General features: G+C 65.4%; 41 protein-coding genes and 3 pseudogenes (1 of these 44 running past the window's edge). 25 read left to right on the top strand and 19 right to left on the bottom strand.

The features are described 5' to 3' along the window. Positions 1-219 precede the first annotated feature (219 nt). From JMO03_RS08495 to JMO03_RS08485, 3 genes are all read right to left on the bottom strand, one after another. The gene (locus JMO03_RS08495) at positions 220-1,377 is read right to left on the bottom strand and encodes an isovaleryl-CoA dehydrogenase (RefSeq protein ID WP_202842433.1); all 1,158 of its coding nucleotides are present in this window, start codon (positions 1,375-1,377) and stop codon (positions 220-222) included. A 444-nt stretch (positions 1,378-1,821) separates the two neighbouring features. Next, positions 1,822-2,922 carry a Glu/Leu/Phe/Val dehydrogenase gene (locus tag JMO03_RS08490; protein WP_202842431.1) on the bottom strand — a complete coding sequence of 367 codons (1,101 nt, stop codon included), beginning with the start codon at positions 2,920-2,922 and terminating at the stop codon, positions 1,822-1,824. A 266-nt stretch (positions 2,923-3,188) separates the two neighbouring features. Then, a complete protein-coding gene (locus JMO03_RS08485; RefSeq protein WP_202842429.1) occupies positions 3,189-4,817 on the bottom strand; it encodes a phospholipase D family protein in 1,629 nt (542 codons plus the stop codon). Between the two features lie 540 nt (positions 4,818-5,357). Here JMO03_RS08485 and JMO03_RS08480 point away from each other — a divergent pair. The 4 genes and pseudogenes from JMO03_RS08480 to JMO03_RS08465 all read left to right on the top strand — a co-directional run. Next, a complete protein-coding gene (locus tag JMO03_RS08480; RefSeq protein WP_202842451.1) occupies positions 5,358-9,296 on the top strand; it encodes a methylmalonyl-CoA mutase family protein in 3,939 nt (1,312 codons plus the stop codon). A gap of 18 nt (positions 9,297-9,314) precedes the next feature. Further along, complete coding sequence (locus JMO03_RS08475) at positions 9,315-10,865, top strand: hypothetical protein (RefSeq protein WP_202842427.1); 1,551 nt, start codon at positions 9,315-9,317, stop codon at positions 10,863-10,865. Positions 10,866-11,268: 403 nt separating this feature from the next. Next, entirely contained in the window at positions 11,269-11,967 is a 699-nt protein-coding gene (locus JMO03_RS08470) for a hypothetical protein (protein ID WP_238346000.1), read from the top strand. A 143-nt stretch (positions 11,968-12,110) separates the two neighbouring features. Continuing rightward, positions 12,111-12,419: pseudogene (locus tag JMO03_RS08465) on the top strand (integrase core domain-containing protein); the annotation flags it as partial. Between the two features lie 158 nt (positions 12,420-12,577). Here JMO03_RS08465 and JMO03_RS08460 read toward each other — a convergent pair. Further along, positions 12,578-13,594, bottom strand: a complete 1,017-nt coding sequence (locus tag JMO03_RS08460) for a hypothetical protein (protein WP_202842425.1) — start codon at positions 13,592-13,594, stop codon at positions 12,578-12,580. 384 nt (positions 13,595-13,978) lie between these two features. Between JMO03_RS08460 and JMO03_RS08455 the strand changes: the two genes are divergently transcribed. Next, positions 13,979-14,542, top strand: a complete 564-nt coding sequence (locus JMO03_RS08455; protein WP_238345999.1) for a hypothetical protein — start codon at positions 13,979-13,981, stop codon at positions 14,540-14,542. A 416-nt stretch (positions 14,543-14,958) separates the two neighbouring features. On the opposite strand, the gene JMO03_RS08450 is transcribed toward JMO03_RS08455, so the two are convergent. Both JMO03_RS08450 and JMO03_RS08445 read right to left on the bottom strand, forming a co-directional pair. Then, positions 14,959-16,269, bottom strand: coding sequence for a zinc metalloprotease (locus JMO03_RS08450; RefSeq protein WP_202842424.1), 1,311 nt, complete (start codon positions 16,267-16,269; stop codon positions 14,959-14,961). Positions 16,270-16,573: 304 nt separating this feature from the next. Continuing rightward, positions 16,574-17,992: a hypothetical protein gene (locus JMO03_RS08445; RefSeq protein ID WP_202842422.1), complete on the bottom strand. Its 1,419-nt coding sequence runs from the start codon at positions 17,990-17,992 to the stop codon at positions 16,574-16,576. Between the two features lie 767 nt (positions 17,993-18,759). Here JMO03_RS08445 and JMO03_RS08440 point away from each other — a divergent pair. The 5 genes from JMO03_RS08440 to JMO03_RS08420 all read left to right on the top strand — a co-directional run bounded on the left by JMO03_RS08440 (position 18,760) and on the right by JMO03_RS08420 (position 24,775). Beyond that, positions 18,760-19,113, top strand: a complete 354-nt coding sequence (locus JMO03_RS08440; RefSeq protein WP_238346013.1) for a helix-turn-helix domain-containing protein — start codon at positions 18,760-18,762, stop codon at positions 19,111-19,113. Positions 19,114-19,356: 243 nt separating this feature from the next. Further along, positions 19,357-20,271: a bifunctional helix-turn-helix transcriptional regulator/GNAT family N-acetyltransferase gene (locus tag JMO03_RS08435; RefSeq protein WP_202842419.1), complete on the top strand. Its 915-nt coding sequence runs from the start codon at positions 19,357-19,359 to the stop codon at positions 20,269-20,271. Between the two features lie 695 nt (positions 20,272-20,966). Continuing rightward, on the top strand, positions 20,967-22,388 hold the full coding sequence (locus JMO03_RS08430) for an alpha/beta fold hydrolase (RefSeq protein ID WP_202842417.1): 1,422 nt from the start codon (positions 20,967-20,969) through the stop codon (positions 22,386-22,388). Positions 22,389-22,509: 121 nt separating this feature from the next. Then, positions 22,510-23,208: a transposase gene (locus JMO03_RS08425; RefSeq protein ID WP_202842416.1), complete on the top strand. Its 699-nt coding sequence runs from the start codon at positions 22,510-22,512 to the stop codon at positions 23,206-23,208. Positions 23,209-23,296: 88 nt separating this feature from the next. Further along, positions 23,297-24,775 carry a S41 family peptidase gene (locus tag JMO03_RS08420; protein WP_202842415.1) on the top strand — a complete coding sequence of 493 codons (1,479 nt, stop codon included), beginning with the start codon at positions 23,297-23,299 and terminating at the stop codon, positions 24,773-24,775. An 88-nt stretch (positions 24,776-24,863) separates the two neighbouring features. Here JMO03_RS08420 and JMO03_RS08415 read toward each other — a convergent pair whose 3' ends face one another. Then, positions 24,864-26,243 carry a glutaminase gene (locus JMO03_RS08415; RefSeq protein ID WP_202842414.1) on the bottom strand — a complete coding sequence of 460 codons (1,380 nt, stop codon included), beginning with the start codon at positions 26,241-26,243 and terminating at the stop codon, positions 24,864-24,866. A gap of 158 nt (positions 26,244-26,401) precedes the next feature. Then, complete coding sequence (locus JMO03_RS08410; RefSeq protein WP_202842412.1) at positions 26,402-26,776, bottom strand: helix-turn-helix transcriptional regulator; 375 nt, start codon at positions 26,774-26,776, stop codon at positions 26,402-26,404. Between the two features lie 297 nt (positions 26,777-27,073). Between JMO03_RS08410 and JMO03_RS08405 the strand changes: the two genes are divergently transcribed. The 3 genes from JMO03_RS08405 (at position 27,074) to JMO03_RS08395 (ending at position 29,366) form a co-directional block, all read left to right on the top strand. Then, positions 27,074-27,883, top strand: a complete 810-nt coding sequence (locus tag JMO03_RS08405; protein WP_202842411.1) for an XAC0095 family protein — start codon at positions 27,074-27,076, stop codon at positions 27,881-27,883. Positions 27,884-28,003: 120 nt separating this feature from the next. Beyond that, on the top strand, positions 28,004-28,594 hold the full coding sequence (locus JMO03_RS21495) for a GNAT family N-acetyltransferase (protein WP_202842410.1): 591 nt from the start codon (positions 28,004-28,006) through the stop codon (positions 28,592-28,594). A gap of 286 nt (positions 28,595-28,880) precedes the next feature. Beyond that, entirely contained in the window at positions 28,881-29,366 is a 486-nt protein-coding gene (locus tag JMO03_RS08395; protein WP_202842409.1) for a hypothetical protein, read from the top strand. Positions 29,367-29,479: 113 nt separating this feature from the next. Here JMO03_RS08395 and JMO03_RS08390 read toward each other — a convergent pair whose 3' ends face one another. After that, on the bottom strand, positions 29,480-29,977 hold the full coding sequence (locus JMO03_RS08390) for an SRPBCC family protein (RefSeq protein ID WP_202842407.1): 498 nt from the start codon (positions 29,975-29,977) through the stop codon (positions 29,480-29,482). A gap of 198 nt (positions 29,978-30,175) precedes the next feature. Between JMO03_RS08390 and JMO03_RS08385 the strand changes: the two genes are divergently transcribed. Beyond that, positions 30,176-30,673, top strand: a complete 498-nt coding sequence (locus JMO03_RS08385) for a nuclear transport factor 2 family protein (protein ID WP_202842405.1) — start codon at positions 30,176-30,178, stop codon at positions 30,671-30,673. A gap of 83 nt (positions 30,674-30,756) precedes the next feature. Further along, positions 30,757-31,734 (top strand): alpha/beta fold hydrolase, encoded by a 978-nt coding sequence (locus tag JMO03_RS08380; protein ID WP_202842403.1) that lies wholly within the window; start codon positions 30,757-30,759, stop codon positions 31,732-31,734. Positions 31,735-31,919: 185 nt separating this feature from the next. Here JMO03_RS08380 and JMO03_RS08375 read toward each other — a convergent pair whose 3' ends face one another. After that, positions 31,920-32,594 (bottom strand): DUF6197 family protein, encoded by a 675-nt coding sequence (locus JMO03_RS08375; protein ID WP_202842401.1) that lies wholly within the window; start codon positions 32,592-32,594, stop codon positions 31,920-31,922. A gap of 86 nt (positions 32,595-32,680) precedes the next feature. Next, positions 32,681-33,565 (bottom strand): LysR family transcriptional regulator, encoded by an 885-nt coding sequence (locus tag JMO03_RS08370; RefSeq protein ID WP_202842446.1) that lies wholly within the window; start codon positions 33,563-33,565, stop codon positions 32,681-32,683. A gap of 225 nt (positions 33,566-33,790) precedes the next feature. On the opposite strand from JMO03_RS08370, the gene bla reads away from it, so the two are divergent. Continuing rightward, positions 33,791-34,687 (top strand): class A beta-lactamase, encoded by an 897-nt coding sequence (gene bla / locus JMO03_RS08365; RefSeq protein ID WP_202842399.1) that lies wholly within the window; start codon positions 33,791-33,793, stop codon positions 34,685-34,687. A gap of 115 nt (positions 34,688-34,802) precedes the next feature. Here the strand turns inward: bla and JMO03_RS08360 are convergent, their stop codons facing one another. Further along, entirely contained in the window at positions 34,803-36,041 is a 1,239-nt protein-coding gene (locus tag JMO03_RS08360) for a serine hydrolase domain-containing protein (RefSeq protein ID WP_202842398.1), read from the bottom strand. A 56-nt stretch (positions 36,042-36,097) separates the two neighbouring features. Continuing rightward, complete coding sequence (locus tag JMO03_RS08355; protein ID WP_202842397.1) at positions 36,098-37,108, bottom strand: GlxA family transcriptional regulator; 1,011 nt, start codon at positions 37,106-37,108, stop codon at positions 36,098-36,100. A 568-nt stretch (positions 37,109-37,676) separates the two neighbouring features. On the opposite strand from JMO03_RS08355, the gene JMO03_RS08350 reads away from it, so the two are divergent. Beyond that, positions 37,677-38,018, top strand: coding sequence for a hypothetical protein (locus tag JMO03_RS08350; protein WP_202842396.1), 342 nt, complete (start codon positions 37,677-37,679; stop codon positions 38,016-38,018). Continuing rightward, complete coding sequence (locus tag JMO03_RS08345) at positions 38,011-38,769, top strand: tetratricopeptide repeat protein (protein ID WP_202842395.1); 759 nt, start codon at positions 38,011-38,013, stop codon at positions 38,767-38,769. The genes JMO03_RS08350 and JMO03_RS08345 overlap by 8 nt, the downstream gene beginning before the upstream one ends. Before the next feature lie 241 nt (positions 38,770-39,010). Here JMO03_RS08345 and JMO03_RS08340 read toward each other — a convergent pair whose 3' ends face one another. Continuing rightward, positions 39,011-40,018 (bottom strand): hypothetical protein, encoded by a 1,008-nt coding sequence (locus JMO03_RS08340; protein ID WP_202842393.1) that lies wholly within the window; start codon positions 40,016-40,018, stop codon positions 39,011-39,013. Continuing rightward, the gene (locus JMO03_RS08335; protein ID WP_202842391.1) at positions 40,015-40,548 is read right to left on the bottom strand and encodes a hypothetical protein; all 534 of its coding nucleotides are present in this window, start codon (positions 40,546-40,548) and stop codon (positions 40,015-40,017) included. Before JMO03_RS08335 ends, JMO03_RS08340 begins: the two co-directional genes overlap by 4 nt. A 559-nt stretch (positions 40,549-41,107) precedes the next feature. Between JMO03_RS08335 and JMO03_RS08330 the strand changes: the two genes are divergently transcribed. From JMO03_RS08330 to JMO03_RS08315, 4 genes and pseudogenes are all read left to right on the top strand, one after another. Continuing rightward, entirely contained in the window at positions 41,108-41,635 is a 528-nt protein-coding gene (locus JMO03_RS08330; protein ID WP_202842389.1) for a DUF421 domain-containing protein, read from the top strand. A 168-nt stretch (positions 41,636-41,803) separates the two neighbouring features. After that, positions 41,804-42,013, top strand: coding sequence for a helix-turn-helix transcriptional regulator (locus JMO03_RS08325; protein ID WP_202842387.1), 210 nt, complete (start codon positions 41,804-41,806; stop codon positions 42,011-42,013). A 5-nt stretch (positions 42,014-42,018) separates the two neighbouring features. Then, complete coding sequence (locus JMO03_RS08320) at positions 42,019-42,660, top strand: hypothetical protein (RefSeq protein WP_202842385.1); 642 nt, start codon at positions 42,019-42,021, stop codon at positions 42,658-42,660. Between the two features lie 153 nt (positions 42,661-42,813). Continuing rightward, a pseudogene (locus JMO03_RS08315) lies at positions 42,814-42,912 on the top strand (nuclear transport factor 2 family protein); the annotation flags it as partial. 352 nt (positions 42,913-43,264) lie between these two features. On the opposite strand, the gene JMO03_RS08310 reads toward JMO03_RS08315, so the two are convergent. The 4 genes from JMO03_RS08310 to JMO03_RS08295 form a co-directional block, all read right to left on the bottom strand. Continuing rightward, entirely contained in the window at positions 43,265-44,476 is a 1,212-nt protein-coding gene (locus tag JMO03_RS08310; protein WP_202842383.1) for a S1 family peptidase, read from the bottom strand. Positions 44,477-45,010: 534 nt separating this feature from the next. Beyond that, positions 45,011-45,328: an HPF/RaiA family ribosome-associated protein gene (locus JMO03_RS08305; RefSeq protein ID WP_202842381.1), complete on the bottom strand. Its 318-nt coding sequence runs from the start codon at positions 45,326-45,328 to the stop codon at positions 45,011-45,013. Between the two features lie 89 nt (positions 45,329-45,417). Continuing rightward, complete coding sequence (locus JMO03_RS08300; protein ID WP_202842379.1) at positions 45,418-45,735, bottom strand: hypothetical protein; 318 nt, start codon at positions 45,733-45,735, stop codon at positions 45,418-45,420. Between the two features lie 237 nt (positions 45,736-45,972). Next, positions 45,973-47,292, bottom strand: a complete 1,320-nt coding sequence (locus tag JMO03_RS08295) for a Xaa-Pro dipeptidase (protein ID WP_273544235.1) — start codon at positions 47,290-47,292, stop codon at positions 45,973-45,975. A 71-nt stretch (positions 47,293-47,363) separates the two neighbouring features. Here JMO03_RS08295 and JMO03_RS08290 point away from each other — a divergent pair. The 3 genes and pseudogenes from JMO03_RS08290 to JMO03_RS08280 all read left to right on the top strand — a co-directional run. Continuing rightward, positions 47,364-47,525 (top strand): annotated as a pseudogene (locus JMO03_RS08290) (helix-turn-helix transcriptional regulator). 153 nt (positions 47,526-47,678) lie between these two features. Further along, positions 47,679-48,554 carry a DUF5694 domain-containing protein gene (locus JMO03_RS08285; RefSeq protein ID WP_202842377.1) on the top strand — a complete coding sequence of 292 codons (876 nt, stop codon included), beginning with the start codon at positions 47,679-47,681 and terminating at the stop codon, positions 48,552-48,554. 304 nt (positions 48,555-48,858) lie between these two features. Further along, on the top strand, positions 48,859-49,778 hold the 5' portion of the coding sequence (locus tag JMO03_RS08280) for an alpha/beta hydrolase family protein (RefSeq protein WP_202842375.1). Its footprint extends 148 nt past the window's final position; the window shows 920 of its 1,068 coding nt (coding positions 1-920); it begins with the start codon at positions 48,859-48,861; the stop codon falls past the right edge of the window.

The following is a 49,778-nucleotide window of genomic DNA, read 5'->3' as shown; positions in this document are numbered from 1 at the left end:
GCGGGCACGCCGTCGGGCCCCCTGCTGTCATTTCGACCGGAGGGAGAAATCCCGGAGGCGGAGTAGATCTCTCCCTGCGGTCGAGATGACAGGGGTGTGGAGCGGATCTCTCCCTGCGGTCGAGATGACAGGGGGGCGGAGCAGATCTCTCCCTGCAACGCGGCGCGCGGCAAGCCGACGATGCGGTTGCCGCAACCCGAGGCGACGCGCTGCGGCCGATCAGTGATTCCCGGCGAACAGCTCCCGCCCGATCAGCATCCGCCGGATCTCGTTGGTGCCGGCGCCGATCGCGTACAGCTTCGCATCGCGCAGGATGCGCCCGGTCGCGTACTCGTTGATGTAGCCGTTGCCGCCCAGCGCCTGGATCGCCTCCAGCGCCACCTGCACCGCGGCCTCGGACGCATGCAGCAGGCAGCTCGCGGCATCGATGCGCGAGCGGTGCCCGGCGTCGTAGTCGCGCGCCACCTGGTAGGCGAAGGCGCGGCTCGACTGCAGTGCGGTGTACATGTCGGCGATCTTCGCCTGCATGATCCCGAAGCTGCCGATCGGCTGGCCGAACTGGCGGCGGTCGCGCACGTAGGGCAGGGCGATGTCGAGCGCGGCCTGCATCAGGCCCAGCGGCCCGCCGCTCAGCACCAGGCGTTCGGTATTGAGTCCGCTCATCAGCACCTTGACGCCGTTGTTGACCTCGCCGAGCACGTTCTCCGCCGGGATCTCGCAATCCTTGAACACCAGCTCGCAGGTGTTGGAACCACGCATGCCGAGCTTGTCGAGCTTCTGCGCGGTGGAGAAGCCCTTGAAGCCGCGCTCGACGATGAAGGCGGTCATGCACTTCGATCCCAGCTCGCGGCTGGCGGTGCGCATGTACACCACCAGTATGTCGGCCTCGGGGCCGTTGGTGATCCACATCTTGTTGCCGTTGGCGATCCAGGTGTCGCCCTTGAGCTCGGCGCGGCAGGACATCGAACCCACCACGTCCGAGCCCGCGCCCGGCTCGCTCATCGCCAGCGCGCCTTTCCGTTCGCCGCTGCACAGCCTGGGCAGGTACTTCTCGCGCTGGGCCTGGTTGCCGTTGGCGTAGAGATTGGACACGCACAGGTTGGAATGCGCGCCGTAGCTCAGGCCCACCGAACCGGACGCGCGCGAGATCTCCTCCATCGCCACCAGGTGGGCGAGGTAGCCCATCTCGCTGCCGCCGAACTCGCCCGGCACGGTCATGCCCAGCAGCCCCAGCTCGCCGAGCTTGGCCCACAGCTCCTGCGGGAAGGCGTTGTCCTCGTCGATCGCGGCCGCGCGCGGCGCGATTTCGGACTCGGCGAAGCGGCGCACCGCCTCGCGCAGGCTGTCGATGTCCTCGCCGAGGGGGAAAGTCCGCATGCCGCGCTCCGTCTGGATTGGTTTCACATGCTACAACGCGACCGCTTCGGCGCGCCCATCCGCCTTCGGCACCTTGCGTAGCCCGGATAAGGCCAAAGGCCGCATCCGGGGTAGGGGACGGTTCCACCGCGATAGGGAGATTCACCCCGGGTGCGCTTCGCTTACCCGGGCTACGGATTGCGCTTGGTGCGCCTTCGGCACCTTCCCCCACGTAGCCCGGATAAGGCCGCAGGCCGCATCCGGGATGTGGGGTCGGCCGCGACGAAAGGTGGCCTTCCCGGTACGGAATTGGCGGGCGCTCGCATCGCGCCTTCGGCGCGCCCTCATCCGCCCCTTCGGGGCACCTTCTCCCGTGGAACGGGAGAAGGGAGAGCGGGGTGGCGGTACGTTGGGCGAATTCCCCGGGTGCGCTTCGCTTACCCGGGCTACGGCGTTGCGCGGAACTCAGAGTCCGCGCACGCGGCCCTGGAAGCGTGGGGTGCTGCGGCCCATCGGGAGCTTGAGCTTGCCGATGGTCTGGATGCGTTCCTCGGCCAGGCGGTCGGCGGCCTGGTAGGTCGGGATCCGGTCGCGTTCGGCGATCTCGAAGATGCGGGCGAGGTTGTGGTAGATCGTGCGCATCATCCGCATCGCGCGTTCGCGGTTGTAGCCGTCGATCTCGAGCGAGATGTTCATCACCCCACCCGCGTTCACCGCGTAGTCGGGCGCGTACAGGATGCCGCGCCGCGCGATCTCGTCGCCGATCGCGTTGTTGGCCAGCTGGTTGTTCGCCGCGCCGCAGATCACCTTCGCCTTGAGCCGCGGCAGGGTGTTCTCGTTGACCGTGCCGCCCAGCGCGCAGGGCGAATACACATCCGCCGGCACGTCGTAGATCTCGTCCAGGCCCACGGCCACGGCGCCGAGCTCGCTCACCGCGCGCTCGACCAGCGCCTGGTTGATGTCGGTGACGAAGATCTTCGCACCACGCTCCTTGAGCAGCTTGGCGAACTCCATGCCCACGTGGCCCAGGCCCTGCACCGCGTAGGCGTACTTGCCGACCTCCTCGTCGCCGAACTTGCGGTTGAGCGCGGCCATCAGCCCCTGCAGCGTGCCGTAGGCGGTGAACGGGGAGGGATCGCCGGAGCCGCCGTGCACCTGGTGCACGCCGGTGACGAACTGGGTCTCGCGATAGACGTATTCCATGTCGTTGACGTCGATGCCCACGTCCTCGGCGGTGATGTAGCGCCCGCCCTGCGAGTCGACGAACTGGCCGAACGCGCGGAACAGCGCTTCGGACTTGTCCTTGGCCGGGTCGCCGATGATCACCGCCTTGCCGCCGCCCAGGTTCAGGCCGGCCACCGCGTTCTTGTAGGTCATGCCGCGCGACAGCCGCAGCACGTCGTCGAGCGCGTCCTGCTCGGTCTTGTACGGCCACATCCGGGTGCCGCCCAGGGCCGGGCCGAGCACGGTGTTGTGGATCGCGATGATGGCCTTCAGGCCCACGTCCGGGTTGTGGCAGAACACGACCTGTTCGTGGCCGTAGCTCGCAAGCTTCTCGAAAATCATGGATAAAACTCCGTCGAGGGGCACCGCGCGTGCTGCGTGCGGGGCCTCTGATCAGGTGGCAAGTGATTGATTCGGCTGGAATGTGGCCCGGAAGCGGGCACGGGTGGCGTGACAGGCGCGGCATTCTACGCCCCTCGTCCGCGAATTGCCCGTGACGCCCGCAGCCGGGGCCGAAACCGGGGTCAGAGTCGACTTTCCCCGGGCTCGCCTCGGCCGGCGCGACAATCGTGGGAAAGTCGACTCCGACCCCGGTTTCGCCGGTTTCGCTACAACTGCGACTCCAGCGGCAGCCAGCCGACCACCCGCGCCAGCCCGCGTTCCCACATCGACGTTTCCGGCTCGTGCTCCAGCACCACCGGCGGCTCCACCGCGCGATCCAGCCAGCGCAGGCGGTCCTCGCCGTCCAGGTACACCCAGTAGCTGTGGTCGGGCCCCGACAGGCGCAGGTATTCGTCGCGCAGCGCCACCGCCAGCCCCGGATCGTCAAACAGCACGCCCATCTCGGTGTTGAGCTCGATCGAGCGCGGATCGATGTTGAACGAGCCGATGAAGCCATAGCGATCGTCCACCACGATCGCCTTGGTGTGCAGGCTGGCGCCGCTGCTGCCGAACAGGCTGGCGTCGGACTGCGTCGCCTGCGGGCGCATCTCGTACAGCTTCACCCCGGTCTCGAGCAGCGCCTCGCGGTAGTTGGCGTAGCCGCCGTGCACCGCGAGCACGTCGTTGGCGGCCAGCGAGTTGGTGATCACGCCCACGTGCGCGCCACGCTGGCGCACCAGCGTCGCGAGCGCGGCCACGCCCTCGTCGCCCGGCACGAAGTAGGGCGACACCAGCAGCGCCTTGTGTTGCGTGCGGCGCAGCTTCTCGACCAGTTCCACCACCAGGCCCTCGGTGCGCGCCTGGCTCTTCCACTTCAGCGGCGGATCCGAGAGCACCCGGATGCGGTCGGACCAGTGCGGCGTGAGTTCCTGGGCGAAGTAGGCGCGCACGCTCGGCGACAGGTCTACCTGGTCGAGATAGCGACGCGCGGTCGCGCTGCGGGCCTCCTCCTTGATCGACCCGAGCACCGCCTCGAGCGTGCGCCGCGGCTTGCGGTTGAGCTGCGCGATCGGCACCACCGCCTCGCTGTTCCAGAACGTGTCGAAGATCGCGCTGGCCTGTTCCACCGCCGGGCCGAACAGCAGCACGTCGAGGTCGCGGAAATTGGTTTCGTCGTGCGCGGCGAAATACTCCAGCCCCACGTTGCGACCGCCCACCACCGCCACCCGCCCGTCGGCGATCCAGGCCTTGTTGTGCATGCGGTAGGTGACGCTGAACATGCGTTGCACCATCTCCAGCACGCGCGCCACACCGTCGCGGTTGCGGAACGGGTTGTACACCCGGATCTCGATGTTCTCGTGCGCGTCCAGCGCCAGTAGCGCCGCGTCGTGCCCGGAGGTGTTGATGTCGTCGAGCAGCAGGCGCACGCGCACGCCGCGCTCGGCCGCCTTCCACGCCTCGTACATCAGCAGGTGGCCGGTGAGGTCATCGTGCCAGATGTAGTACTGCAGGTCGAGGCTGCGTCCGGCCTGGCGCGCCGACAGCGCCCGCGCCGCGAACGCATCCAGCCCGTCGGGGACCATGATCGCGCCGGTCTTGCCCGGGTTGCGCGCCAGCAGCGGTTCGAGTTCGCGATCGAGCGCGGTCTGCCCCGGCACGATCGCCAGCGCATGGCCCTTGCTGCCGGTGGCCGGCGGCATCAGGTGGTCGGCCAGCAGCACGCCGCTGAGCACCAGCGCCGCCAGCGAGAACAGGCCCCAGGCCAGGATGCGCTTGATGCGCTGCTTCACGGTGAGCGGCGGACGCTTCGGGCGCCGCGCGCGGGGCGAACGTTTCGAGGATGGGTTGCGAGTCATGCCGGGCAGTTTGGCATTTCGTTCGGCGGGTGGGGGCGTAGCCCGGGTAAGCAAAGCGCACCCGGGGCCCCGCGCGAAAGATCCACGCCACCGCCGGCCCTCACCCCAACCCTCTCCCGCAAGCGGGAGAGGGAGCGGAGGCGCGGAGAGGAAAGGGAGCGCGAGAGGGAAAGGGAGCGGGAGGGGGAACGGGAAAGGGAGGGGGAACGGGAAAGGGAGGGGGAACGGGAAAGGGAGGGGGAACGGGAAAGGGAGGGGGAACGGGAAAGGGAACGGGAAGGAGCAGGCGCGCAAACAGAGCGGGAGCGACCCGCTCCTCCCTTCTCCCGCTTGCGGGAGAAGGTGCCCCGAAGGGGCGGATGAGGGCGCGCCGAAGGCGCGACCCGTAGCCCGGGTAAGCGAAGCGCACCCGGGATTCGCCGTTGCGTCGCGACCGAACCCCCACCCCGGATGCGGCCTGCGGCCTTATCCGGGCTACGAAGGGCGCAAACCGCACCGCGCTACAATCGGTTCCAACTGAAATCAAGCCGGAACCGCGCCATGGCCACGCCCGCCGACCGCCTCCCCGACGCCAGGCCCGACACCACCCCGCTGCGCTTCGTCACCGCCGCCAGCCTGTTCGACGGCCACGACGCCGCCATCAACATCATGCGCCGCCTGATCCAGGCCCAGGGCGCCGAGGTGGTGCACCTGGGCCACAACCGCAGCGTCGAGGACGTGGTGCGCGCCGCCCTGCAGGAAGACGCCGACGCCATCGCCCTGTCCAGCTACCAGGGCGGCCACGTCGAATACTTCAAGTACATGGTCGACATGCTGCGCGAACGCGGCGCCGGCCACATCCGCGTCTTCGGCGGCGGCGGCGGCACCATCACCCCCGAGGAGATCCGCGAACTCGAAGCCTACGGCGTCGAACGCATCTACCACCCCAACGACGGCATGAAGATGGGCCTCGTCGAGATGATCGAGGACGTCGTCAGGCGCGCGGAGCAAAACCGCGAAAACCGGGGTCAGAGTCGACTTTCCGCCTGGAATCCCCAGCCGCCAAAGGGCACGGGGAAAGTCGACTCTGACCCCGGTTTTCCGTCCCTCGACGACGAGATCGCCATCGGCCGCATGCTCAGCGCCATCGAGGATGGCGCTTTCTCCGAGGCCGAACTGGCCCTGCAGCGCAAGGGCTGGGCGAAGCCCCGCTCTTCCGAATCCCCAATCCCCAATTCCCAATCCCACCGGCACGCGGCGCCGGTCATCGGCATCACCGGCACCGGCGGCGCCGGCAAGAGTTCCGTCACCGACGAACTGCTCAACCGCTTCCTCGCCAGCTTCCCGAAGATGCGCATCGCGGTGATCAGCGTCGATCCCACCCGCCGCCGCAGCGGCGGCGCACTGCTGGGCGACCGCATCCGCATGAACTCCCTGCGCAGCCACCGCGTCTACATGCGCTCGATGGCCACCCGCCGGCAGAACGTGGCGACCAACGCGGTGCTCAAGGACTGCATCGGCTTCCTCAAGGGCCTGGGTTTCGACCTTGTGATCGTCGAGACCGCCGGCATCGGCCAGAGCGATTCGGAGATCGTCGACCTCGTCGACTTCCCCGTCTACGTGATGACCAGCGACTACGGCGCCGCCAGCCAGCTCGAGAAGATCGACATGATCGATTTCGCCGAGCTGATCGTGCTCAACAAGTACGACAAGCGCGGCGCCGAAGACGCCCTGCGCGACGTGCGCAAGCAGTGGAAGCGCAACCGCACCGCCTTCCAGACGCCCGACGAAGATGTGCCCGCGTACCCCACCATCGCCAGCCAGTTCAACGACCCCGGCATCAGCTGGATGTTCGTCAACCTGTGCCGCCTGCTGCGCGCCAAACTCCATCCCGCAGCCGCCGCCCCCCCTGTAGGAGCGGCTTCAGCCGCGACCGCTCCCCCCACGCACGCCCCCACCACCCCACACACCCCGAAACCCGCCTCCGGCACCACCCCCGCCGCCGCCAACGACGCGTCCGTGGTTGCAGATGCGTCGGGACCGGGCCTTCATGCCAAGGGCATCGCGGCTGAAGCCGCTCCTGCGGGAAGGTCGGGTGGGGGGGAAGTGCGATGCGACTGGCAGCCGCAGCTCGACACCACCCTCAAGGAACCCCGCGCCACCGTCCTCATCCCCGGCGCCCGCGTGCGCTACCTGGCCGAGATCGCCGAACAGGGCAGGGCGATCAACGCTTCCATTGAAAAGCAGGCAGAAGCCGCCGACCGCGCCCAGTCCTTCTGGCAGTCCCTGAAGGAACTCGAAGACCCCCAGCTTCCCCACCAACTCGCCCTCTACCCCCCCGAATCCCTCACCCCCCACCCTGTAGGAGCGGCTTCAGCCGCGCCCCCCCGTCAATCCGGCGACACCGAGCGTCCGCCCCCCACGCGAGACCCGGTCGCGGCTGAAGCCGCTCCTACGGAGGCAGGCGACGCGGTGGTCGACCGAACCCTGATCACCCTCCGCCAACGCTACAACGACGCCGTCCAGGCCCTCACCCCCGAAAACCTCCGCAACCTGCGCGACTGGCCCGCCCGCCTCAAATCCATCACCGACGACGTCACCGAATACGAAGTCCGCGGCAAAAAGATCCGCGTCGAAAACTACCGCGACTCCCTCAGCCACCAGAAAATCCCCAAGATCGCCGCCCCCACCTACAGATCCTGGGGCGAACTGCTCACCTTCCTGGCCAAGGAAAACCTCCCCGGCAGCTACCCCTACACCGGCGGCGTCTACCCCTACCGCCGCACCGGCGAAGACCCCATCCGCATGTTCGCCGGCGAGGGCACGCCCGAGCGCACCAACCGCCGCTTCCATTACCTCAGCGCCGGCCAGCCCGCCGCCCGCCTGTCCACCGCCTTCGACAGCGTCACCCTCTACGGCGAAGACCCGGCCGAACGCCCCGACATCTTCGGCAAGATCGGCAACTCCGGCGTCAACATCCCCACGCTCGACGACATGAAGAAGCTCTACTCCGGCTTCGACCTGTGCGCGCCCACCACCAGCGTGTCGATGACCATCAACGGCCCGGCGCCGATCATCCTCGCGCTGTTCATGAACACCGCCGTCGACCAGCAGATCGAGAAACACCTCAAGGCCGACGACGCCCGCTGGACCGAAGCCCAGCGCAAGATCGACGCCTTCTTCGACGGCAAGCCGCGCCCCGGCTACCACGGCGACCTCCCGCCCACCAACGACGGCCTGGGCCTCGCCTTCCTCGGCATGACCGGCGACCAGCTGGTTGAACCTGAGGTCTACGCCCGAATCAAGGCGGAGACGCTGGCCACCGTGCGCGGCACCGTCCAGGCCGACATCCTCAAAGAGGACCAGGCCCAGAACACCTGCATCTTCAGCACCGAGTTCGCGCTGCGCATGATGGGCGACATCCAGCAGTACTTCGTCGATCACAAGGTGCGCAACTTCTACTCGGTGAGCATCTCCGGCTACCACATCGCCGAGGCCGGGGCGAACCCCATCAGCCAGCTCGCCTTCACCCTGAGTAATGGTTTTACCATCGTCGAGTACTACCTGGCGCGCGGCATGAAGATCGACGACTTCGCGCCCAACCTGAGCTTCTTCTTCTCCAACGGCATGGACCCGGAGTACACCGTCATCGGCCGCGTGGCCCGCCGCATCTGGGCACGCGCCATGCGCGAGCGCTACGGCGCCGGCAGCCGCAGCCAGATGATGAAGTACCACATCCAGACCAGCGGCCGCAGCCTGCACGCGCAGGAGATCCAGTTCAACGACATCCGCACCACGCTGCAGGCGCTCTACGCCCTGTTCGACAACTGCAACAGCCTGCACACCAACGCCTTCGACGAGGCCATCACCACGCCCACCGAAGACAGCGTGCGCCGCGCCGTGGCCATCCAGATGATCATCAACAAGGAGCTGGGGCTGAACTTCTGTGAAAACCCCTGGCAGGGCAGCTTCATCGTCGACCAGCTCACCGACCTGGTGGAAGAGGCCGTCTACAGGGAGTTCGAAGCCATCAGCGAGCGCGGCGGCGTGCTGGGCGCCATGGACACCATGTACCAGCGCGGCAAGATCCAGGAAGAGTCGCTCTATTACGAGCACAAGAAGCACGACGGCAGCCTGCCGCTGGTGGGCGTGAACACCTTCCTGCCCAAGCAGCACGCGGGCGAAGTGGCCACCGAGATCGAACTGATCCGCTCGACGCCGGAAGAAAAGGCCCAGCAGATCGGTAACGTCAGAAACTGGCAGCAGGGCCGCAACCCGCTGGCGCCCGAAGGCGAAACCCTGCACGCCCACGTGGTGGAAGACGACGCAGCCGCCGCCACCGAGCCCCACGACGGCCACGGACTGGCGTATCTTCAGGACACGGCGCGGCGGCGGGGGAATGTATTCGCGGCGCTGATGGACGCGGTGAAGACGCATAGCCTGGGGCAGATCAGCCATGCGTTGTATGACGTGGGTGGGGAATACAGAAGGAATATGTGATCAGATCAAGGAGGGGGCATGCTTGATTCGCAGGAAGTTCAGACGCTTAAGAACCTCATTCGAGATAGCTTTCGAATCAGAGAGAACCAGGACCCTGTCTACGTTGATCTTGGTGGCAATCTTCAGCGCTTTTCGAGCGCGCAACACCAAGTGCTGTTTGGTCGTCGCGGCTCCGGAAAGTCATGTTTACAAGTCCACTTTCTTCGGCAGGCTGCAAACAATAGGGATCCGCTCGCAATCTACATAGGTGTCGACGAGATCAAGAGGCTGGGTTTCCCTGACGTACTTATCCGGATACTCCTTGAGGTCTTTCAGCGCCTGCCGGGAGCTAAAGGAAAGTTTTTTGGTCTCTTGAAGACGCCTCAAAGCAAGATCATAAAAGATCTGAGTGTCCTCTTGGATAATCCGGAGGACGCTGATGTAAGTCAGAAAGATTCGCGCGGCTCCGAGGGTGGTCTCGACCTCGCGCCAGCCGTGGGCGCTCCGCGGATCGGCTTGAAGGCGAGCCGCGGTCGAGAAACTACTACAACTTTCAAAAGCAAGAAGCTGGACCATCTTGAGCGTCATCTGCAGAACTATAAGAGTGCAATTCGAACCTCAATCAAAGGCACTTGGCCTACGGTATTTATCCTTCTTGACGACTTCTATCTAATAAAAAAAGATCTCCAGCCGCACGTCATCGACTATTTGCATCGGCTTTTGCGGGGAACCGATGCCTATTTGAAGGTTGGTACGATACGTCATCGTACGCAATTGAGAGTTCATGAGGGCCAGACTATCGGCGTCGAGCTGGGCCAAGACGTCGAAGAGATTAGCTTGGACAAGACGTTCGAGGACTTCGAGGGAACGAATTCATACCTGCATTCAATGTTATCGGAAATGGGCAATGCGGGTCATGTCAACATGGACGTCGCGGGTTTGTTTAACAGTGACGCACCTAGAGCGCTAACGTTAGCGTCCGGCGGTGTCCCTAGAGACTTCCTGAATATTTTCGTCGACGCGATTGATCTCTCCGTTAGAGCCGGAAAACGGGATCGACTAACCCCAACTTTCATATACAAATCTGCTGCGCAACATTCTTATAAAAGTAAGCTTGCCAATATTCAGGAGGAGGCTGGTTACGATGCTGAAAAACTAGGCAGGGTGTATGCGGACTTAGTAGCGTTCTGCCTAAAGGATAAGAAGAAGACCGCATTTCTTATCAGCATCGAAGACGCCAGGCAGCATCCCGACCAACACGAACTACTACAACAGTTGATGGACTTCAAGCTTCTTCACGTCATTTCGCAGAACACCTCAGCAGCGTCCGGACGGCAGGGGAGGTATGTCGCTTATACGCTCGATTTTTCCATATTCATGGAGCCAAGGCGCCGGGGAATAGAGATTGTTGAGTTCTGGAAGGTCGATGATCAACGGCGACCAATTGGTGTTCGTGAGTCACCAGACTATCCCCTCGCACGGGCGGCGGATGCTGCCGCTAATGCGGATTCGTCGCCAGTTGAAGAGATTGTTGATTCTGTAGAAGCAGAGCTTGAGGTTGATGTTCCGGAGACTGGTGCGCCCGATTGAGCTTGCATAGGCGATCGGTACGCCAACGCAGGAGCATCCGACTGCTAGTCGACTCACGCTGTCAAGAGAATAGTGGGTGCTGAGCGATGGATAGCCACAACTACTTTCGCCGCTCATGTGAGCGATCACATCGGTCATGGCGCCATTGCTGTCAGTCGTTCTGACGTGAGGCGTCTGGCTTATTACTCCGTTGAGTGAAATGTCGAACGATCAAGAGCGGCTTCTAATTACTAGTCGTGACCCAAAGCGGCCGTACGGTGCTCGCGTCACGTTCCAAGTCCTGCACGGCGGGAATATTGGGAACTTGGAGCATGTATCGCTGCTTCTCGAATCGGGAGCAGTTGCTACGATTTGTCCTGCCAGAAGTAGTTCTTGGGAAGGAGGGCGGCGTTTTAATGTTCTCTTGGAAGGATTCCCTACTGCCGCGGCTGCTGAGGAAGCGGGATTGCGTTTGGCTCAAGCTCTACTAATCGCGGCTGTCAGCATGAACTTTGGGTTGGTGCTCAACTACCATACGCATGAACCTGCCGTCGTGTTTGATCGATATCGACCTTCGGGTGCGTCGATGTCAGGCGAGGGGCACCAGAGTTGGGGGCAATCCATTGTGGTCGACGAGATAGTCGACGCTTATAGTGTGCGCTCACTCGATCGCGCCGTATTTCTATCAATGGAATTGTACTGCGCTGGGCTTCTGGATCTAAATGAGCGTACGCGCTTCATCACGCTCGTTTCAGCACTCGAGCCACTTGCCAAGCAAGAGGGTCTTGGACCGGCGGTGGACGCGTTCGTTGAAGAGGCGGTCTCTTTGCTCCGAGGCCAGACCGGAATCTGCGCCGAGTTGCTTCTTTCGCTGCAAGGGAGGTTGTTACAGCTGAAGAAAACGTCTGTACGGCAGGCGTTGTTTCGTCTCTCAGACACGTGGTTTCCTGGCAACAGAGATATTAGAGCGGCGATCGATCGAGCGTACAGTTTACGTAGTCAACTTCTTCATGAGGGTGCACTATCCGATCCTGACACTGACTTGATGACCGAAGCATCTCTAATCGCAGGCGTTCTACGAGAAATGTACGCAAAGATTTGTGGAAGAGAGCTTCGGTCCTAGGAAGGAGACGCCGTTAAGAGTCGACTTTAGTTTGCCCTTTAACAGAAAAAGAAAGAGATAAGGGCTGTTCCAACGCGACTCTGTTTCACAATTGCACAATCACAGCTCGCTACCGCGACGAGATTTCGTGCGGGCCTCTAGGTCGGATTTTTCCGAAGGTGATCCGGACCGATAACGGCAAGGAATTCTGCGGCAAGGCGATGGTCGCCTGGGCCCATGAGCGCGGGATCCAGCTCCGGCTGATCGAGCCGGGCAAGCCGAACCAGAACGCCTACGTCGAATCGTTCAACGGCCGGCTGCGCGACGAATGCTTCAACGAGCACCTGTTCACCAGCCTGCTCCACGCACGCACGGTGATCGAGACCTGGCGGCGCGAGTACTGCGAAGAACGACCCAAGAAAGCACTTGGTGGCCTGACGCCAGCCGCCTATGCCAAGCAGCTAGCTGAATCCGCTACAGTGACCCGGACTCCAGATCAGACCGCTACTGAAAGCGGGGGGACGTCGGACTTTACAGCTTCACGTGGTACGGCTCAGTCGGGGGGCAGATCACCAGCCAGAATAAACGGTGGAAGCCGCTCTGACCGGCCTCCAGGAACAGTGTTGAATATCTACTCTCTGCTTACAACTGGCTTACAGATTACGTTGAATCGACTCATGCAGTCATAGCAATAGTCGCCCCTATCATGATCTTGGCCCACGACTCCTGAGACGTAGTAGCCCGCTGGGCAAGAGCTTTCCGCGACCCAGCCGTTCTTGTTTCCACCTATGCGAGGTTGGGGTTGCTTTTCATTCTCACTGGCTGTGCCAATTCGCAGGAGTTGTGCCTCGACAATAGCAAGTCGGTCTTGCAGGATTCGATTTTCAGATGTGATCCTGCTACTAAGTTCCTCAATCTTCGATGAGTAGGCCGGAACTGTTACCGAGTTGGATACGCCCTTCGAGGTGTCGAGGGAAATTGTGACAGTCTTCTGTGGCGGCTTCGTACATGAGAATGTGAATTCGTTGGTATCTACTTTCGCACCTGAACCAAACGGCGCACCATTTCTATGACAGGAGAATGACCCGGCTGGAGTAATATCAGTTACCACCATTGGACCCGTATCTGGCGTGTATCTTTTCCCCGTTACGGTGAAGTCTGAGAAGTTCTCCTGCGGCGTGACATCGATGTAAATACCTTTCTGATTCGCCGCCAACCACGCTGCTGTATGCATTTTATGGCACTCAAGCCATGTATTTGCCAATACCGCGCTTACTTTGCTCACGTTCGCGGAAAACGCAGACCGGTAGGCTGCATTAAAGTAGTTTGCTTCGCAGTAACTGCTGTACTTCTCTCGAAAGCTCGATCGCTTGCTTTCGGTGCTGCCGCTCAACCCAATAATTGCTTCTGCCACGGGAATATCGATTCCAAGACCAGCTGCGCTGCTGTTGAAGTTTTCGTGACTCTCGAATTTCACATCACACAGGCGCCTCTGAAATAGTTCAAATTGTTCTTGCTCGGTCATTATTGAGTAATTGTCTCTAATGCCCGTTGAGATCGCCGCGTTGCACATTTGTGCTTGTTGGGCATTAGATGAACCGCAGATTGAAGCCACAAGGATCGTGCCAACGGCCTGAATCGTTCGCATCTTGTTCTCCTAGGCTAGCGCCTGCTGGGGTTTTCTGCAGGCGGTTTCTACAACGATGAGACTGGGGCGGGTCGGCCACGGATTGGAGGTTTATTGACATAGAGGGCTCGGAGCCCTTTCGGGCCAATGGAACGTGTTCTCGATGCCCGGCCCTCGATTCCCAAGGATTAGCCTGAGACCGTACTAGGGGGCTGTACGAGGGAGAGAATTTGGTCAGGTCAGCGAGCGGAAGAGAGGGCAGCTCGACTAATCCTAAGCGGCTTTCAGGTTTTCCCTACGAACGTTCGCGCTTTCCCCCGACACCCATCCCGCCGCCCCTTGGCACTGTGCACGGGCCCGGCGCGCGCCGGGCACCCACTCACATGGAATGCAAAGGAGCCTGCCGTGACCCAGAACCTACTGTCGCTCACCCTGTCCGACGAGGACGTTGCCGCCGTCAACGCGGCGCTGTCCGACCTGGAATCCCGCCTGTCCGGCCTGCTGGCGCTGGACAACGCCACCCGCCGCCAGATCACCAAGATGGGCGACAAATCCGAGGCCTTCGTGCGCCAGACCCTCAACGTTCTGGAGCAGAACCCCGACATCGTGCCGCCGGCGCTGGGCCTGCCCGAGGCCCAGGCCGACCTGGTGGCGATGGACCGCCTGCGCCCGGTGCTCAGCCGCCTGCACCGCCTGACCGAGCGCGTGGCCGACTCGGAAATGGCGCTGGGCAGCGACCTGATGAACACCGCGCTCGAAGGCTACGGCCTGCTCAAGGTCTCCGGCCGCAACCGCGGCCTGGAAGGCGCCGCCGAAGCCTTGGGGCCCGCTTCACCCGCAGCAATCGTCGGCCCAGCGCTACTCCGGCCGAGTGAGGCGCTGGCTCCGGGGGCGGGCAGGGCCCGCTCCCAGTACTGCAACGCCCCCAAAGCCCCGTCCGCTGGGCTTTTTTCGGGGCCGGCCGCCTGATTTCGCCAGCCGGCCGGCTTCGGAAGCCGGTGCTCCGGCCGAATCATCCCGCCCGCCGAGCAGATTAGGCGGCTCGCCGCTCGAAACACCCTGCCACCCGGCCAAATGTCCCGGCCGGTGGGCAAAATCAGCAGGCGCGCGGACCAGATAAGCCCGCGCGCCGGGCGAAACGGTTCGTAGTCCGGCAGAGAAGGCCCGTCCGCCGAGCAAATGAGCCTGTCGGCGGGCTTCGGAAGCCAAGGCTTAGGCCGTTTATGGGCGGCGTGCACGTTCAACTGCCCGGCGGACAGACCAGATGCGTAGGCGCGGCGCCCAGATCACACTCTTAGAGACGGACAAGCCCAAGTCCGCGTGCCTGCTGGCCTCGCCGAACCGTCACCCACAGCAGAGGCGGCCGACCGCACAAGTCAGAAAAGCTACGACTTTGCGCAGGCCACAACACTGATATACCAGCGCGACACGCTGCCATCGTTTGCCACGGACATGACCAAGCCTGGAAGTGCTGTTTCCAAAGTTGCCTCAACGCGTTTTGCTTGGTCCGACTCGGGGTGTCCAGTATCTGAGACGACTGTAACCCCATTTGCAAGCTTATCGCCATTCGGATAGATCTGCTCTCTCGACCGAAGTCTGCCAATGGAAGGCTGCGAAGCCAGCTGCTTGACGACTTCGTCTCTTAGAGCAATCGATGCTCCGTTCGCGTTGCATGCGAAGACGTCCACGTCTAGCAACTCTGGTCTAACGTTTCCAATGATCTCGGATTTCTCTTTGATGTCTGCTTGGAGAAAATCGAGTCTACGATTCACGAACTCTTGTTCACCAGCGGGCAACGTTGGAATTGCCGCCCGTATGGCAGCATAACTATCCAATTGTCCGCGCCTCACACCGACTCCATAAACCTTGGCAATCAGCTCAACATCGCCGGCCGATATCGTGGTATTTTGGGGTGCGTAGCACCGGCTATCCTCTCCTCTCAAGTAATAAACAGGAGGAAATGAGTAGAGCATGATTGAGTTTGGGTTGAACCCTGTCCTTACGTCGCCAGCGAAGTAACCTCGGCTTCTCATATTGTAATCAATAACAGATTTTTCCCAGAAGTTTGGATACCCGCCTAGCTTCTCGTACACGACCGGCCAGTTGAACTCAGCTTCGCACGATCCGTCAGGTTCTTGGTGCTCGTGATGTAGGCCCAGAGCATGGCCGAACTCATGCAGCACTACTCTGCGGAATGTGGGGTCATCGATCGTTGAGACATTGAATCTGGCCAAGTTCAAGCTCTGCTGTGTCTGCCGGGCATACACAAGACTATCTTGTCCCACATAGGACCAGTAGCCAGGCATTGAGTAGCCAACGCGTATGTGGTAGATCGAGCCAGCTCCGCATAGCTGCGGATTATTTCGATCACCAAAATCAAACTTGATGGTTGTGCCTGCCAACTCCCATGCCGACGCGACGCTCACGATGCGCCTTCGCAGCTCTCGGCTGCCTTCAAAAAAGCAGACGCGAATAGGTTCATCGTGGCTCCACGCCTTGGAGGCATCAAGAATTCCGCGCTCGATGGCTCCACCTTCAGCAAGTTGGTCCGTGGAAGTTTCGTAACCGTCGACCAGTATTTCTCGGAGAATAAAATCAGGCATAAGTTCTACTTCTTCATGCGCCTGTCCATTCGCATTCGAGAATATTGCTAGAAACGAAGTAGCTAACAAGATTCGAACGGTCCTGCTATCCATAGATGATTCCTCACTGTTCTGCAAAAGAGCAGGCTGATATAACCTCGGCGTAAGTTCCTGCCGCTATGACGAGATGGTATTCACTGTCCTTCAGCTCCCATTGGGGCGACTTCGAAATTTCCCGAATCTGGCACAGATTGTTTGCTTCTTCCCTTCGTTCAAGAATTGGCTCGTCGCATTCTGAACAACGGTGACAGGTTGACTTACTCTCTGGATTCGCTCTGCGCGGGCGGCGTGCGGGTCTGAGGTCGGCGATCAGCAGCGCCGGCTTGTTCGGGCTCTCAGCCGCTGTTGCGCCGGGAGGCTATTTGGCGACCTCCACGCTGAACATCGTTCCGGCCCCTACGGCGTCGTTGGCGAAGAACGTAGCCTTGGAAGATGCCTTGGCCGGTGCCGCGGCGCTGACTTCCACCTTGTAGCCACCGATGTCTGTAGATCCGATGCTTGCCCCGATGCCTGAATCGGACGATGAAACCGCTACGACCGAGTACGGTGGTATACCGCCCGTAATCGGGATCGACAGGGTCTTGCCAAGCTCTATCTTCTGCGTGCCCTGCTGGGCCAGCTGCAATCCGAACGGTAGTAACGTATTGGCGCGTCCAAGTGTGCAGAACGACACCTTGTTGGCACTGCCATTGCCACCGGACAGCGACTCAAGCGCGCTCAGGTGGGCTTCGGCGTTTCGTAGGGACCGATCATATGCTGCGCCAGCCAACAAGAAGCGGCCGGAAGCCTGACGATATGCGATCACCTTCGCTGCATTGACCTTGCAGCTTGGTTTGGGAGCTTCCCTTACGCGATCAACTAGCGGGATGATTCCATTGATCAATAGCGCCGCTGCCGTTCCTGCGTCGGGGTCTCCGTCTGCGGAATCGTCCGCTGCCGGCGCCGTACTTGGCGTTGAAGGCTTGAGAGCGGCCAGCAGTTTGGCAAGTTCACTGGGGTCGGGTTGCTCGCGGGAGAGCTGTCCATTGACGGCGTCTGCTATCGCAGTGGTGGCCGTAGTCAGGTCGCCCGCGGCTGAAGCCGCGCTCAGCGCCAGCATGCTTCGGCGCTCCGCTACGTCCTGTTCCCGCTTGGCAAACTTGTACTTGTCCGCGGTGGCAACTGAATCCACCAGTTCCATCAAGGATTCGACGTCATCTTTAACCTGGCCACAATTCTCCAGAGATCCAACCTGGACTCTCGCTTCGGCTTCGCCAATCCGGGCTCTGTCGAATTCCTCTGCCGTGTTCAGATCGGGCAATTTCTTCAGCTCGTCACTGATCAAAATCTTTCGACGAGTCACGCCGATCGCACACCCTATGGCTTCCGAACCTGACCAGTAAATAGCTTCTCGAGGTTTGCGATACAGGTACTGCTGTGCCCCGTAAAGGGAGGCGCCGCCTGTCGTCAGTGCAGTCACCTGGGCTTGATTGCCGCCGCGAATTCCGCTGTAGCCCGCCAATCCGGCAATCTGGAGTAGTGTCGCGCCGCCCGCATTGTTCATCATTGCGTACCTGCCGGCTTTGTCAGCCATGTTTCGCCGAGTGCACTCTGCGAAATCCAGCGCAAAATCCTCATTTTTTCGATTCTTCCCGATATCTCCACACACGCCATAATATCTCTCGCCGTCGCGCGGCATATCGCTTCTGACGTAAGGGTTCACTACGCAGCCGGCCAGCAGGAATCCCAGCCCGACGACACCATAGCGCTGAAAAGAAGGGTAGCGACGAGCGTCCATGTGTACTCCCCTAAGCCTATTGCATTGACCGACGGCCGAGTTTCTGAAAGGCGGATGCGGCTCGCCGCTGACCGCCACTGAGTTGCACAACGAGATGACACACTCCAGGATGGCTATCCACGGGTACTGGCGGCCGCGGTGCCGATGGACTTCCAGTGCTCTCCTACATAGTCGGAGTGCGGCTTCCTTGTTTCCTTCCCCGCTCCGTTGTTCGATCTCTCGTGTTCGTTGACAGCGCAATCAGCAAAGCGCGAAGGGAACGTCGACATGATTCGCTCCAGTTATCCGTATTGCGGATGAGATTTACTGGGGTTCAGGTGCTGCCAAAATGGGCCGCAGGGAATTAAGTTCGAGAGAATCAGTTCCGTGTGGTTCCCTTCGACCCCTTTCCCTTGGGGTCGGTAGGGGCTTCGGGGTTTGGGTCAGGCAGATGGTCTCTGGAACCGGCCCTTGTCCCCCGAGCCAGAGCAGCGGTCGGATTCTTCTGAAACTATCGGGGCGGCAGCCCGGTGATCGCGAACTGTTTCGTGACGCCCGGCATTCCCCGTGCCGTGTGACACTGATCACACAACGGAGTGGAAGGAGCAATAGTCGAAGCCGCCAACGCGTCGTCAGATCCACTTGCCGTGGGCCAGAAAATCGAAACTTCCATGGCCTGAAAAGGGCCCGGGCAGCGTTCCTGTACAGAATCGCAGCAGATTCGCTTACCAGGCCAGTACCGCTGTCCACCGTCCAGGGGAAGGATTGGAGGGTTCGCCGTGAGTCATATGCATGTCCGCATCCGGCAATGCAGGCGACTGGTGGGGCTTTCCCAGTCAGGACTGGCGACGGCCACGGGTGTGCGGCGCAGTGCCGTCGCCCAGTGGGAGAAGCCGTCCCAAGGGACGTCGCCGAGCATTGGGCACCTGGTCGATATCGCTCTGGCTGCCGGCGTGTCCTTCGAGTGGCTGGCCACCGGTCGTGGGCCGATGCGGTTGGACGGGTTGGACCTGACCCCGACCGCGCTCACGCAGGATTTTGCGATGGATGAGCTGGAGAGCCGTGTTCTCAGTTCGATTCGCCGACTGACGCGGCGCAACCGTGAGATCGCCTGTCGCATTATCGAGATCATGGCGACTTGACCTCGGAGTGAACTAAAGGGGACGGAAGCAACTAATCGTTCGCTCGGGCCACCCCGGAACCACGTCGCTCCCCCCTCGGCCGCAACCATGCAGGCTGCCGCGCGTCACCGAAAACCCCACCGAGCACAGGTACTGGTTGTTGATCACGTACTCGATGCCGCCGCGGATCGTGGCGAACAGTTCTTGCCACCCCGGCGGGCTCCGGCTAGAGTGTTGACAAAGTCAACATAGAAGGGCGGGGCGATGGATGTGGTCCAGGAGGTCCGGCAATTCAACCGCTTCTACACCCGCCTCGTCGGTCTGCTGGACGAGCATCTGCCCGACAGCGGCCTGTCGCTGCCGGAAGGCCGGGTGCTGTACGAGCTGGCCACCGCGGGCGGGCAGGCGGCGGCCGATCTCACGCGCACGCTCGGGATGGACAAGGCCCAGCTCAGCCGGGTGGTGCGCACGCTCACCGGCCGCGGACTGCTGGCCAGCGAAGTCGACCCCGCGCACGGCAAGCGCCGGCTGCTGTCGCTGACGCCGGCCGGGCGCGACGCGTTCGCGGCACTGGACGCAGGCACCCGTCGACGCATGGCCTCGGTGCTGCAACCGCTGGCCGGCGATCGCCAACAAGCGCTGGTAACCTCGATGCACGCCATCCAGGGCGCGTTCGATGCGCAGCAGGCATTGCCGGTGGAGGTCACGCTGCGGGCACCGGTGCCTGGCGACCTGGGCTGGGTGATCCATCGACAAGCGGTGCTCTATGCACGCGAGTACGGCTGGGACTGGACCTACGAAGCGCTTATCGCGCGGATCCTGGGCGACTACGCCACCGGCTTCGACGCGACCCGCGAGGACGGCTGGATCGCCGAGCGCGGCGGCGAGGTGGTGGGTTCGATCTTCCTGATGAAGGGCGACACCCCCGACGTCGCGCGGCTGCGCCTGCTCTATGTCGAACCGCATGCCCGCGGCTTGGGCGTGGGCCGGCGCCTGGTCGACACCTGCATCGCCCGCGCCCGGCAACTCGGCTACCGGCAGCTCACGCTGTGGACCAACGATGTCCTGGTCTCGGCCCGCCGCATCTACGAGGCCGCGGGCTTCCGCCTGACCGCACAGGAGCCGCATCGCTCGTTCGGGCGGGATCTGGTGGGGCAGACGTGGGAGCTGGCGTTGTAGGGCGGGGACGGGAGGCCCGGTGCAGCGCTGTTTCCCCGAACGTTCGCCCATCGCAAGGCGGAGCGCGCCGCGCCTGCCTTCGCCGCATGGAGTCAACGCCGCGGGCGTCCCCGTAGCCCGGATAAGCGAAGCGCATCCGGGAATGCCGGCAAGCCCCCATCACACGCGCGCGCCGGGTGCGCTTCCCTTGTCCGCGTATGTATCCCTGAGTGGGATGCGCTTCGCTGACCCGGATGCGCTTCGCTTATCCGGGCTACGGTGCTACTGGTACGTCCAGTAGGGGGCAGGTCAGAGGAGGCAGGGCAGGCGGTTGTTGCCGCGCCGCATGATGTGTTGCGCGATGCCCGGGAGATCGATGCGGGGACAGCGAGCCATGTTCGTCTGCATGGTGTGCGGCCATCCGACCGTCCGCTGGCCCGTGGCCCGGGATCGTGTCGGAAATGTAGACCCGACCCCGTGACCCTCCGCAATCCCGTCCTCGAAGGCTTCCACCCCGGTTCTGTCGATCGTGCAGGTGGGCGGCGGTCGTGGCATTGTCCCCATGCCGCCCCGGGTTGCGTTGCGGCAGGCATCGGCAGACGCCGATCGAAGGGAGAACACCGGTGGACCGACGTCGCGTTGCCGCGCTGTCCAGCCTCCTGCTTGGCGGTCTTTGTGGAGCCGCGTACTCCGCCGGACTGGCCGCATCCGAAGCGGTGACGCCTACCTTCGAAGCCGCGCCCTGTGGTTTCGAGGAGGCAACGGATGCGACGCCCCCGCAGGATGCGGTGTGCGGCTGGGTGCGCGTTGGCGCGCGCCGGGACGGCACCGACCACCGCAGCTTGCGACTCTGGGTCGTCCGGCTTCCCGCTGTCCGGTCCACCGGCCTGCCGCCGGTGATCCGCGTCCTGGGCGGCCCGGAACCCATGCGCCTGGCCTACCTCGGCGGCGCGCGGACGACACGCCTGCGCCAGCGACACGACGTGGTGTTCTTCGACTATCGCGGACTGGGCCGCTCCGAACCGCGGCTCTCGTGCCGGGTGGACGCGGTCAGCGGCGACACCACCGACGCCAGGCTCGCATCCAAGCTGCGCCAGTACGCCGAGTGCCACCGGCAACTGGAAGACGCCGGCGCCGATCTCGATGCCATCGCCAGCCGCGAGAACGCAAGGGACATCGACGACATCGCGCGCGCGCTCGGCTACGCGAGCTATTACACCCACGGCGGGTCGTACGGCAGCGTCACCACGCTGGAACTGATCCGGTCGCGTCCCGAGGGCCTGCGCGCGGCGGTGATCGGCACCCCGCTGCCACCGAACTCGCCGCTGCACGATACGGTCGGCAGCTTTGCGTCGGCCCTGGCGAGGATCCAGGACCACTGCAACCGCACGCCGTCGTGCGCCAGGCGCCATCCCGACCTGGCGGGCACGCTGGCGAAGGCGATGGACCGCATCGACCGCACGCCACTGCACCACGACGGACGCCGGCTGCTGCCATCCGACCTGTTCAACGCACTGTGGTCGCTGATGGCGATGGACGACTATGTGTGGGTGCCGTCCGCCATCGAGTTCGCCGCACACGGCGATGCCGGCGCGCTGGCGCCCTGGATCGGCGCCAACTCCGTCGGCTGGGACTTCTTCCTGCCCGAGCCGGGCGACGCCTTCTCCATCGTCAACGCGACGGTCAACTGCCAGGACATCGCCAGGGGCCGTCCGATCGCCGACGACATGCGCGCCGCCGCCGAACGTCATCCCCATCTCGCCCGGGCGATCCTGCCAGCAGACGCATTCGACCGGCTGTGCGCAGCCTGGCGCCCGTCTCCGGTGCCGGCCGACGCCCGTGATCCAGTGTCCAGCGACCTGCCCGTGCTGCTCTTCAGCCTGCACTTCGATCCGGTGACGCCTCCGGAAGATGCGCGGCTCGCGAAGGCCTCGCTGCCGAACGCCATCCTGCTGGAGCATCCGGGTGGCACGCATGTCTCGCGGGTGCTCGACACCTGCCTGGTCGAAATGGAGGCGGCGTTCCTGGCTGATCCCGACGCCCCGCTGGACAGCGCCTGCACGGCGCAATGGCAGCCCGCGGAGTTCGTGCTCGACGCCTTCGACGCGTATCTGGATGCCATCGAAGCGGCCCCCTGATGGCAGCGCCGGGGGAAAAGGTGTCAGGGACAATTGCCGACGCAGCAGTGAGGCGTTCTCCGACGTGGTGTTGCGCCGGAGTCTGATGGAGCCAGGTGGCGTGGCGAGCGACGCTAGGGGCATGGCCCGCCCACCTCGATTCGACTTTGCAGGTGTCGCGCAGCATGTGGTGCAGCGCGGCAACAATCGCTTGCCGTGCTTCCTGGACGATGACGATCGCCAGCGGTATCTGCAATGCCTACGGCAGGGACTGGCCAGGTTCGACTGCCAGTTGCACGCCTATGTGCTGATGAGCAACCACGTGCACTTGCTGCTGACGCCTGCCAGCGCTGGCGCGGTGTCCCGGCTGATGCATACGTTCGCACGCAATTACACCGGGCTGTTCAATGGACGACATGGCCGCACGGGGACGCTGTGGGAAGGGCGGTTCAAGGCTTGTCTTGTGGACTCGGGCCGCTATTTCCTGGCCTGCAGCCGGTACATCGAGCTCAACCCGGTGCGGGCATGGATGGTGGCACAGCCGGGCGACTATCCTTGGTCGAGTCATGGTGCGAACGCCGGCTACCGGGAGGATCCGTTGGTCACTCCGCATCCTGAGTATCTGGCGCTGGGGGCGAATCGGCCAGCTCGCGCTGATGTCTACCGGGCACTGGTTGCTGAGACGCTGGACGAGGTGCTGGTGGCCGAGATTCGCGCGCACCTGCAGCAGCAGAAGGTGCTGGGTTCGGACCGGTTCCAGGCATGGGTGGCGAAGCGCACCGGCAAGTTTGCTGGGCTGCGTGGCCGCGGGCGGCCGTCAGCCAATGAGAATTGTCCCTGACACCTTTTGGACCTTTTCCATGACTCCCGCCACGTGCACGGACACTGCTGCCGGGATGGAATAGCCGTTCGCCGCCCGGAGTTCCACCATGGACCGCACCCGCCTGCTCGTCGCCGCGCTCGGCGCCGCCACCCTGTTGCCACTGACGGTCAGTGCCGAGCCCGACTGGCCCGAGCGCCTGCGCGATGACGCCACCGCATTCCACGCGGCGGTGCAGGCCAGCCACCCCGGCCCGGTCGATCCCGGCAATCCGCAGTTTGCCGCGCACCTCGATGCGGGCCTGGACCGGGCTTTGGCGCGCGCCGACGAGGTGACCGACTTCGCCGGTTACTGGTGGGCGATGCGCGAATTCCAGGCCGGCTTCGACGATGGCCACGTCCAGCTCTCGAGCAATGACGGCGCGCCCGAGCTGCCCACGCGCTGGCCCGGCTTCCTGACGCGCTGGTCGGGAACCGGGCACGTGGTCGCCACCCGGCTGGATGCACCGGACCTGCCGCCGGTGGGCGCGCGCCTGGTGGCCTGCGACGGCATCGCTGCCGATGCCATGGCGGTGGATCGCATCGGACGGGTCCGCGGCCGCTGGCATCTCGAAGCGCAGCGGGTCAGCCATGGCGGCCGCCTGTTCCTGGATGCCGGTGATCCCTGGGCGCAGCCGCCCACGCATTGCAGCTTCGCGTACGACGGGCGCGAGCACGACGTGGCCCTGGCCTGGCGCACGCTGGATGCCGACACCCTGTCGACCCACTTCGCAGCCACCCGCGCGCTCCACGGCACCACCACCGGCGTGCGCGCGCCGCGGCCCGGCCAGCTGTGGATCGCGGCCGCCAGCTTCGATGCCGACGACGACGCACTGACTGCGCTGCTGCGCGCACTCGACGACGCCACGCGTGTGGGGGAGGCGCGGCACGTGGTGCTCGACCTGCGCGGCAACGGCGGCGGCTCCTCGCACTGGAGCCGCGAGATCGCGCGGCGGTTGTGGGGCGACGCCGCGCTCGCCGCGCTGCCGCCGACCGAGAGCCGGGTCGACTGGCGCGTGGATGCGGCCAACCTCGAGGCGATCCGCGAGTTCGGCGGCATGCTGCGTGCGCAGCCGGAACCGGATGCCGAACTGCTGCACTGGGTGGAGGTGATCGATCGCGGCATGTCCGAAGCGCTCGCCCGCGGTGACGAGCTGTGGCGGCATCCGGCCGATGCGGAGAAACCCGACACGCCCGTCGACATGCGTCCGCGCGCGCTGGCCGCGGATGCACCGGTGTACGTGCTGGCCGACGCCGGCTGCGCCTCGGCGTGCCTGGATGCGCTGGACCTGTGGCTGCCACTGGGTGCGATCCACGTCGGCGGCGAAACCTCGGCCGATACCGTATACATGGACATCCGCCAGCAGCCGCTTCCCAGCGGCCTGGCCACGGCGTCGATCCCGATGAAGGTCTATCGCGGACGCAGCCGCGGTCACAACGAGCCTTACCGGCCCTCGCACGTCTGGACAGGCGACTTCGCCGACGAATCCGCGTTGTCGGCGTGGATCGCCAGCCTGGCTGGTCCTGCAGCTGAGGCCAGCACCCGGTAAGAGAAAAAGGTATCGGGGTGGAGTGACCCCGGTTTTGCATTGAAGCGTCCGGGGCTTGCGTACGGGACAACCAACCCGAATCTCTCGCCTAGCGCCCCGTGTCTTCCTGGCTGGCGACGATGCGGCAGGCATCGCCACCGACCACGGCTTGCGCCTCGGCATCGGTGGCGACGACCCGTGGACGCTGCGCGTGGTCGAGGGACGTGAGGTCGAGCACGCCGTCGGGATCCACCAGCACCACCATGCGGCGGCCGGCGTGCAGGCGTCGCAGGTTCTCCAGCAGCATGCGCGTGGCGACATCGTTGAGCGAATGGGTGTGCAACAGGGAGAGGATCACCGCGGTGGCTTCGCGATGGCGGCCGCCACCGGCATCGTTGGCCTCGCCGAGGTCGTGCGCCAGTGCGCGCGTCAACAGTTCGGCGCCGCCAAACCGCACCGCGCCACGCAGTTCGTAGACCGGCACGATGGCATCGCCCGAGCGGCCCTTGCCGCCGGCCAGCGTCACCACCAGCTTGCGCACGACCGCGCGGCCGATCTGGCTGACATCCATCATGTGCAGGCCCATGTCGCGCGAGAGGCGTTCGCAGACGGCCACGCCACGTGCGCTGTTGCCGTGCGCATCGAGTTTCGGCGAGAACACGGCAAGCCCCAGCTGGCCGGGCAGGGCACCGATGATGCCGCCCGCCACGCCGCTCTTGGCCGGGATGCCGACGTTGGACACCCAGTCGCCCGCGGCGTCGTACATGCCGCAGGTGGTCATCACCGACAGCACCTGGCGTACGCCGGCGCGATCGATCACCTGGCGGCCGGTGAGCGGCTGCACGCCGGCGTTGGCCAGGGTGGCGGCCATCAGGGCGAGATCGCGCACGGTGACGCTCACGGCGCACTGGCGCACGTAGCCATCGACGATGGTCTCGGGCTCGGCGTGGATGATGCCGCCGGCGCGCAGCATGTGCGCCAGCCCGCGGTTGCGGTGCGCGTCGCGCAGTTCCGCCTCGTACACGGCTTCGTCGTAGCCGAGTTCGCGACCGGCCATCGCCGACATCAGCGCGCGCAGGCGCTCCACGCGCTGCGGGCCGCTGGCATCGGGGCCGGCGACCAGTGCATGCGTGGCGAGCGCGCCGGCGTTGATCATCGGATTCATCGGCCGATGGGTGCCGTCCTCGAGCGAGAGCTCGTTGAAGGCATCGCCCGACGGTTCGACGCCGATCCGGGCCAGCACCGCGTCCAGGCCCACGTCTTCGATGGCGGCCGCATAGGCGAACGGCTTGGAGATCGACTGGATCGAGAACGCCACGTCGCTGTCGCCCGCCGCATAGACTTCGCCATCAACGGTGGCCAGCGCCACGGCGAGCCGCGAAGTGTCGGCCTTGGCCAGCACTTTGATGTAGTCGGCGGGCGCGCCATCGTCGATCGAGCGCACGGCATCGAGCACGTCGGCGAGGTAGTCGGGTACGGGAGATCGCATGGGTGGTCCGGATAAGGGAATACTGGGGACGGAGGGGACTAATCCGTTTTGTCGCGCCTTGGGGCGGCGAACAGATGGCAGGCCGTAATCCCCAGGACGTTCTCCGGCAAATCCTCGCAGTCGGAGGGGAGGCTTACGGCGTCCTCGCGCTTTCGCCGTTACTCCGCCAACAGGTTCAGCAAGCTGCGGCGCCGGGTGGGTGATGACGCACGGAAACGGGTGAGGAGGGCGACTTCCTGCTCGTTCTGCGCCGTCCTTGCGGGCTCGCTCGCCCCTTCGCTGACATACAGGCGCGCTTCGCCCTGGTGCGTCCGTGCGGCAAACGTATCGTCGACCAGGTAGTCCAGGGTCAGTCCGTCGGAGGCGTATAGCCGGCGGATCTTCGCGAGGTGGGCCAGGCTCGGCTGGGCGCGGCCAGTCTCCCATTTTGAGACGGTGGCCTTGCTTACTTCGAGTTCGAAGCCCACGCGCTCCTGCGACCACCCCCGCGCGTCGCGGAACTGTTTCAGCCGTGTACCGAAGGAACTGCTCATTGCGGGCATTTTCGAGGGCAAGGAAACATCTGTCGTTTCTGCACGGTTGACATCCAGTGTATCTTTATTGGATACTTTCGAGGTCGCGAGAATGGAAACCTGCGGCTTGCTCGGCTGGAGATTCCGCGTCGTGGGGCGTGCGCCGGCGAAGGGCGGGGACCAGACCCGCTCCAGGACCGGTGCGGCATGCTACGACCCTCCGGATGTCTTCCTGCGGCTCCGTGCGGTTTCGAATCTCCCGATGTCTCACCCGCTGCATGGCGGCGGGTGGTCCTTTCATGGAACGAGGAGGCGACGATGTCGAAGTACGAACTGGACGAGATGGACACCACCGGCTATTTCCTGCCCGAGGAGAGCCACTTCCGGCTGAAGAAGCTGCACGCACACATGGAATTCCTGTCGCAGCTGGCGCAGCCGCGCAGGCACGACGAGGAGGAGACGGGCTTTGGCCCCGAGATCAGCGGGGACGAAATGGCCGTGTGCCTGGAACTGCTGGCCGAGCAGGCCGAGCGCGTGCTGGACGAGGTGACGTGGCCGGCAGAGCGGGTGGTGGATGACGAGCAGTCGCAGGCACGCGACGAGGACGACCTGAAGGACGCGGAGGAGGCCGAGGAGCCCGAGGAGCCCTTGGCCGCCGAGGCGCGGGACGACGATGAGACTGGAGAGGCGCCGCCGACGAGGGCCCGGGATGACGTTCACGGGGCGGGCGAGGCGAGCACCGCCGTCGATGCCGACGCGGAAACCACCGCCGCCCCTCTCGTCATCGGCATGACGATGGACCAGCTGGACGCCCTCAACCGCCTGCACGACCGGCTGCATGCCTATGGCGACATGGTCCTGGGCCTCGAGCGGATGAACCTGGCCGACGGCACGCCCACCGTCCTCGGCGAGGTGATCTTCGAAGACGCCGAGGCCGCCAGCAAGCTCATGGACCAGGTGGCCGGGCAGCAGCTTCCCGACGAGCTCCGTGGGAAGCGCCGCGTCCGCGAATCGCACGCGGTCTATGGCCTGCCCACCGGCCACGGGACCACGTTCGACGCACCCATGCCGAAGCTGCCACCGCCTGGGCCTGCGGTCTGGCACTCACCGGGAGCCACCTTGCACTGAGCGGGCAGGGTGCGGTGCCGGGCTTCGCCGTGAGGCCCGGCAGCGCGCCCGCCCTGCATCGACCCGCTTAACGCACCGCCGGCCAGAATGTCTCTCGCCGCCTGGACCGGAGAGGATGCCGTGACTCGTCCCGCGCTCGAGATTCGCAGTGCCGCGCCCGATGAAATGCCGCGCGTCGTCTCGACGATCGTGGCTGCCTTCGTCGCAGACCCGCCCGCGCGATTCGCCTGGCCTTCGGCGCATGACTACCTGCAGGCCATGCCCGTGGCCACGCGCGAATTCGCAGGTGCCTGTTTCGAACATGGGACGGCCTATGCGTCCGCCGATCTCAGCGGCGTTGCGCTCTGGCTGCCGCCGGGCGTGGCGCCAGGCGGGGAACGCCTGGCCACGATGTTCCGTGAGACGGCCAAGCCCGAGCACCTGGACGACCTCCTCGCCGCGTTCGCAAGGATGGAGCAATGCCACCCATCGGAACCGCACTGGTATCTGCCGCAGATCGGCGTCGATCCGAGTGCCCAGGGTAGGGGCATTGGCGCGGCGTTGATGCGGCATGCCCTCGCGCGCTGCGACCGGGAACAGGCCGTGGCCTACCTGGAAGCGTCCAAGCCCGACAACGTTCCCTTCTACGCGCAGCATGGGTTCGAGGCGGTCGGCGAGATCCGGGTGGGCAGGGCGCCACCGGTGACGCCTATGCTGCGCAGGCCCCGGTAGAAAAAGGTATCGACCTGAGGGAGGAAGAGGGCGGCCAGGGGGGCGGCAGGAACTCTTTCCGTGGCGCTGTGCGAGCCGGGCTGTCACAAGCGCCCCGTGACCCCCATCCAAGGCATGGAAGACGTCCAGTCTACACAGGGGCGGAGACGGGGGGTCAGGCTGGAGTCTTCTCGCCCCGCGTCGGCACACTCCACGGCGCATCAGGAACTTCCCTTGAGCCACGTCATCCACATTCGGCACGATCACCGGGCACCACGCGCGCATGGACACTCGATTTCTGACTTTCATGGAATTCCAGAGCGTTTATTTCTACCGATTCATTACCCTCGCCATTTTCGCGACAAGCGGTGTTCTTCTGCTGTTCGCCTTGCCCGAGATGAAGCGCACCGAGATATCGGTGATTGCGCCGTTGCTTCTCATCCTGTGGGGGCGCTTTGCTGTTGAGTATGTTCGGGTGAAGAAATCTGACCCCGCGTTCATCCATGACGATGCGCTGGTGATGTCCGGCGTCGGACGCCGCCGGCAGATTCCCTTGACCCGCATTCGTTCGGTCAGCTCCAAACACAGCGTGTTCATGGTGCGCCGCTATCGCTCATGGACGGATCACCTGGCGTTTCTGCAGGTCACATTGACCAACGGCGAGCGCATCTACACCCTGGTCGAGAGCAAGGTGTTCGAGTTCCCGGCAGGCAAGAGAACGCTGGGCGCGATGCAGGCCGCTGTTCTTGCAGCCAAGACGAAGAAGCCCGCACGAAAACAGGGGTCCGAATGACGGAATTGGAAGAGACGGAGTGCCGCCGGCGCTAGGCCTGCCCGAGGCGTAGGCCGACCTGGTAGCGATTGACTGCCTGCGCCCGGTGCTCAGCCGTCTGCCCCTGCAACCTGCTAGGCGACGATTTGACTGGCAAAGTATTCGCGCTGGGCTGGGTAATAGTTGGCGAAATCCGGTAGCGGCTGCCCGCCGTGCGCGGCTATCAGCATGTCGAGGTAATACTCCCAGCCGGGGCCGGTGTCGCCCACCAGTCCGGGATCGGTCAGGTGCTGCACGAAACGAAGCTGGGTCGTGTCGCCACGCTGCTCCAACGTCAGCTCCAGACGCCAGTCGCCGTGATCGTCTTTCATGCACACCGCCAAGTGCGCCGGTGGTCGGCAGCTCTCGATCAACACCCGACAGGGCGACGCGTCTTTCTCGAAACCCAGCTGGAGCATCACGTACTTGCCCGGCCCCGCTTCGCCACTCCAGCGCCCGAACCAGCGCGCCAAGCGGTCGGGCTCGCTAACGCTGGCCCACACGTCCTCGATCGGCGCATGAAAGCTGCGTTCGATCACCAGGTCTGCGCCGGCTGCCGTGGGAAAAACTCGACCTGTGGGGCGAACGCTCATGCTGGTTCCTAGTTCCCTTGATGATTCATCGGCCGGGCTGGTTCGTGACATTCTTGCCGACGAGCTGGGCGATCTTTGCAGATGCCGTATGCGATTGACAACACCGATCAAACCTTAGGAAACGTCCACTTCACCCCGGGTTTTGCGTTGGCTGGAGAACGCTATCGCTGGCCACACGTTTCCAACGGAGCAATACCCATGCGCCTGGCAATCGCCCTGTATGCCTTGTCCGCCCTGCTGTGCCTGATGCCCGCCTTGCCTGCCCACGCCGACTGGAAGGCGGCGAATCCCGCGGTGGAGGAGGCCGCCCGGCAGCCCCGCATCGCCGCGGCCATCGCGGCCGCCATGCGGCTCGACCGCGCCATCCTGGCGCACGACGTCGATGTATTCAGCGCGATGTTCACCGACGATGCGGTGGTGAACAATCCCTTCAACCGCATCGCGCGCAAGGCCGATGCCGTGTCCAACTTCAACACTGGCCTGATCGACTACACCACGCTCGACCGCTCCATTGAATACGCGGCCACCCGCGGCGCGCACGACGTGGTGCTGATGGGCGAGGAGCACCTGACGCCGGTCGGCAAGGCCGGGGTCGCCGGCAAGCGGGTCAAGCGGCGCACCACCGAGGTGTGGACCGACGAGAGCGGCGAATGGAAACTGGCGCTCAGGCAGGCGACGATCTACCTGGCCAAGTAGGGGGCAATCGCCAGGTCGAGGCGCCCCCGGCTCCCGGTGCCGGGCGGGGTGCATGCTCGCGTAAGTCGACCGGAAGGAGTGCCGTGGACAGAGTGCTTGTGGTCGCCTTGATGGTGCTGGGCGCGATCCCCGGCGTGGCCGCGTCTCAGGCAGGCCTGGATGGGCCTGCAGCGCAGATCGATGGCCGGTTCGATGTCGGCGGGCGCGCGATCCGGCTGGCCTGCCGCGGGCACGGCGCGCCGACAGTGGTGGTCGATGCCGGCCTGGGCACCGCGCCGGTGGAGGATCCGGGCTGGCAGGCGATCGCGGACAGGGTCGCGCCGGTCACGCGCATCTGCCTGCAGGATCGCGCCGGGCTGGGTGCCAGCGATCCTGCGCCGGAGGGCGTGCGCACCAGCCTCCATGCCGCCACCGACCTGCACGCCGCGCTGCGGGCAGCCGGCATTGCGCCGCCCTACCTGCTGGCGGCGCATTCGATCGGCGGGCTGCATGCGCAGGTGTTCGCGAGCCGGTATCCGTCCGAGACGGCGGGCCTGGTGCTGATTTCGACGACCCATCCGGACCAGGTCGGGCGCTGGCTCGCGCAGCTGCCGCCCGAGGCGACGGGCGAGGAGGTTGCGATCACCGACGCGCGTGCCTTCCTCACCCGCATGGCGAACGACCCGTCCGCCAACGAGGAACGGCTCGAATTCAACCCCAGCGCCGCCATGGCACGTGCGCTCGTGTCGCTGGGCGACAAGCCGGTGATCATCGCGACGCACAGCCCGCGCTTCCGCATGGTGCCTGGTCTGTCCGAGCCGCTCGCCCTGCGGCTGGAGGCGCAGACGCAGGACATGCAGAGCCAGTTGCTTGGGCTGTCGTCGAACGCGGTGCAGAACATCGCCGCCGAGGCGGGGCATGGATTGCCGCATGAGGCGCCCGCATTCGTAGTCGACAACATTCTGCAGGGTGTAGCGGCGGTGCGTGCGCAGGGCGGGGAGGCCGATGCTTCGACGCCGGGAGGCGGGGATGCGGCGACGTTCAGAGCGTTCCCGAAACCTGGAGCCGGTCGGCGCGAGTGACAGAAGGACTCGCCGCGCCGAGATTCCCTGCACCCTTCGCGAGGCGGCGTACAGGCAGCGCTTTGGTGCGATGGATGGGCGGTAGCCGGGACGTCAGCCGCTTATGGAAATTGAAGCGCGAACGGCGTGCTTGCGGCCCCGGGTGCGCTTTGCTTACCCGGGCTACGGATGATGCGTGCGCCGCGTCAATCCGTCGGCAGCCGCGCCCGGACCCGCGACGTCGCTTGCGCGAGTACGCGGTGGATGTCGGCAAACGTCGTGTCGGGCAGGTTGTTGAAATCCATCAGTCGATAGTCCAGCTCACGGCCGCGCGTGGCTTGGACCTCCTGGAGCGCTACCCTGCGGTGATCGGCGATCCGCGAGGAATCGTGCGAGCCGTAGACATCGGCGGACGCACGCTGAAGTGCGCAGAACAGGCTCCGCTTATCCGTCGCTTCATCGTCGACGCAACGACGATCATCGTCGCGGTTCCAGGCGGCCTCGCGGTCGAGCAGTTCGGCCGCGCGTTCCAGCGTTCGCAGATCATTGATGGAGACGGGCAGGTCCCGGACTTCGTACTGCGCCGGATCGCCGAACTTGTCGCGCGATTGAAGTGAGGACGCGGCCTGCGGTTGCGGCGATGCGCACGCCACGAGGCAACACGCGAGAGGCAAGAGCGACGTGATACGGGATATCCGGAGGTTCAATCGCGTGGCCTGTGTTTGTCGCGGGATGAAATGCAGCGGTCCGTGCAGGCCGTTCCACGCCTTCGAGGGTCCGGATCGGAACCCCGGGACGTCCCCGATGTGGGCTGACCGGGTCGGGTTCACTCGCCCGTCCGAGGCGGTTCTCGCGGTCGACATGCGGGCGCTTGGCGCCATCGGATCTCCGAGTCTTCGCGGCCATGGCGGACGGTAGTTCCAGCGCAGAGGTGTCAGGGACATCCGCGTTCGAAATGGCCTGCGTCCTACGTCGCTGGCCTTTCCCGCTCGCACGCATCCACCAGCCAGTCCCGGAACGCGCGCATGGCCGGGCCCGGCGTGCGGGTCTTCAGGCGCGTGAGCCAGTAGCGCCCGGTGTCGATGCCTTCCGCGAACGGTGCGACCAGCGATCCGTCTTGCAGCGCATCGGCGAACATGGCCGGCGGCAGCAGGGCGACCCCGGCGCCCGCCCTCGCGGCGGCGGCCATCGTGACCGACGAGTCGAACACCGGCCCGGTGAGGGGCGGGCAGGCGAGGTGGACCGCGGCGAACCAGCGCGGCCACTCGTCGGTGCGATACGAGCGCAGTAGCGTGGCGCCCGCCAGCGCCGCCGGCGAGTAGTCGCGCTCGGCCAGGCGCGGGGCGAGCATCGGAGTCAGCGGCGCGGTGAGCAGCGGATCGGCTTCAACCCCATGCCACGCGCCATCGCCGAAACGGATCGCGTAGTCGAGCCCCTCGCCGGCGAGGTCGATGCGGTTGTTGTGGGTGCGCAGCCGCACGTCGACGAAGGGATGCGCGGCGGTGAACGCGTCCAGGCGGGGCAGTAGCCAGCCGATGGCGAACGTGCCCACCACGCCGAGCGTCAGCGGCTCGCGCGGATGGCCGCTGGCATAGCGGTCGAGCATCGCCGCCATGCGGTCGAAGCTGTCGACGAGCATGGGCACGAGCGCGGCGCCCTCGTCGGTCAGTGCCAGTCCGCGCGGCAGGCGGTGGAACAGCCGCACGCCAAGCAGTTCTTCCAGTCGGTTGACCTGGTGGCTCACCGCCGCCTGTCCGACGCACAGTTCCAGCCCGGCACGGGTGAAGCTCAGGTGCCGAGCCGAGGCCTCGAAGGCGCGCAGGGCGTTGAGCGGCAGTTGCGCGCGATCCAGGGAAGCCTCCGATTTTTCTATTGGCTCGTCCGAGAAATGATCGATTGTGGGGACATCGACCAGGTCGCAGTCTAGAGCCCTCCGACCAGCGAGGACGACGATGGGACTTTACGAAATGATAGCGGTGAATCACGCGCGCGGTGGCGGCCGCCTACACGCCCGGTCGGTGTCGACGTCCGTGGCATCCGCCGCCCCCGGTGGCACAGAGCACGATGGAGCCGCGCCATGATCGGTCGGCGCAACTTCATGCTCGGCGCGATCGCGGCGCTGTGCGCGCCGGCCCTTGCCGGCTCGCGAGAGACGGTGGCCGATCCGGTCGCGCGCCTGCAGGCGCTGGAACAGCAGGCGGGCGGGCGGCTCGGCGCGTTCGTGCTCGACACCGGCAGCGGACGCAGCTTCGGCCTGCGCAGCGACGAGCGCTTCTGCCATTGCTCGACGTTCAAGCTCTCGCTCGCCGCCATGGCCCTGCACGAGGCCGATGCCGGCCGCATCGATCTCGACGAGCTGCTGGCCTTCGGCCGCGCAGATCTCCAGTTCCACTCGCCGGTGGTCGAGGCCAACCTCGACAAGGGCGCGCTGCCGATCCTTGCGCTGGCTGAGGCCATCCAGGTGACGAGCGACAACGCCGCGGCCAACGTACTCATGCGCCGGCTGGGCGGCCCGGAGGCGCTGACCCGGTTCTGGCGCGGGATCGGCGACGAGGTGAGCCGCATCGACGGCTACGAGCCCGAGATCAACGTCATCCCGCCGGGCACGCAGGAGAACAGCACCACGCCCCGGGCGATGGCCGGGACCCTGCAGCGGATCGTGCTCGGCGATGTGCTCGCCGCCGGCAGCCGCGAGCGCCTGCGCGGCTGGATGGGCGCCACGCGCACAGGGATGCGGCGCATTCGCGCGGGCCTGCCGCCCGGCTGGCGCGGGCTCGACAAGACCGGCACGGGCATGCGTGCCGGTGTCGGCAACAAAACCAATGACGTGGCGATCGTGTTTCCACCCGGCGCACGCGCGCCGCTGGTTGTCACCGCCTACTTCGAACATCCCGTGTATTCCGAGCGCATCCGGTCCGCGGACGAAGCCGTGCTGAAGGGCGTGGGCGAGGCGGCGGCGGCCTGGGTGGGGTGATGGCGGGCGCTCCGCGCGAAGCGACGCGCGCGGAACCTGCTCCACGGTCCGGGCAGTGCAGGCCATGTCGAGCTGCATGAGCTGCGACCATTGAGGAGTCGGCACCCGCGCGGATCTAGACGGTCGCGGAAACCAGGGTCTGCCCGGTGAGGAGTTCTACGAGCGCCTGCACGGCGTAGTTGCCCCGCGCGCCGTTTGTGAAGATCACCAGGCCGCGCCGTCGCTCGGCGTCGCCCAGCACGAAGGAGCGGAAGATTCCGCCGTTGTTGCCCTCGTGGTAGAACCAGCGCCCGTCCTGCGTGTCTTCCAGTCCCCAGCCCAGGCCGCCGCTCAGCGTCGGTGCGTCCTTGTCGATCGCCGTTTCCAGCATGGCGCTGCGGCTGCTTTCCGAAAGCCGCCAGGCGTCCGGCCGTGGCGTGCGGAACATCAGGCAGACGAACTTGGCGTAGTCCTCGACCGTGCACGCCAGGCTGCCGGCGGCGTTGGGAAACGTGTTCCCCGGCAACCGCAGCGTTGCCAGGTCGAGCGCCGCGACCTGTGGATTGTCGTGCGGACGCATTTCCGCCAGTGCGCTGCGCACGTCGTCATAGGTCCAGTCGGTGACCGGCTTGCCCCACCGGGCCGCGACCGCCTCGTAGCGCTTCCCGAGTTCACGACGTAGCTGCAGCGGCGCGACGCGGGCAACACCCGTGCTTTCGTCGATGTCGTGGCCATCGACCTGATAGCGGGCGCGCAGCGGCGTCCATGCGAAGGTGCTGCGGCGCATGCCCGCCGGCCGCAGCACCAGTCGTTGCATCAGGGCGTCGAGCCCCTCGCCAAGGCGCGTCTCGACCACGCGTTGCAGCCAGAAGAAGGCTTCGCCCGAATAGCGCCAGCGCGTCTCCGGCGGAAACTGGGGCGTCAGGTCGCCGCCCACAGGCCCGCGCCAGTTGGGTAGCCCGCTGCCGTGGGCCAGCACGTGGCGGGCGGTCACCTGGCGCAGCCACGGATGGTCCGGAAAGTCGTCGGGATACAGCGTGTCCGCGAGCGGCGCGTCCAGGTCGATCCGCTCCAGCTCCGCCAGCTTCATCACCGCGTAGGCGAACACGGGCTTGCTGAGCGATGCCGCCTCGAACATCGATGCGTCCGTCACCGGCGCACCGGTGGCGACGCTCGCCAATCCATGCGCATGGACGCTTGCGACGACGCCGTCGTCGATCACGGCGAGCGCCATGCCGGGCAGCGCGTTGACGCGCATGATCTCCGGAGCCGCGTCGTCGACCGCCGCAGCGGCAATCCATGCCTTGCGATCGGACGCGGCCCCGGCCAGCCGCGATGCGCAGGAGGAAAGCGACCATGTCGCGCCCAGCGCCAATGCCGTGCGCAACACGTCGCGACGACCGGTGGCGACTGCCATGTTCACGCGCCTGGTCATCCCGACCTTCCGCCATCGGGTCCGTTGGGGCCACCGGTGAACCGCGCCCGCCATTCGGACGGTCGCAGGCCGGTGCGGCGCAGGAACGCACGCGAGAAGGCGTCGACGTCCGCGTAGCCGCAATGCACGGCGATTTCACCGATCGCACGGCGCCCACACAGCAGGCGCTGCGCTTCCTGCACACGGATGCGCGCGATCAGGTCGGCGACGCCGCAGCCGTAGCGCCTGGCGATGCGCCGCTGCAGCTGGCGCGGGCTCATGTGCGCCTGTTGCGCCAGCACCTCCAGCCGATGGTCGGCGGCAGGTCGGGCCAACATCGCCGTCACCAGCTCGCCGATCCGGTCCGCTTCGCCGGCCTGCAACTCCAGCGGCGACGAATACTGGGCCTGTCCGCCGCTACGCCGCATGTACATCACCAGCTCGCGGGCCGTCGCCAGCGCCACGGCGTGGCCATGGTCTTCTTCGACCAGCGACAGGCACAGGTCGATGCCGGCGGTGATACCGGCGGAACTGCCGATCCCGTCGGCGACCACGAACAGCGAGCGCGCATCCACGTCCACGTCCGGATAGCGGCGCGCCAGGTCCTCCGCGAAGCGCCAATGGGTGGCCACCCGCCGCCCGCTCGCCAGGCCCGACTCGCACAACGCGTAGGCACCGGTGCAGACGGAGACGATGCGCCGGCAACGCGGCCGTGCCCGCGCGAGTGCGCGACTGGCATCCGCGAGGATCTTCGGACGTCGCAGGCCCGCGCCTCCGGGTACCAGCAGGGTATCGACCACAAGCCGTTCCGGCAGCGCGGCGTCGGGGACCAGCGCGATGCCGGATTCCGAACGGACCGGCGCGCCGCCGATGCCATAGGTCCGCAGCCGGTAGCGCGGCATCGCGGTACCCACCGTGTTCGCCGTGGCGAACACTTCGGTGGGGCCAGCCACGTCCATGAGCGTGACGCCATCGAAGAGCAGCAGGCCGATCGTGCGGGCCGGCGCAGGGCGGGGCGGCGTATGCATGGGCAGATCATAGCCGGGGCCGGCATGTCGCAAACGCCATAGATCCGGCAGAACGCGCCATAGCGGACGGCAGGAGGAAGAGCAGTAGAAGGGACGGGGTAGGAGCCGGGTCGGTCGATCTCCCGCTCCTCTTTCAACGGGCAGCGATGGGGACCGGCCCACTCCGTCCGGCGGTGAGAAAAACTTGTCCATTGACGAGGTCGCAATCCTCCGGACCGCCAAACCCGCTTTGGCGAGCGCTGAGCCCGGTCGCGACAATTTCCGACGAACGGTCGACTCAGCCTGCCCGATTCGGGAAGCCGCGTGCGTTGTGATTAGTGCAGATAGCCGAACAGAGCAGCCGAAGGAATGTTCGACTGACTCCTTCTGCCATAGGGCGGGACCCCATTCGAGAGGATTCGGTCATGCAGGACGCAGTAGCCGTGGTATCCGAGCGTCGCGCTGGATCCGCTGCGCGGGACAGACGTTCAAGCTCCTCGGGTGGTCGTGGGGGACCCGAGAGACTCGCCATCGCCAGAATCCCGTCCTGCCGCCCTGGTCACTGATCCAGCAGAAGTGGTGATGCCTCATGTCCGTTCCGCCCGGTGCAGGTGTGCGAGCTCCATCGACGGCCGCGAAGTTCAAGCGGAGGAGAGAGCTGGTCGATACGGCGCTCGGCGCGCTCGAGCGCCTGATGGCCATGTTCAAGATCGAGCGATACGTCTACCTGCTACTGACGATGTTCGCCTTTCTTCTTCTCTTGTATGCGGCGTACATGTTGATAACCAACAAACCGGGGAACACGGAGGTACTGGTCGCGTTGTTCGGTAGTTCCGGGATGATTGCCATGTCATCCGCGCGAATCATCTACTTCTTCAATCGCTCGTTCAAGCTGATCGAGCAATTGATCGAGGATGGCGGCGATGGATGAAAAGCGTATCGAGCATGCATTGTCGAAGCTGCGCCGTTCATCGGCAATGTCGATGTTGATGATCGGCGCCGGTGCCGTTTTCCTGGTGGGCGCGTTGTACTACAGCGCCACCAGGCTCACACCCCTCGAACAGAAGATTCAGGCACTGCAGGCCTCCGAGGCCGAGATGTCGCGCAGGATCACCGTACTCAACGGGGAGCTCGAGCAGAAGCGAAGAGAGTTGGAAGAGGTGGAGGACCGACTCCAGAAGCTGGATGAGGCGCTTCCTCTCCTTCAAGCCGGGACCCGGCATCTGATGAGCCGCGAGTATCCCGAGGCAATCAAGAGTTACCAGGACTTCCTGGCGGTGTCTCCGGACAGCTCCGAAGCCCACAATTTCCTGGGTTACGCGGAGTTCCGGTATGCAAGGTCCCTGGAAGATCCGTCTGCCGCAAAAGGGCACTACGACCGGGCCAGAGCGAGCTTGGAAAAGGCGGTCGCCCTCCAGGAGGGCACTTCCGGAAGGTACCGCTGGGCGCAGTACAACCTTGCCTTGTTGCATTTCCAGCTCGGCGACAAGGAAGCCGCGCTTCAGGCGGTAGCCGGAACACTATCCGGATCGCCGGCCATGGTGGAGATGCTTTGCAAGGACGGACAGTTCCGCTCGATGCGTCTGGACGAGGAGATTGGAGCGCGCTTCGTCGAGATCGTCGACGCCGTTGCGATCGCCAAGGGGCTGTCGACGTGCTGGGTGACGCAGGCCAGACGCTAGCCAGCGAGTACTCGGAGCGAGGACGAGGGTCGAACGATAATCCCCCATTTTCTTGCAGTCGCAAGAAGTGGAGCTATGCGGCCATTGCCAACTTTCTGTAGTGACCTAGCGGTTTCTGCACAGGTCAGGCCGCTAGAGCATACGCGTCAGCGGGTGCCTTCACTCCCGAGGCCCGGTGTGGATGGCGATGGTCGTAGAACTGGATCCAGTCGTCGATCGCACGCCTGGCATCGGTGGCCGGTCAGCCTTCCTCGGGCGACAAGGGCCACTGGCTGCGCATATCCGCGGGCTGGATCGAGATCGGACGACCGGCATCATCCACCTTGGCCCGCCGCGAGCGGTACATTCCTTCGTCGGATACGTCGACCACGAACGGCAGCTTGAGCAGGCCGACTCCGACGTAGGTCACCTGTCCCCCGTCGCCGATGCGACCGATCCATTCCTTGCCGCCCAGCATGGCCGAATGCAGTCGCAGTTGTCCGGCCTGGCCGGTCGGTCTGATCGCGATCGTCCCCGCAACCTTGCCCTGGCTGTTGTGCCATTCCTCTCTGATTTCTTCGCCCGGCCGGTTCCAGTGCCATGCCAGCTGATAGCTGCCGGCCCTCGGCACGGTACGGCGCCCGATCAAACGAGCGTATACGCCCCAGACCGCCGGGTCGGGCTGATCGGCTTCGGGGGACGACCTTGCGCCCGCATCCATCTGCGTTGCCTCCGCGGGCTCCGCCGGCTGCAGTGGGCCACTGCGCATCGCCTCTGGCGCAGTCTTCTCCGCAGCCGCCGCGGGCTCCGCCGACTCCGGCTCGGCAGAGGCTGCCACGATGACCGCATCCTCCAGCCCGGGCCCGGGCCCGGACTCGTCGTCGTATACGTAGGTGATGCGCGGCTCCTGGCCGGTCAGTGTGAGCCCATAGGCAACGCCGGGCGTCGCACTGGTGATGCCGACCAGGTAGATCCCGTCCGCGGGCAGCGTGTGCGACAGGGTCACTTCGCCGTACCCGTCGACCCATGCGATCTCCACGCCGGCGGTGTCGTAGAGCGCCACTGCTCCGAAGGCATCCGGCAGCGACAGCACCAGCCTGACCCGGGTGGCGTGCGTGGCGGCAAACGCATGGAACGCGCCGCCCCCGCTGGAGGCGGTGCCCTGGATGTGCTGGTCGAGTCGGATCGGTGGCGGAGACTGCGCCAGCGCAGTGGCAGACAGAAGGCTCAGGACGACGAGCCACCCGGCCAGCACCACATGCCGGATCATTGCATGCTCCCGCGGCGCTTCGCCCGTTCGATCACCTCGCGCAACATTGCGTCCAGCTCCGCGTCGCGGCGGGCGATCTCGGCCAGCTTGCCGGCCATGGCGGCGGCACGCTGCCGCTCGCTGGCCAGTGCCCTGGCGGCGAGAACCTCCGGGGACTCGACGGGCGGATCGGCGTCCTCGATCACCAGGAATGCGCCAGTCGGCAGCTGCTCCTTCGGTTGTTCGGGGGTGGGCTCGCCGGGCCAGTCCACGACGGCGTAATCGTAGTAGCCGTGCTGCTCGCGCACGAAGTCGGCATTGCTGCTGGCCAGGCAGTCGGGCAGGTACGAGCCCCCGGGTATCGGCATCGAGTTCTCCGTGAGCCACTCCGCGAACCTGGAGCCGGTCTTCCTCTCATCGACGCGTTCGACATGCGTAGACCGGATTGGCGTGACGTAGAACCCCTTGGGGTAGTTGTACGGGTCCCTCACGAAACAGAAGTAGAACGTCTCCGCCCACACGGGCGAGGCGACAGAGATGGCCAACATCATGAGTGCGGCACTGGCACGCCTCGGCATGGATCGACCGGCCATGACTCCCCCTGTCCCGGCATTCCGATCGCCAAACGTTAGCAGAGACCCCGACACCGCGTAAGGCCCCGGCCAAGGGGACGCCGATTCGATCCGCCAGCGCGGGAAAAGCCGTCAGGGACTGAGGTATCCGCGCGTCCTGATGCCGGCACGCGCATCTGATTGGGCACTGTGGGCAGCGGAGAGCGCAGCCGAACAATCCGGCGGGCTAGGGACTGCATGTGTCAGGAACAATTGTCGATCGGTGCCGAGGAGTTCTCCGACGCTGCGCAGTTCCCCGTTATACGAATAAGATGCCTGCGAAACAGGGCGCCAGGGACAATCACCGCGCGCATGTACATGCGGAGGCGCGCCGCAGGGCGCGCCTCTGCCATGCCTTCAGCCACGGAACCGGAGATCGCTTCTCCGTGTCCGCGGGTTACAGAAGTGCTCGATGTCGATTCGAGTGCTCTTCTATCGGATCACGATGCTTCAACGGCCCACATGCGTGAATGCACGCAGATCATAGTGGGAGACGCGGATGTTCTTCGACAGCTGGCAAGGGGTATTTCGGGTGCTCGCGGTAGGCACGCTTGCCTACCTGGCGCTGCTGATATGGCTGCGGATGACAGGCAAGCGCACGGTCTCGAAGTGGAACGCGTTCGATCTGATCGTCACCATCGCGCTGGGATCAACCTTGGCGACCGTGCTGCTGACGAGGCAGGTGGCGCTTGTGGAGGGCGTGGCCGGGATGGGCCTGCTGATCATGCTGCAGTATTTGATCACCTGGACCTCGGTCCGAGTGGGCTGGGTGCGCCGTGCGGTCAAGAACGCACCGACCCTGCTGTTGCGGAACGGACAGCCGTGCGCGGAGACGATGCGCCGGCAGCGCGTGACAGTAGGAGAGCTGCGCGCCGCGGCGAGAGCGGCGGGCCAGGCGTCGCTCGAACGCGTGGATGCCATCGTGCTCGAGACCGACGGCAACTTCAGCGTCATCACCTCCGGCTGGGATGGCTCACGCGATGCGCTGGCAGACGTGGAGAGCAGGGCTGGCACACACGTCACTTGACGTGGGTCCAGCTTGTGGACTTGCGCGCGACTTCAAACCATAGAAGACGCGCCGTCGGGTAGGAAAATGAGCTGACTCCATTGCGACACCTTGGTCTGCCTGTAAAGAGTTCTTGACAGCCCCCTGGCCTGCCTGTAAAAGGTTCTTTACAGGCAGGAGTGTCCCATCTTGGAAAACCACCTGAAGCGGATGCGCGAAGACCGAGGCTGGAGCCAGGGCGAGCTGGCCCGGCGGCTCGGGGTCTCGCGCCAAACGATCAACGCGGTCGAGGCTGACAAGTACGACCCCAGCCTGCCGCTGGCGCTGCGCATGGCGAAGCTGTTCGGCGTCAACGTGCCCGAACTGTTCGTCGACCACTGGGAACCCGAGGAGGCGTAATGGACATGGCACAGACCAAACCACCGAAGTGGCGGAAGGTGGCGATTTCCGCCGCCGTGGGCGCGGTGCTCGGCGTTCTCGGCATGATGGCGCTCGACCCCCTGCTCGATAGCGGCGCGCTCGGCAGTGCGGGCGCTTCCGAACTGATCGCTGCGACCGTCGGTCTGCTCTACCTGGTCATGGCCCTGTGCATCGCGGTCGGCGTGGCAAGTCCTGGCCTTGGGGCCCGGTTTCTGAACATGGAGGACGCGGACGAACTGCGGGACCAACGCCGGCTGCTGGCCTATGCGGCGTCCTCCATGGTCGCGATGGGCGGCGCGCTGATCGTGCTGGCACTGGCGAGTCCGGGAGGCGTCGTACCGCAACCCACAGCGCTCCTGGTCGCGGTCGCGTTGTTCGGCGCAAGCGTGCCCCTGACATTCCTGCAATGGCGGCACATGGACGAGTTGATGCGCAACGTGTCGAACGAAGCCGGCAATCTGGCGTTCCACCTGCTCCTGCTCGCGGGCGGCGGCTGGGCGATGCTGGCGCATCTTGGTTTCGCGCGGGCGCCCGCGACGCTCGACTGGCTGTCTATGTTCTTCGGGCTTGTGTTGCTGGCTGCGTTCATCGCCACCGCGCGCCGAGGCATGCTCGTCCCGCACTGAATGGCGCGCATCTTCGAATCACAACGCCAAGCCTGCTTCATCCGGCAGCGGACCTTGGAGCAGGGCCCAAGATGCCTGGTATGCGATGGCACGACGCGACAGAGGCATCGATGATCATCAGATACTTTCTCGTTCTTTCGGTGGCGTCACTCTCGTTACGTCTGGACCGACATCTGGATCAAGCGCGATGGCCGTTGGCAACTGATCGCCGCGCAGGATGCTGCCGCGCCCGTCGAAGATGCCAGCCCGTGACAGGAGTGCCTGTCGTTTCGTTCTGTCGGGAAAAATCGCGCCAACAACGGGGTCAGATCCACTTGCTGCAATCCATCGGCTGATGGCAGCTTCTGCGGCACGCTTGCAGGCCTGAGGTGGCGATGCGACGCACCTTCGCCTGTGCCATGGTGCGGAAGTCGCCGTGACGGCCAGGCATCCGACGATGCTACTGTCGAACTCTTCCTACACACCCCTGCGCATTGCCACGATACCCATCCCCTCCGCGTCTTGCTCCGTGCACGGGCCCGGGGCGCCCCAGGAAAGGTGTCAGGCACCGAATCCGCGAGTGCACATGCGGAGGCGCGCAGCAGGGCGCGCCTCCGCCGTGTCTTCAGCCACGGACCAGGCTCAGGCCGTACTGGCTCAGTATCGGGTTGATCCGGTCGAAGAACGTGCGCCGCTGCGATGCGGGCAGGCTGCAGTTGCTGTTGCTGCCCGCGGCGCGGTTGCCGCCGGAGGTCACGCCCTGGGCCTGCCCGGCACCGGTGATCCAGGAGCCGCCCGAATCGCCGCCGCCGGCGCAGGCGTTGGACTGGGTGAGTCCGAACACGGCGCCTTCGGCGTAGTTCACGGTGACGTTCTTGGCGGTGATGGTGCCGCACCGGTAGCCGGTGGTGCGTCCGGACCGGCACAGCGAGGCGCCGGTCGCGGCCTCGGTGCTGCCGCGGACCACGACGTTGCCGCCGCTCCAGTTGCTGACCCACGGCTGCAGCGTATGCGCGCTGCCCACCTGCACCCAGGCGCGATCGTTGCCGGGGAAATTGGACTGTGCGAACGAGCCGACGTTTTCGTTGCCCACGCGCACGCTGTTGCCGGCGTTGCCGCAATGGCCGGCGGTGGCGAAGCCCTTGGTGCCGCCGCGCGTCACCGAGAACCCGACCGAGCACAGGTACTGGTTGTTGATCACGTACTCGATGCCACCACGGATCGTGGCGAACAGTTCCGGCTGGCCGACCATGGTCTCGAACCGGATGGTGGCGGCGTCGGCGCTGCTGCGCGCGACCAGGTCGATGCCCTTGGCCACCGCGTCGGGCGCGACCGCGACGACCACGCTGTTGCTCTGCGGATCCACGTGCCAGGCGTGGACGCCCTGAAGTACTGCGATGCCCTTTGGCGATTGCCGCACCAGGTCGTCGAGCGCGGTCTTGGTCGCCTCCAGCGCCTTGAGGCTGTGGCGCACGTTGCGCACCTCGATCTCACCGGGCAGCGCGGCTTTCGCCGCCGACAGGCCGCTGGCGGCCACGACAAAGACGAAGCTGCCGTCGTCGCGCCGTTCGATCCAGCTGCCGGCATAGTCGTCGCCGAGTTGTCGCCTGGCGAGCGCCTCGTTGCGTTCGGCCAGGCGCTCGGTACTCAGGTACTGCGCGGCCTGCGTCGGCGCGATGCCGAGATCGCGCTCGATCGCGGCCTTGAGCGCAGGATCGAACGCATCGCTCGCCGACACGGTGGCGGCGGACAGCAGTGCGGCGGAAGCCGCGGTAGCCAGCGACAACAGCAGGGCGCGTCCGAGCCTGCTGCGACGGGGGGACAGGAAGTCCTTCATGAACAATCTCCTTCGACTTGCGAGGTGGGAAACGACCGCGGGGGCGGTCGCTGCACGGCACGTTGGGGGAAGTCGTCGCAACCGTCGACGTCGCGGCGACCAGCGCAGTCAAGCGCAATCCCGAACATGAATTCGTGTCCCGGCTCACAGCCGCGAGACGTGTACGGCGTTGTCATCGCCATGTCGTTCGAATCTTTCCGCGAAGGCCATGCGCGACACGACGCGAATGCGGTGCTTCACGAGACGTCGACACGGAAAGTGCCTGTTCAAAGCAAAAAACTTAGGGAACCGATGGAACCGCGTACTCCGACCGCATGCCGGTCACCTCTCGGCCTTACCCTTGGCCGCGACGCCCCCGTTTTCAGTGCCGGTCTGATCTGGAGTCCGGCTCTGCTGTAGCCGCGTGGGCCAGCTGGCGACCAATGACTGCTGGCGTCAGGCCACCGAGTGCTTTCCTGGGTCGTGCAACGAAGCGTATCAGGGGGTATGCGGGACGACCTTGGACACTGACCCTTTCCTCCATTTCCGCGCCACTCAGTACCCGCGCTGCTTCTCGATGCGAGTGTCGAGCACGGTCTTGAGTTTGTCGCATGCACCACGAATCGCTTTTTCCATATCCTGGTCCTCATGGCTGGCGCCCAGCGGGTCATCGTTCTCGAGTCGGGCCTCCAAGGCGCAACGCTTGTCGTTCGGCCCACCCTTGGTGGAGTTGCTGTCCGACAGGAAGACCTCGATCCGGCTCAGGCGGGAGGAGAAGCGACCCAACGACTGCTCCAGCATCGCAGTGACACGCGATTCCAGCGCGTCGGTGCCGTCGATGTGGTTGTCGGTGTTCAACTGGATCTGCAACATTCGGCCTCTCCATTCACTTGCGATGGGACCCAGCGTACCCCGGACTACCGCTGGTGGAGCGTGAAGCACAGACTAGGGGACGGAGGGGATTAACCGCCCGCCGCGTCCGCCAGGCGGTCGCCTCGCGGCCCTTCCGGCGGCCGCACCGCAGCGGGGCGGTCGAGTGCTTTTTCGACCATCGCCTGGAAGCGGGGCGCGCCAAGGGCCTTCTCCTGCGTCATGTAGGCGCGGATGCGCGCGACTTCTTCGGCTTCGGGCGGCGCCTGGAGCCAGGTGCGGCAGGCCGTGGCGCGGCTGGCCGGATCGGCGCCAAGCGCCAGGTAGACCGGATGCGGCGCGATCAGCGGATCCTGCGCGATGCGCAGGCACTCGACCGCAGCGCCGTAGCCCGGATAAGCGCAGCGCATCCGGGGATTCGAATTCCGGTTGGACCGGATCCCGGTGACCCCGGATGCGCTCGCATGCCCCGGATGCGCTGCGCTTATCCGGGCTACGGGTGTGGTGCCGGAGGAGGGTCAGGTCGGTGCTGGAGGGGCGGGGAGCCTGGCTTGTCCCGGATGCGCTGCGCTTATCCGGGCTACGGTGGGAGCGGAGGACGGCGGACGGGTTGGGGCTTCGTGGCCGGTGCGCCGCCAGGCGGCCGCTCAGCGCGCGTCCTTCACTACCTCGCCGCCCTTCATCACGAACGGCACCTGCTCGAGCAGTTGGACGTTTTCGGTGGGATCGCCCGGCACGGCGACCAGGTCGGCCCAGCGGCCTGGTTCCAGCACGCCGACGTCGTCGCGGCCCAGGGCCTCGGCCGCATGCAGCGTGGCGCTGCGGATCGCCTCCACCGGGCGCATGCCGTAGCGGACCATGGTCGCCAGCTGGCGACCGTTCTGGCCATGCGGGTACACGCCGGTGTCGGTGCCGTAGGCGATCTTCGCCCCGGCCTGGTGGGCGCGGCGGAAGTTCTCGCGCTGGATGTCCCCCACTTCTCGATCCTTGCGCAGGTTGTCCTCGAGCACGCCGTTCTTCGCGCCTTCGGCCTGCGTGTAATCCGTGTTGTAGATGTCGAACACCAGCCAGGTGCCGTGCTGTTTCGCCAGACGGATGCCTTCCTCGTCGATCAGGCTGACATGCTCGATGGTGTCGATGCCGGCGCGGATCGCATCCTTGATGCCCGAGCTGCCGTGCGCGTGCGCGGCGACCTTCAGGCCCCACTGGTGCGCTTCGTCCGCGGCGGCGGTCATCTCGGCCAGGCTCATCTGTTGCTGCCCCGGCTCGGTGTTGCGCGAGAACACGCCCCCGGTGGCGCAGACCTTGATCACCTTCGCGCCGTACTTGCGCAGCTCGCGCACGCGCTTGCGCACCTCGTCGGGCGTGTCGGCGTTGTACGGGTTGCGCGATTCGAACGAAGGCGGGAAGAACGTCGAGTCGCAGTGCCCGCCGGTGGCGCCGAAGGAGTAGCCCGCCGGCACCACGCGCGGGCCGGGGATCTTGCCTTCATCGATGGCCTGGGCCAGGCCGACGTCGTTCCAGGCATCCGAGCCCAGGTTGCGCACGGTGGTGAAGCCGGCTTCCAGCGTGTCGCGCGCATGCCTGACCGCCAGCATCGACCAGAAGCGGTCGTTGAACTGGTAGCCGGTGTAGCCGCCGTAGGAGGGGTCGCTGTCGAGGTGGGTGTGCAGGTCGATCAGGCCCGGCACCAGGGTCATGCCCGGCAGGTCGACATGGCGCGCGCCGGCGGGCACGCGGGCGGGCGCGCCCCGGCCGACCTCGACGATGCGACCGTCGCGCACCAGCAGCGCCGGCGACTCCACGAGCCGACCGCTGCGCACGTCGAGCATCCGCGCGGCGGTGACCAGCACCGTGCCGCCTTCGCCTGCCGTCGCGGTCTCCGCCGGCGCCGCCATGGCCCATCCGGACACCACCAGTGCCGAGGCGAGCAGCCAGCCGCCACCCTTGCGATTCCCAACTGCCATCCCGCGCGCTCCCCGTGTGTGATTGCGGCTGAGTGTAGAACGCAACCAGGGGGACGCAACCAGGGGGACGAATTTGGAGCCTGGCCGAACTGGCCGACCGCGTGCGTGTCTAGAGCAATTCGATCAACGCCATCGAGAACGGCCGGTTCGACCCGTCGTTGCCCCTCGCGTTCCGCATCGCCGACGCTTTCGGCCTCAGCGTCGAGGAGGTGTTCGACAAGACGGACGCGTGAAGGGCGCAGGATGGTGCCGGGGAAACATTCCGGCGCCCGGTACCCGTGCGGCCCCCTGGCGGGGAGGGATGTCCCGATTCCGTCCATCCCCGGTTAAACCTGCGACGGCTCCCGTGCATCCATGGCTTCACACTGCCTGGAGAGGAGCTCCCGATGCGCCTGCCCGTTCCATACCGGATCGCCTTCGTCGCTACGCTGATGTGCCTGTCGGTCCTGGCCGCGGCGGCAACGCCCGCCCCGGCCGGCGCACCGGGGCGGGTGATGCTGATCGGCATGTTCCATTTCGCCAACCCGGGCCGGGACATGGTCAAGAGCCGGGTCGTCGACGTGATGGCGCCGGCGAACCAGGCCTACCTCGAAGCCCTGGCCGTGCGGCTGGCGGCATTCGGTCCCACCGACGTGCTCGCCGAGTGCAGCCCGGCCGACCAGGCGAAGTACGACCAGCGGTTCCGGGAGTACCAGGCCGGACGCTTCGACCTGCCCTCGAACGAGACCTACCAGATCGGGTTCCGGGTGGCGAAGCGGGCCGGGCTGCGCGGCGTGACCTGTTTCGACGAAAGCGGGGTCGGCTGGAACGCGCAGCCGCTGTTCGAGTACATGGAACGTCACGACCCGCGGGCGAAGCGCGACTTCGAGGCGCGGATCCAGGCGGTATCCGCCGACCACGATCGCGAACAGTCCACGCTGTCGTTGCCGCAACTGCTGCACCTGGCGAACGATCCGTCCCGCGATGCAGCCAACAAGGCCTTGTACCTGCGCACCAACGCGGTCGGCGCGGGCGACGGTTTCGCCGGCGCCGATGCCTCGGCGAGCTGGTGGCATCGCAACTTCCGCATGTACGCCAACCTGCAGGCGGCGGCCGCGCCCGGGCGTCGCGTGATCGCGCTGGGGGGACAGGGCCACACGGCGATCCTCAAGGACCTGCTGGCCGGGGACGACCGCCGGACCGCGGAAGACGTACGGCCCTACCTCGACGACGAGCGAACGGCGGAGATCGCCGACTCCTCCCCCTCGTCCGCTCGGAATTGAGTGCTACGGTCGCTGTCGTCCGGTGGGCAAAACGTGCAAGGGACATCCCCGGCAAAAAAGCAGATATGGCGTCGGGGACGACGGCTGCCGGCGACGACGAGGATCCTGCGGATGGGGTTGCATCGGAGCGATTGCGCTGAGCGCGTCCGCCGAGCGCGATGGCGGGTGGACGCCTGGGCATGGCCGCAACCCGGCTCCCTGGATTGTTCCTGACGCCGTTGCCGGGGTGAATCGTCCCCGGCATCCTTGGCACGACAGTTTGGCTCCACCGGTTTCCCTGGTTCGTCCGTTGCCCACCGTCCGAATGAAGCCATCGCTGGGAAGTCAGGACATGATCCGCGAAGAAGCCCGCAAGGTCCTGTTGTGCTTCTGCCTGTTGCTGCCCGCATTCACGGCACACGCCGCGGGAGTGAGGGAGGTCGTCGTTCCTGCGGACCCGCTCGGGCCCGAGATTGCGGCGCGCCTCTGGACGCCCTGTTCGGCGCCGCCCGGGCCGATCGTGGTGGAGAGCGAGGCCGGCCCGTTGACGATACAGGCGGTCGAGGACTGCGTCGTCGCGGGCGGGAACCTGCCCCTGATCGTTGTCTCGCACGGCATGTTCGGAGACGTGTTCAGCCACCACGACACCGCGGCGTTCCTGGCGGATGCCGGCTTCGCCGTCGTTACGCTCAATCACAGCCTGGATTCCGTGCATTCGATCAGGAACAAGTCGGCCGACGACATCTCGTCCTTCCTTGTCCGGCCCGTCGACATCGAACGCACCATCACGTTCCTGCTGGGTCGGTCGCAGACCTCCGTGGAGATCGACCCTCGGCGGATAGGATTCTTCGGTTTCTCGCGTGGCGGCTACACGGGCCTCGTCCTGGCCGGGGCCGTTCCCGACTTCAGTGCGCCGCCGTTTCCGTGTCCCGAAGAATTCCTGATGTGCAGGCAGATTCGCGACAACGACATACCCGAGCACGGTTCCGGCCACGAACCGCGCATCCGGGCCTTCGCCATCGCCGATCCGGTCAGCTTCTTCCCCGACGAGTCCAGCCTGCGCAATGCGAAGGCCCCGATCCAGTTGTGGAGTTCCGAGCACGGGGGCATGGGCGTCGAACCCGGGAACGTGGCCTCGGTTGCGAAGAGTCTGCCCAGCCCACCCGAGTTCCATCGTCCGGCCAACTCCGGGCATTTTTCCTTCCTGTTTCCGTGCCCGGAGGAGGTCGCGGCGGCGGCGCCCTT

Origin of the sequence: Luteimonas saliphila (assembly GCF_016774335.1) — a bacterium.
In the GTDB taxonomy this organism is placed as follows: Bacteria; Pseudomonadota; Gammaproteobacteria; order Xanthomonadales; family Xanthomonadaceae; genus Luteimonas; species Luteimonas saliphila.
This window is presented reverse-complemented; position numbering and strand designations above follow the sequence as displayed.

Coding starts and splice junctions, on each gene's coding strand:
- JMO03_RS08355 (WP_202842397.1), bottom strand. CDS start 37,108: ATGCATACGCCGCCCCGCCCTGCGCCGGCCCGCACGATCGGCCTGCTG.
- JMO03_RS08410 (WP_202842412.1), bottom strand. CDS start 26,776: ATGAGCAGTTCCTTCGGTACACGGCTGAAACAGTTCCGCGACGCGCGG.
- JMO03_RS08425 (WP_202842416.1), top strand. CDS start 22,510: ATGGCCCGCCCACCTCGATTCGACTTTGCAGGTGTCGCGCAGCATGTG.
- JMO03_RS08440 (WP_238346013.1), top strand. CDS start 18,760: ATGCATGTCCGCATCCGGCAATGCAGGCGACTGGTGGGGCTTTCCCAG.
- JMO03_RS08415 (WP_202842414.1), bottom strand. CDS start 26,243: ATGCGATCTCCCGTACCCGACTACCTCGCCGACGTGCTCGATGCCGTG.
- JMO03_RS08375 (WP_202842401.1), bottom strand. CDS start 32,594: ATGGCGCCAAGCGCCCGCATGTCGACCGCGAGAACCGCCTCGGACGGG.
- JMO03_RS08475 (WP_202842427.1), top strand. CDS start 9,315: ATGCTTGATTCGCAGGAAGTTCAGACGCTTAAGAACCTCATTCGAGAT.
- JMO03_RS08485 (WP_202842429.1), bottom strand. CDS start 4,817: ATGACTCGCAACCCATCCTCGAAACGTTCGCCCCGCGCGCGGCGCCCG.
- JMO03_RS08345 (WP_202842395.1), top strand. CDS start 38,011: ATGGATGAAAAGCGTATCGAGCATGCATTGTCGAAGCTGCGCCGTTCA.
- JMO03_RS08335 (WP_202842391.1), bottom strand. CDS start 40,548: ATGATGTTGGCCATCTCTGTCGCCTCGCCCGTGTGGGCGGAGACGTTC.
- JMO03_RS08420 (WP_202842415.1), top strand. CDS start 23,297: ATGGACCGCACCCGCCTGCTCGTCGCCGCGCTCGGCGCCGCCACCCTG.
- JMO03_RS08390 (WP_202842407.1), bottom strand. CDS start 29,977: ATGAGCGTTCGCCCCACAGGTCGAGTTTTTCCCACGGCAGCCGGCGCA.
- JMO03_RS08340 (WP_202842393.1), bottom strand. CDS start 40,018: ATGATCCGGCATGTGGTGCTGGCCGGGTGGCTCGTCGTCCTGAGCCTT.
- JMO03_RS08350 (WP_202842396.1), top strand. CDS start 37,677: ATGTCCGTTCCGCCCGGTGCAGGTGTGCGAGCTCCATCGACGGCCGCG.
- JMO03_RS08445 (WP_202842422.1), bottom strand. CDS start 17,992: ATGGACGCTCGTCGCTACCCTTCTTTTCAGCGCTATGGTGTCGTCGGG.
- JMO03_RS08395 (WP_202842409.1), top strand. CDS start 28,881: ATGGAATTCCAGAGCGTTTATTTCTACCGATTCATTACCCTCGCCATT.
- JMO03_RS08305 (WP_202842381.1), bottom strand. CDS start 45,328: ATGTTGCAGATCCAGTTGAACACCGACAACCACATCGACGGCACCGAC.
- bla (WP_202842399.1), top strand. CDS start 33,791: ATGATCGGTCGGCGCAACTTCATGCTCGGCGCGATCGCGGCGCTGTGC.
- JMO03_RS08385 (WP_202842405.1), top strand. CDS start 30,176: ATGCGCCTGGCAATCGCCCTGTATGCCTTGTCCGCCCTGCTGTGCCTG.
- JMO03_RS08295 (WP_273544235.1), bottom strand. CDS start 47,292: ATGGCAGTTGGGAATCGCAAGGGTGGCGGCTGGCTGCTCGCCTCGGCA.
- JMO03_RS08310 (WP_202842383.1), bottom strand. CDS start 44,476: ATGAAGGACTTCCTGTCCCCCCGTCGCAGCAGGCTCGGACGCGCCCTG.
- JMO03_RS08495 (WP_202842433.1), bottom strand. CDS start 1,377: ATGCGGACTTTCCCCCTCGGCGAGGACATCGACAGCCTGCGCGAGGCG.
- JMO03_RS08300 (WP_202842379.1), bottom strand. CDS start 45,735: ATGCGCTGCGCTTATCCGGGCTACGGCGCTGCGGTCGAGTGCCTGCGC.
- JMO03_RS08435 (WP_202842419.1), top strand. CDS start 19,357: ATGGATGTGGTCCAGGAGGTCCGGCAATTCAACCGCTTCTACACCCGC.
- JMO03_RS08320 (WP_202842385.1), top strand. CDS start 42,019: ATGGCACAGACCAAACCACCGAAGTGGCGGAAGGTGGCGATTTCCGCC.
- JMO03_RS08460 (WP_202842425.1), bottom strand. CDS start 13,594: ATGCGAACGATTCAGGCCGTTGGCACGATCCTTGTGGCTTCAATCTGC.
- JMO03_RS08330 (WP_202842389.1), top strand. CDS start 41,108: ATGTTCTTCGACAGCTGGCAAGGGGTATTTCGGGTGCTCGCGGTAGGC.
- JMO03_RS08285 (WP_202842377.1), top strand. CDS start 47,679: ATGCGCCTGCCCGTTCCATACCGGATCGCCTTCGTCGCTACGCTGATG.
- JMO03_RS08490 (WP_202842431.1), bottom strand. CDS start 2,922: ATGATTTTCGAGAAGCTTGCGAGCTACGGCCACGAACAGGTCGTGTTC.
- JMO03_RS08405 (WP_202842411.1), top strand. CDS start 27,074: ATGTCGAAGTACGAACTGGACGAGATGGACACCACCGGCTATTTCCTG.
- JMO03_RS08450 (WP_202842424.1), bottom strand. CDS start 16,269: ATGGATAGCAGGACCGTTCGAATCTTGTTAGCTACTTCGTTTCTAGCA.
- JMO03_RS08480 (WP_202842451.1), top strand. CDS start 5,358: ATGGCCACGCCCGCCGACCGCCTCCCCGACGCCAGGCCCGACACCACC.